The sequence below is a fragment of the Micromonospora sp. KLBMP9576 genome (assembly GCF_050941805.1).
Taxonomy (GTDB): domain Bacteria; phylum Actinomycetota; class Actinomycetes; order Mycobacteriales; family Micromonosporaceae; genus Micromonospora.
Genome location: NZ_CP194567.1, coordinates 6,306,468 through 6,364,138, shown reverse-complemented (window position 1 = coordinate 6,364,138; position 57,671 = coordinate 6,306,468). Strand labels below are relative to the sequence as shown.

The following is a 57,671-nucleotide window of genomic DNA, read 5'->3' as shown; positions in this document are numbered from 1 at the left end:
TGCCGCTCTCCACCACGATTCTCACCAGTGACAAGAAGGCCCAGGTGGCCCGGCTGGGTAACGAGAACCGCACCTTCGTCACGATCAAGGACATCCCCGAGCACGTCCAACACGCCGTGGCGGCGGCCGAGGACCGGAACTTCTACAAGCACTCCGGCGTGGACTACAAGGGCATCGTCCGGGCGGCCTGGAACAACCTCAGCGGCGGCGACAAGCAGGGCGCCTCGACGATCACCCAGCAGTACGCCCGCAACGCGATCGAGAACCTGAAGGACGACAGCTACGCCCGGAAGGTCAAGGAGGCGATCTTCGCCTCGAAGCTGAACGAGAAGTACGGCAAGCCGCAGATCATGCAGCACTACCTCAACGTGATCTATTTCGGGCGTGGCGCGTACGGCATCGAGGCGGCCGCGCAGACCTACTTCAAGAAGCCGGTCAGCAAGCTCACGGTCGCCGAGGGCGCGGTGCTCGCGTCCCTGATCAAGCAACCGCAGTCCACCGCGACCCACAAGGGCTACGACCCCGCGTCCAACCTCGTCCAGGCCAAGGACCGGTGGGACTACGTGCTCGGCGGCATGGTCGAGGAGGGCTGGCTGAACGCCGCGGACCGGCCGACCGCGTACCCGAAGGTGCAGCCGGTGGCCGAGGACGGCAACGGCTTCGGGGTGAAGAGCCCCCGGGGCAACGTCGTCAACTACGTCCGCCAGGAGATGGAGCAGTGGGGACTCTGCTCCGACTCGGGCGCGGCGGGCAAGCCGACCTGCGTCGACGAGCTGCGCACCGGCGGCTACCGGATCACGACCACCATCAACGCCAAGATGCAGCAGGCGCTGGAGGAGGCCGCCCAGCCGGACCGCAAGGGCTCCGTGCTCTACGGGCAGCCGAAGAACCTGATGGCGGCGGCGGTCTCCATCGAGCCGAAGTCCGGCAAGGTGCTCGCCTACTACGGCGGTGACAGTGGCGCCGACTTCGACTACGCCGGCAAGAACACCAACACCAACGGCGACATCGTCGGGGGTCACCCGCCGGGCTCGTCGTTCAAGGTCTACACCCTGGCCGCTGCCATCGACGAGGGCATCTCGGTCAAGTCGCGCTGGGACGCCACCCCGTTCAAGCCCGAGGGCTTCAAGGACAAGGTGCAGAACGCCGGCCGCAACGCGACCTGCGGCAAGTCCTGCACGTTGGAGGAGTCGACCATCAAGTCGTACAACGTGCCCTTCTTCCACCTCACGGAGAAGATCGGCCCCGACAAGGTGGTCAACATGGCGAAGCAGGCCGGCGTCAGCACGATGTGGACAGTCGACCCGCCCCAGCCGTTCAACCTGGCGAAGGAGAAGCCGGAGGACCTCGCGCCGAAGAAGTTCGACCGGGTGGTCGGCTACGGCCAGTACCCGATCACGGTGCTCGACCACGCCAACGGGCTCGCCACCCTCGCCAACGACGGCAAATACAACAAGGCGCACTTCGTCCTCTCCGTGGAGCGGCAGAACAAGTCCACCGGCAAGTGGGAGAAGGTTCCCGGGACGGGCGAGAAGCTCAACCCGCAGCAGCGCATCAAGCGGGAGGTCGCCCAGGAGGTGACCGCGGTGCTGAAGGAGATCCCGGAGAACAACAACGCCGGGCTGGACGGGCGGGACGCGGCCGGCAAGACCGGCACCTGGGAGCACAACGGCACCCCCCGCAACGCGCACGCCTGGATGGTCGGCTACGACGACAACGTCGCCACCGCGGTCTGGATCGGCAGCCGTGACACCAGGAAGCCGACAATCGTCGACAAGCAGAAGAACGACATCGGCGGCAGCAGCTTCCCGGCCAAGCTCTGGAAGCGCTACATGGACGACGCGCTGAAGGGCAAGGACAAGTCGGACCTGCCGAACGTCACCGGGGCCGGCGACGACAAGGCGGGCAACGGCGAGGAACCCCCGCCGCCCCCGCCGACGCCGGGCCAGCCGCCCTGCGACCCGACCGGCCTGTTCTGCCCGACCACGCCGGGGGGCCCGACCACGCCGGGCGGCCCGACGATGCCGGGTGGCCCGACGGATCCGCGGCCGGGAGGCCCGGATCCCCGGCCCGGTGGCGGCAACGGCGGCAACGGCGGCAACGGCGGCAACGGCGGCGGGCTGTCGCCGAGCACCAGCCCCAGATCAGACGACGACTGAACGACGAACGCCGCCGGCGGCCGGAGCACCCTTCCGGCCGCCGGCGGCGTTTCGCGTACCGACGTGTCGTGATCGGGAGGGGACGGGGAGGCCCCGCGTACGGCAGGATGCACCTTCATGAGCACGCAGTCGACGCGAGGCATCGACGACGCCGGTGCCCCTGACCATCCGTCCCGCTCCGACGGCTTCGTCCGGGGCCTCTCCGGCGCGATCGGCGGCCCGCTGGGCGACCACGCCGTGGCGCTGGACCGGCCGACCGGGCGGGAGAGCCGGTTCTGGACGGCGGCCCGCATCGTCCTGGCCCTGACCTGCCTGACCCTGGCGCTGCACTGGGTGCAGAAGTCTCCCTGCCACGACGGTGCCTGGCAGAACAACACCCAGTACACCCGGTTCTGCTACACCGACGTGCTGGCGCTCTACTACAACGAGCGGCTCAACGAGGGCGCGGTGCCCTACCGGGACCACCCCGTCGAGTACCCGGTGCTCACCGGGTACTTCATGGGAGCGCTCGGCCTGCCCGTGCACGCCGTCGGCCAGAACGACCCCGGGATCAACCAGGGCGAGTGGTTCTATCACCTCAACGCGCTGGTACTCGGCGCGCTGGCGGTCGCCACGGTGGCGGTCATCCTCGCCCTGCGCCGCCGCAGACCCTGGGACGCCGCGCTCTTCGCGCTCGCCCCCGCGCTGATGCTCACCGCCACGGTCAACTGGGATCTGCTCGCCATCGGCCTGGCCGCGTTCGGCCTGTTCGCCTGGGCCCGCAGCCGGCCCCTCGCAGCCGGCGTCCTGCTCGGCCTCGCCGGAGCGGCGAAGATGTGGCCGCTGTTCATCCTCGGCCCGATCCTGGTGCTGGGGCTGCGCGCCGGGCGGCTCCGCGCCGCCCTCACCGCCTTCGCCGCGGCCCTGGTCGCCCTGGTCGCCGTGAACCTCCCGGTCGCCATTCCCTACCGAGAAAACTGGGACCGCTTCTTCGAGCTGAACTCGACGCGGGCGATCGACTGGGGCACGCTCTGGTACATCGGGCGCTACCTCGACGGCAAGGTCGGTGGCGGCACCGGGCCCTTCGAGTGGCTGAACGTCAACATCCCGACCCTGAACACCCTGTCGTACGTCCTGTTCGGGCTGGCCTGCCTCGGGGTGGGCGTGCTGGGGCTGCTGGCCCCGCGCCGGCCACGCCTGGCCCAGCTCGCGTTTCTCGTGGTCGCCGCGTTCCTGATCTTCAGCAAGGTGTGGTCGCAGCAGTTCGTGCTCTGGCTGCTGCCGCTGGTGGTCCTCGCCCGCCCGAAGTGGGGCGCCTTCCTGGCCTGGCAACTGGCCGAGGTCTGCTACTTCGTGGCGTTCTACGGTGAGTTGCTCGGCACGTCGACCGGCAAGCCGGTCTTCCCCGAGGGCGTCTTCGTGTTGGCGTCGACGCTGCGCCTGGCCACCGTGGTGCTGCTCTGCGTGCTGGTCGTGCGGGAGATCCTGCGGCCGGAGTCCGACGCGGTGCGCCGCACCTACGCCGACGACCCGGACGGCGGGCCGCTCGACGGTGCGCCGGACGCACCCTGGCTCGACCGCTGGCGCCGCCGCCGCGAAACCCCCGCCGAGCTGGCACCCGTCTCCGCCTGACAGTTTGCCGCGCCGGCCGTCACGGGATCACTCCGGACGGCCGGCGGCGGCGGATCAGAGGCGGTAGACGACCACGTCGCCGATCTCCTCGCGGGTGATGCCCAGCCCGTCGACCGGCGCGTCGACGGTGACCTCCCACGGCGTGCCGGCGATCTGGTCGCGTACCAGCAGCACGTTGCGGACCCCGAGGACGCGCAGGTAGTCGACGCTGGTCTGGTCGGGGAAGGAGAGTGTCACCCGGCGCACGTCGTCGAGCTGTCGCGGCGTGAAGCCGCTCCCGCCGTTCACCACGTCCTGGAACTTGCTGGTGGTCCAGAGCATCACCGGCTGGTCGAGGTTCTGGCTGCTCGGCAGCACCAGCATCGGCCCGTCCACGGTCCGCATCGCGGCCGGCTGGGTCGGCACGATCGGGTGCGGCGTCGAGTTCAACCCCTCGCCGATCACCAGCACCAGCGGCAGCAGGGTGGCCAGTCGCAGCCACGGGCTCGGCCAGGACGGGATCCGCGCGGCGGAGATCTCCCGGACCCGGGCCGCGAAGGCGCTGACCGCGCCCGCCGCGAGCAGCCCCAGCAGCAGCGTCGTCCACAGCATCAGCCGGCCCGGCGTACGTAGGCCGTTCCAGCCGGGCACGTACTCGAACAGCGGCACGTAGGTGAAGGTGCCGTCGAAGAAGCGGGTACCCATGGCGAGCGCCATGGTCACCACCACCCCGGCGAGCAGCAGCAGCCGGTGGCGCAGCTTCCAGACCGAGAAGAAGAGCCCACCGGCAGCGAGCGCGTAGAGCACGAAGCCGGGCAGCAGAGTCATCTCCGGATGCCAGGGCAGCGCCGCCCGGGCTCCCTCGTGCAGGTCGCCCCAGATCCGCGACTCGGCGGGCGCGGTGAAGAAACCGCTCACCGGCGGGGAGTAGACCTTGATGTCGCCGATGACGCGTTCCGCGTTCGGGTGGGCCTCCGCCACGGTGAAGAACGGAATGGCCAGCAGCACGCCGACGCCGGCGAAGAGCAGGCCGCCGACCAGGTCCGCGATCAGCAGCCGGCGACCGAACGGGCGCTTGACCGGCCGGATCACCCACCGCCGCAGGAACCACGTGACGGCCGCGACCAGCACGGCCCCACCGAGGAAGTACGCGAACGGCAGCCCGATCCCGAACCCGAGACTGAGCTGCCAGGCCGCGACCAGCCACCCGGTGTAGACCCAACCGTCGTGCCGGCGTTCCGGACGGTAGCCGTGCCGCAGCGACCAGCCGTGCCCCCGGGCGAGCATCGCCAACGCGAGCGGGATCCCCCCGTTGGAGATCACGTGCAGGTGGCCGGCCTGCGCCAGCAACCAGGGCGCGTACGCGAAGCTCGTCCCGGCCACCGCGGCGCCGATCCGGCCCGCCCCGAGCTGCCGGGCCAGCGCGTATGCCCCGAGCGTGGCGAGCGCGTGGGCCAGCACGAACATGATGTTGTACCGGAGCACGGCGGCTTCGGGGCCGGTGCCGATCATGCCTGCCGGGGCGTACCCGAGCAGGGTGTCGGAGAAGGCGAAGCTCCAGTTTTCCGGGAAGAACGCGTTCGACTGCCAGAGCTGTGCGGGATTTGTCAGCAGGATGTGCCCCGACCAGGCCATCTGCCATGCCTGGAGGCTGGGGTCCCAGTAGTCCTGCGGCAGCGTGTGCAGGGGATAGCGCAGAGTGGGCCAGGTCAACAGCGCGGCCAACGCCAGCGAGGCGAGCGTCGCGAGCGTCCACTCGTGGACCAGCAGCCGGCCGATCCCCCTGGTGCCGGCCCGGGCGGCACGCCCGAGCAGGGAGGGCTTCGGTTCGGGGGCGGACGCGAAGGCCTCCCACCGGTCCGGCTTCCCGTCCTTGCTCGCCCCGTCGCCCTTCTCGCCCTGTCCGGCCTTGTCGGCCTTGTCGTCCTTCTCGGCCTTGTCGTCCTTCTCGGCCTTGTCGTCCTTCTCGGTCTTGTCGTTTCCGGTGCCGGTCGGGTCGGCACTGCCCTTTTCGGCGGCGGGACCAGCCGGGGCGCCGTCGGCCCGCCCGGCGTCACCTGTCCTGTCGGCGGGGTCGGCCTTCGGGGCGGCCGGACCGGGCGGGGCGGCCCTCTCGGAGCCGGCCCGGCCGGGAGGTGGCGCGCCGGTGGGTTCGCCCGGCGGGCCCGGAGCGGGGCCGGGGCTGCCCGGGGCACCGGGGCCGGGCGGCGCGGAGCGCCCGGCGTCGTCGGGGCGGGAGCCGCCGGCGGGGGACTGCTGGGTCGTCATGCCGCCGGGCTCCCCGCGCCCAGCCGGTCACGCAGGAAGGCGATGTCGGCGCCCTGACCGTCGACCCCACCCGGGGTCTCGACGATGACCGGCGCGCCGGCCGCGCGGATGACCGCCACCACCAGCTCCGGGTCGATCGTGCCGCCGCCGAGGTTGTCGTGGCGGTCCTGGCCGGAGTTGAACGCGCCCTTGGAGTTGTTGGCGTGCACCAGGTCGATCCGTCCGGTGATCGCCTTGACCCGGTCGACCAGCCCGAGGAGTTCCTCGCCGCCGGCGTGGGCGTGGCAGGTGTCCAGGCAGAAGCCGACCTCGTAGTCGGCCACGGCGTCCCAGAGCCGGGCGAGCGCGTCGAGCCGGCGGGCACACGCGTTGTCGCCGCCGGCGGTGTTCTCGATCAGGACCGGCACCTCGAAGCCGCCGGAGTCCGCCGCGTACGCGAAGGTCTTGCGCCAGTTGTCGAAGCCGACGGCCGGGTCGTCGCCTGCGCCGACGTGCCCGCCGTGCACGATCAGCCCCTTCGCGCCGATGGCGGCAGCCGCCTGGGCGTGCCCGAGCAGCAGCTTGCGGCTGGGGATCCGGATCCGGTTGTTGAGGGTGGCGACGTTGATGACGTACGGCGCGTGCACGTAGAGGTCGACCTCCGCGGCCAGCAACTGCTTCGTGTCCTCCCGCGGCTTCGGTGCCTTCCACCCCTGCGGGTCGGAGAGGAAGAACTGCACGGTCTCGGCCCCTCGGGCGGTCGCCTCCGCCATGGGGTCGGTCGAATCGACGTGGGCTCCGATACGCATGCACGGGAGCCTACGTCGCGTCGCCGACAGCCGGGGACGACGGCGCTGGCGGTGCCGCGCGTCACCTGCCGCCGCCGACGGTCGTTGCTGCGGGTGGGACCCACGGTCGCCGCCGCCCGTCCCGCGACGGCCGCCGGCCGGCTCGCCGGGGACCTGTGGCACCACCCGGAGCGGGGGCGCCCCGTCGCGCGGCCCGGCGCGGCGGGGCCCGACCGGACCGGAGCAGGTGGGAAATTTATCGGAGATTTCCGTCTTTTCCCCCAACAAGGTGCAAGTGCTGTTGTAACGTCAGGTAACAACACGATAAAGCTCCGCGGGGCGTCTTCGGTCCAACCTCATCGGTGTGGTCGTTCCTCCCCAGGTCCCACCCAAGGAATGCGGACGGGACGCCCCGCGGCCTCGTGCACGGGGGCTCGCACCGACAGCGAAGTCGGTGCGGGCCCCCGTCGCCTTGGTCCGGTCGGACGGGTCCGGCCGGCCGCCCGGGCATGATCGTCCGGACCGGGTATTCTGGTCCGGTTGTCCGCGTCCGAACGGGTTCCCCCGGGGGCGTGGGCCACGACGCACGACCTCCTGCCACGGAAGGCCCGTGGCCGCTTAGCCCACAGGAGGTGAGCACGTCTTGCGTCATTACGAGATCATGGTGATCCTCGACTCCAGCCTCGAGGAGCGCACCGTCGCCCCGTCCCTCGACACGTACCTGAACGTGATCCGGACCGCGGGTGGCTCGGTTGAGAAGACCGACGTGTGGGGCCGCCGGCGCCTCGCGTACGAAATCAACAAGAAGACCGAAGGCATCTACGCGGTCATCGACCTGCAGGCGACGCCCGCAGCGGTGGCCGAGCTGGACCGTCAGTTGCGGCTCAACGAGTCCGTGCTGCGCACCAAGGTCATCCGTCCGGAAATGCGCTAACAAGCATTCAACCCGGTTCATCCGGATCAGCTTCGTCGGCTCTGTCACAGGGCTCTGAGAGCCTGTACGACAGAACTGATGAGTGCGCGAGGAGATGGTCATGGCAGGAGACACCACCATCACGGTCATCGGCAACCTGACCGATGACCCCGAGTTGCGGTTCACCCCCTCCGGTGCGGCGGTCGCCAAGTTCCGGGTCGCTTCGACGCCCCGGTTCATGGACAAGGCCTCCGGCGAATGGAAGGACGGCGAGCCGCTCTTCCTGGCGTGCACCGTGTGGCGGCAGGCGGCGGAGCACGTCGCCGAGTCGCTCCAGCGGGGCGCCCGCGTGATCGTCTCGGGTCGGCTGCGTCAGCGGTCGTACGAGACGCGCGAGGGTGAGAAGCGCACTGTCATCGAGCTCGAGGTCGACGAGATCGGCCCGTCGCTGCGCTACGCCACGGCGAAGGTGCAGAAGATGTCCCGCTCCGGCGGCGGTGGCGGCGGCTTCGGCGGCAGCGGTGGTGGCGGTGGCCAGGGCGGCGGCGGAGGCAACTTCGACGACCCCTGGGCCTCGGCCGCGCCGGCAGCACCCTCGCGTAGCGGTTCGGGTGGCGGCAATTTTGATGAGGAGCCCCCGTTCTAATGGCGCAGAGCGCCCGCGATCGCAAACCAGGAGCACGAGCAATGGCCAAGGCCGCTGCACTTCGCAAACCTAAGAAGAAGGTGAATCCGCTCGACAAGGACGGGATCACTTACATCGATTACAAGGACACCCCGTTGCTGCGCAAGTTCATCTCCGACCGCGGCAAGATCCGCGCTCGACGGGTGACCGGCGTGACCTCGCAGCAGCAGCGGCAGATCGCCCGTGCGGTCAAGAACGCCCGTGAGATGGCGCTCCTGCCGTACACCGCCACGGCCCGCTGAGAGGAGGCACCGATATGAAGATCATCCTGACCCAGGAGGTGTCCGGCCTCGGTGCCCCCGGCGACATCGTCGAGGTCAAGAACGGCTACGGCCGTAACTACCTGATGCCGCAGGGCTTCGCGATCCCGTGGACCAAGGGTGCGGAGAAGCAGGTCACGGTCATCAAGCGGGCGCGTTCGGCCCGGGAGATCCGCGACCTCGGCCACGCCAACGAGGTCAAGGGGCAGCTCGAGGGCCTCAAGGTCAACCTGAAGGCCCGCGCCGGTGACGGCGGTCGGCTCTTCGGCTCGGTCACTCCGGCCGAGATCGTCGACGCCGTCAAGGCCGCCGGTGGCCCGACCCTCGACCGTCGTCGGCTGGAGCTGTCCGGTCCCGTCAAGTCGACCGGTTCCTACCCGGTGCGGATCAAGCTGCACCCCGAGGTGAGCGCCAAGTTCGACCTCCACGTCGTTCAGGGCTGACATCTCGACCCAGCACCACGGCAGGGCCCGCACCGGTCGGTGCGGGCCCTGTTCGCTCGTGCGGGCGGTGGCGGCTGGCGTCAGCCGATCGGCTGCCCGGTGACCGCGCTGATCAGGACCGTCGAGAGACCCCCGCCGACCACGGACGCCGCCAGCGCGATGCTGGCCGCCCGCCACGTTCCGGCCCGACGCAGCAGCAACGCCACGACCAAGCTGCCGGCCAGCGCCCACCCGAAGCGCGGCAGGCCCGACGCCAGGGAGCCGAGGGCCCGTGTCCGGGGCGAGGGGCAGCCCCCTCCGCTGACGTCCGTGACGCAGCCCGCCGGCACCTGCCCGTCCAGGGTGAACAACCAGATGAAGACCAGCACTGCCGGCACCAGGTAGCAGCCCAGCGTGTAGAGCAGTGGCCGCCAGGATCCACCCGGGTCGGGATCGAGCAGGTCGTCCCCGATCCGCCGGGCCGAGGCACCCCTACCGGGCCGGTCGCGTACGGCCGCCGTCGACGCACCGGCCGGCGTGGCGACCCGCCGTCCCGGCGCCGCACGCCGCGCGGCATCCGCCGCCGACGGCGGATCCATCCACCGGGGATCGTCACCCGCCAGCCGGGTGTCGGACCAGAAGCCCTCGTTCTGGTCGCCCCGCTCCGGCCAGGACCACCCCTGCACGCCCCCGTCGGAGCCCGGCGGCGAGGTCCGGTCCCACCCGTCGTCGTGGGAGTTGCGCTCCCAGCGACCCGGGCCGTCGCCCCGGCCCCACGGGCCGGTGCCGTGGCTTCGGTCCCACGGGCCGGTGTCGTCGGTGCGGCCCCAGGAGCCGGCGTCGGCACGGCCCCACCGGTCCGCCTCGCCGGTCGGCAGCCACGCCTGCACCCCCGACGCGTCCCACGCGTCCACGACCGGCGGATCGGTCGGCGGCGTACCCCGTGGTGGGCTGCGCGGCTCCCAGGGGTCGACGGCCGGCACGTCCTGCGCCGCCTGGCGCTCCTCGCGGGCGGGCCGGGTGGCCTCCCACCGCGGTGCGGGCCCGGGATCCCCCGCCACCCCCGGGCCCCACCAGGTGCCGCGCGGATGCTCGGACGGCGGGCGCGGCGTCGCCACCTCCGGGACCGGGGCGTCCTCGGCCCGCCGTCGCCCGGCGTAGCCCCGATCCTGGTGGGGGCTGCCGAACGTCCACTCACCGGTGTGCTCCGACTCCGGGACGCCCGCCGGGGCCTCGCGCCAATGCGTCTCGTCGACCCACCGCCGACCGCTCGTGGTCCCGGTGTCCCGCCGGGCGGCATCGGAAGCCGAACGGCCGGGCGCGAACCGCGGCTCGCCGCCGGGCGCGAACCGCGGCTGCCCGCCGGGCGCGGCGTGCCGGCCGCCACGGTCAGCGTCGTGGACCCCCGACTCCACCGCCCACTGCGGTAGGTAGCTGTCGACCGGCTCCCGCTGGCCGCGCTCGGCGGCCCGGCGCCGGCTCGGCGTGCGGTGACGAGCGGGAGTACGCGTACCACCGGGGTCACCGGCTGCCGGGTCGGCGGGATCGTGCCAGGGCGCGGCCGGCCGTCGCTCGCGCGGGCCATCCTCTCCGCGTGCCCAGTCCCGGTTACTCACGGCCGAGCGTGACCCTTCTCAACCGATGGCGCATGGCGCTGCCCAGATGTAGCCGTTCGCTGGAGATGGTACGGGACGTTCGAGTCAGCAGTTTGACCGAAAACTTTCCGTCCACAGGCTGTGGATTGTGTTTACGCAGGTCAGAGGGCTGCACCCGGGAATTCCCCAGCCGTTGTCCACAGGCTGTGCACACCCTACGCACATGCTTGCCCGGCTGCGTCCACAGGTTGTCCAGAGGCTCGTCCACCGCGGTGGTTGAGGGGCTGACCTCGGGTTCCGTAGGGTGGGCCCCCGACCGGCCGTGCGACCACCCCCAATCGACCGGCAGGTCGAGGGTGTCGTACCTCGACGGTAGGGCTGAAACCGGATCCGACGCAGTGGAGGGGGACCAGTGTCGGTCACCGACGACAGGCGGGCGGACTCGCGACCGGGTGGGGGGCAGGCTTCCCCGCCGCCGCAGCGGGACGGTCAGTTCGACAAGACCCCGCCGCAGGATGTCGCCGCCGAGCAGTGCGTCCTGGGCGGCATGCTGCTCTCCAAGGACGCCATCGCCGACATCGTGGAGATCCTCAAGACCAACGACTTCTACCGGCCGGTGCACGCCACGATCTTCGACACGATCCTGGAGATCTACGGGCGGGGCGAGCCGGCCGACTCCATCACCGTGGCGGCGGCGCTGGCCGACTCCGGCGATCTCGTCCGGATCGGCGGCGCCCCCTACCTGCACACGTTGATCGCCAGCGTGCCGACCGCCGCGAACGCGGCCTACTACGCCCGCATCGTCAGCGAGCGTGCCGTCCTGCGGCGACTGGTCGAGGCCGGCACCAAGATCGTGCAACTGGGTTACGGCACCGGCCAGGGCGGCAGCCGCGACGTGGACGACATCGTCGACCTCGCCCAGCAGGCGGTCTACGACATCACGGAACGCCGGGTCAGCGAGGACTTCGCCGTACTCGCCGACATGCTCCAGCCGACGCTGGACGAGATCGAGGCGGTGGGCGCGCAGGGCGGCATGATGACCGGCGTCCCCACCGGCTTCACCGACCTGGACCGCCTGCTCAACGGCCTGCACGCGGGGCAGCTCATCATCGTCGCGGGACGGCCCGGGTTGGGCAAGGCGCTCGCGCTGGACACCCCGCTTCCCACCCCGACCGGCTGGACCACGATGGGGGACGTGCAGGTCGGCGACCAGTTGCTGGGCGCTGACGGCCTGCCGACAACGGTCACGGCCGCGTTCGAGGTGCGGCATGACCGGCCATGCTACGAGGTCGAGTTCTCCGACGGCTCGGTGATCGTCGCTGACGCCGAACACCTCTGGAAGACCACCACACGGGCAGGCCGCCGCGCCGCCGCCCGCCGGCTCACCCACCGCAGTCCGGAGGCCATCGAGCGCCTGCGCCGGGCAGCTTCGGGGGCGGCGTCCAGCGACGACGCCACGATCGCGGAGCTGGCCGCCGTGCTCGGCCCGGAGTTCGCACCCACCACCCGACGGGTGGCGCACGACATCGCCGACGAGTCGCCCGTCGGCGTACGCAGGCGGCCACGTGTGCGTACGGCCAGGGCCCGTCCGGCGCGTCGCCTCCACCGCCGCTCGCCGGACCGCGTCGAGCGGGAGTCGGACAGCTTGGCGACGGCGGAGTCGCAGGATGTGGTGACGACGGCTCAGATTCGAGCGACCCTGCGCACGGACACGGCCGACCGGCGACTCAATCACGCTGTCGACAACGCCGCCGCCCTCCGCCTCCCGGAACGTGATCTCCCGCTTCCGCCCTACACGCTCGGCGTCTCGCTCGGTGACGGCCGCCCGACGGAAGGAAGGGTCTCCAGCGTCGGCCAGTCGTGCAGGCACATCCCCACCGCCTACCTGCGGGCCTCGGAGGCGCAGCGGCGAGCGCTGCTGGCCGGGCTGCTCGACACCGACGGCACCGTGACCGGTAGCGGGAACATCCGGTTCACCACAGCGTCTCCCCGCCTCGCCGAAGACGTGCACGAACTGGTCAGCAGCCTCGGGTACCCCTGCTCGGTCAGTCGAGAGGCCGTCGAGGGACGTACCGCGGAAAGCTCGACCGTCTTCAACTTGACCTTCACCACCAGGGACGAGGTGTTCCGCCTGCCGCGCAAGCAGGAGGCGCACCGACTGCGGCGTGGTAGCGAACGCGGTTCCCGGCCGGACCACCGTTTCATCGTCGACGTCCGACCGGTGCCGAGCGTGCCGGTCCGGTGCGTGACAGTGGACAATTCCGAGCACCTCTACCTCGCGGGTCGGGCGATGATCCCGACACACAACAGCACCGCGAGTATGGACTTCGCCCGAAACGCGGCTATCAGGGCAAATCAGGCGGCGGCGATCTTCTCGCTGGAAATGAGCAAGGTCGAGATCGTCATGCGGCTGCTGTCGGCCGAGGCGCGGGTGCCGCTGCACGTCCTGCGCAGCGGCCAGCTCTCCGACGACGACTGGACCAAGCTCGCCCGCTGCATGGGCGAGATCAGCGAGGCGCCGCTCTTCGTCGACGACACGCCGAGCATGAACCTGATGGAGATCCGGGCCAAGGCGCGCCGGCTCAAGCAGCGGCACAACCTCAAGCTGATCGTCGTCGACTACCTCCAACTGATGACCTCCCCGAAGCGCACCGAGAGCCGGCAGCAGGAGGTCGCGGACCTGTCCCGTGGCCTGAAGCTGCTCGCCAAGGAGGTCGAGTGCCCGGTCATCGCGGTGAGCCAGCTGAACCGTGGCCCGGAGCAGCGCACCGACAAGCGACCGCAGCTGTCCGACCTGCGAGAATCGGGCTGCCTGACGGCGGAGACCCGGTTGATCCGAGCCGACAACAACTCCGAGGTCACCCTCGGTGAGTTGCTCGCCAGCGAAGCCAAGGACATCCCGGTCTGGGCGCTGGACGAGAGCCTCCGCTACACCCCGCGAACGATGACGCACGTCTTCCCGAGTGGCAATCGGGAAGTGTTCCGTATGACACTCGCGTCGGGTAAGCAGATCGACGCCACGTCGAACCATCCCTTCCTTACTTTCGCCGGCTGGATGCCGCTCGGGGATCTGATGCCTGGGACACGTCTCGCCACACCCCGGCATGTACCACCCCCACTTGCGATACGACCATGGGCGGAGGCGGAGGTCGTCCTGCTGGCGCACCTGCTGGGGGACGGCTCGTTCGTACGTCACCAGCCGCTTCGGTATGCGAGCCGCGACGAGGAGAACCTGCAGGCCGTGTCGGATGCCGCCAAGCACTTCGGCGTCACCGCCATCCGTGACGAGGACGAAACGGCCAGAGCCACGACCCTGCGACTGCCCGCTCCCTACCCCCTCGCTCCCGGTCGGCGTGACCCGATCGCCGAGTGGTTGGACGGTCTGGGGCTGTCTGGTCTGCGGTCGCCCGAGAGGTTCGTCCCGTCATCGGTCTTCGGGCTGCCGAAGGAGCAGGTCACTCTCTTCCTCCGGCACCTGTGGGCCACGGACGGCTCGGTGAGTGTGGACGAGTCCGGTCGCGGCGGTCGCGTCTGCCTCGCGTCGACAAGCCGCCGGATGCTCGAGGACGTATCCCGTCTGCTGCTGAGGTACGGCGTCACTGCCCGCCTCGCAGCGGTGCCTGTCGAACGTCACCAACCCCCCCGGTACACCCTCGACGTCTCCGGGCGGGATGACCAGTTGCGGTTCCTCCGGGAGATCGGCGTGCACGGGGACGGGGCACGTAACTGCGCCGATCTGCTCGCATCCCTCGCGGCGATGCAGAGCAACAACACAAACGTCGACACGGTGCCGCGCGAGGTGTGGAGCCGGGTCCGGGAGATCCTGGCCGAGAACGGCACGACCGATCGCGACTTCGCGACGGCGATCGACTCCCCGTTCTGCGGCAGCGACCTGTGGAAGCAGGCACCCAGCAGATCCAGGCTAGCGAAGATCGCTTCGGTTCTCGACGCTGCCGATCTGGACCTGCACGCCACCAATGACATCTTCTGGGACGAGATCGTGTCAATCGAGTCACTTGGCGAGCAAGACGTCTTCGACGCCACCGTCCTCGGTACTCACAACTTCATCGCCAACGGCATCGCCACCCACAACTCGATCGAGCAGGATGCCGACGTCGTCATCCTGCTGCACCGCGACGACTACTACGACAAGGAGTCGCCGCGGGCCGGCGAGGCCGATTTCATCATCGCCAAGCACAGAAACGGCCCGACCGACACGGTGACGGTGGCGGCGCAGCTCCACCTGTCGCGCTTCGTGGACATGGCCATCGTCTGAGGACGACCGCCCGGGCCGGCCCGACAACAGGCGTTCTCGCCCGCCCGATTCGGACGTGGTGGGTCGGCGGCACCCGGGCGGTCGCTTCGAGCAGGTATCCCGGGCTCGCCCCGCGCTGCCGCTCGGCCGGCGAAGACACGCGGGCGGGCACCGTCCTGGTTTCCGGTACGAAAACGGCCCCTCCAGGGGCCATTTATTACCAAGATCTCCGGCCATCCCACAGCTCGGCAGCTACTTCTCGAAAAGTGGGCGAACGTCGGGCGGGACCGGCAGCGTCCGGGGAACGGTCAACGCGACGGGACGGTCAACGCGACGGGGACGGTCAGCGCGACGGGGACGGTCAGCGCGACGGGGACGGTCAGCGCGACGGGACGGAACCCCGACTTCGCCGGAACGTCAGCGGCCACGGGTGACCGGGCCGGCCGGTGCGCCGGCCCGGTCGACGGGGGTGACTCAGCCGAACATCTCGTCCAGGAAACCCTTGTGCTTCTTGCGCTTGTAGTGGCCGTGGTAGCCGTGGTGCTGCTGGCCGTGCCCGTACGCGGGTGCCGGCGGGTAGCCGTGCGCCGGCGGGGGCGGCGGGACCGCGCCGTAGCCCGGCTGGTGCGGGGCGGGCGGGGGCGGCGGGGGCGCGTAACCGCCCTGCTGGTGGCTCGGCTGGCCGGGGTAGCCGCCCTGCTGGTGGGCGGGTTGCGCCGGCGGCGCTCCACCCTGCTGGCGGCTCCAGTTGGCCTCGGCCTCGAAGAGCTTCTCCAGCTCGCCGCGGTCGAGGAAGATTCCCCGGCACTCACCGCACTGGTCGATGACGACGCCGCTGCGCTCGTACTGGCGCATTTCTCCGTGACACTTGGGACAGGTCATGCTCATTGTCCGACCGTACCCGGTCAGGTCACGCGGTAGCTGTCAGCGCCTCGGCGACTTCGGAATCGGCGACCTCGTGGAAGTCCTCGTAGTAGGCGCCAACCGCCATGAACTCCGGCGGACGTTGGGCGCAGATGACCTGGTCGGCCTCGGCGGCCAGCAGTTCGTACGCCTCCTGCGAACCGACCGGGACGGCGAGCACGACCCGGACGGCGCCGAGGTGACGGGCGACCTGTACGGCGGCGCGGGCGGTGGCCCCGGTGGCCAGGCCGTCGTCGACGATCACGGCGGTGCGGCCGGTCAGGTCGAGCGGCGGCCGGCCCGCGCGGTAGAGCCGCTCCCGGCGTTCCAACTCGGCCTGCTCGCGGTGGGCGACCTCGGCGATGTCGTCGGCGCCGAGGCGGCTGACCACGGCCTCGTTGAGCACCCGCACGCCGCCGGGGCCGAGCGCGCCGAAGGCCACCTCCGGCGCCCACGGGATGCCGAGCTTGCGGACCACCAGCACGTCCAGCGGTGTGCCGAGGCGCTCGGCGACCACCCGGGCCACCGGCACGCCGCCGCGCACCAGCCCGAGCACGATGACGTCCGGTTGCCCGATGAGCGCGGTGAGCCGGTCGGCGAGCGCCCGGCCCGCCTCCTCGCGGTCGCGGTAGGTGGTCATGTCTCAGGTCTACGCCGTGTCGCCGGAATCCGCCCCGGAGTTCGCGGAAACCGGGGACCGTAGGGCGGGCGCCCAGACCAGCAGGGCGATCGGGTAGAGCACGTAACCGAAGCGGGTCGTGGGCATCAGCAGGATCGCGGCGAGCAGCCCGTACCCGCAGAACAGGGCGGCGGCGACGGCGGTGCGGGGCGGGCGGCGGGCGAGCCGGACGGCGATCGACAGTCCGGCGGCGAGCAGCAGGGCGGTGGCGACGGCGCGGCCGGCGGGCAGGGCGGTGGCGATCAGGTGACCGGGGAACGGTGACTGCGCGGGGCTGGTCACCAGGCCGTGCCCGAGTGGGAAACGGAGCACGTTCTCGACCAGCGCTTCGCGGTCGACGAGCAGGCTCGGCAGCAGTGCGACGGCGGGCAGGCCGAGCGCGCCCGCGGCGACCCGCAGACCCGCCCGCCGGGTCAGACCCCAGACGATCAACACGAGGGCGACCGGCCAGGCGAGGAGCTTCAGCGCACCGGCGAGGCCGACCGCGAGGCCGGCCCGGCCCGGCCGGCCGGCGGCGGCGAAGGCGAGGGCGAGCAGGCAGAGCGCGAGTACGGGCAGGTCGTCGCCGCCGGTGGCCAGGGTGAGCGCGCAGACCGGCAGGACGGTGGCGGCCTGTACGCCCCGCAGCACGGCGGCCCCGGTGCGGTCGCCCGCCCGCCGGTGCCCGCCGGTGGTGAGGACGCGGACGGCCAGGGCGAGGGCCAGCGCGGTGCCGCCGGCGAACCAGACGCGGGCGTCCGTCGGCCAGGCGTCGACGGCGGCCCGGGGCAGACCGAACAACGCCATGCCCGGCTGGTACGGGGTGTAGCCGAGAAGCTGCTCGCCGGGTGGCAGGGCGGCGATCGCGTCGGGCCCGAGGTAGGGGGTGCCGGTGTCGACGAGCCGCCGGCCGGACTCCTCGACGACCAGCACCTCCTCCTGTGCCCGGTCGGTGCGTCCGCCGGCCCGCTGGACGCTCTGCCAGGCCAGCGGCAGCAGGGTCGTGGTCGACCAGGCGTATCCGGTGACCGCCCAGCGGGCTCGCAGCCCGACCAGCGGGGAACCGGGTCGGCGCCGGCGCAGCAGGAGCTGACCGGTCGCCGCGACGGCGGCGAGGAGGTAACCGACGGCGGCGACGCCGCCCCAGGCCCGGTGCGGGACCAGGGTGGACGCGGCGGCGGTGACCGCGGCGAACGTCGCCGCCGCGACGTGCAGGCCGGCGTCGAGGGCGAGGCCGCCGGCGGCGGCGTCGAGCGACTGCCAGCCGCGGCGACGGGTGCCGGTGTCGGGGGACCGCCAGCCGCGGCGGCGAGCGGTCGGGGCGGCGGTCACACGGGCCAGTCTGGCACCCGGCGTGGCGGCTCGGCTCAGGCGGGCAGGTGCCGATCGGTACGGCCGCGCCCGCCCTGCCGGCGGCCGGCACCGAGGCGGATCACGGCCCCCGCGTCGTGCAGCGGGGACGCGAGCGTGCCGGGGCTGCCCCCGGAACCGCGCCGGAACGCCGCGAGGAGGGTGCCGGCGGGCATCGGCCGGGCGAAGAGGTGTCCCTGGCCAGCCGTGCAGCCCAACTGCCAGAGGGCCCGGCGCTGCGGCTCGCTCTCCACGCCCTCGGCCACCACGTCGAGCCCGAGGCTGCGACCGAGGTCGAGGGTGGAGCGGATGACGGCGGCGGCCTCGGCGGAACTCTCCATGGCGGTCACGAAGCTGCGGTCGATCTTCAGCTCGTGCACGGGGATGCGGGAGAGCAGGGACAGGCTGGAGTAGCCGGTGCCGAAGTCGTCGAGCGCCAGCCGTACGCCCTCGTCGCGCAGCCGGCTGAGCACCTGGTCGACCACGTCGAGCTGGCTGAGCGTGAGCGTCTCGGTCAGCTCCAGCACCAGCCGGTCGGGGGGCAGGTCGTGGGCGCGCAGGCGGGCCAGCACCGAGCCCGGGAAGCGGGCGTCGAGCAGGCTGCGTGGCGACACGTTGACCGCGACCGGCACGTCGAAGCCGGCGTCGCGCCAGTTGCCCGCCGCGATGAGGGCCTGGTCGAGGATCGCCTCGGCGAAGGCCGGCAGCACCCCCGAGCGTTCCACCGCCTCCACGAAGCGAAGTGGGTCGATGATCCCGTGGGTCGGGTGGTGCCAGCGGGCCAGGGCCTCCGCGCCGGTGACGCGGCCGGTGCCCAGGTCGACGATGGGCTGGAAGTTGACGGTGAACTCGTGGTCGGCGACGGCGCGCGGCAGCTCGCCGCCGAGGGTGAGCCGGCCGAGGTCGGCGGTGTCCCGGGCCGGGACGTACGTGGAGATCCGTTGCCCGGCCCGCTTGGCCTGGTACATCGCCACGTCGGCGCGGCGCAGCAGTTCCGGCATGCCGCCGGTGGCGGGCGCGGCGGCGATCCCGCCGCTGGCCTCGACGCTGATCCGCATGCCGTCGAGGTGGTAGGGCTCGTGCAGGGTGGCGAGCAGGGTCTCCGCGCGGTGCGCGGCCACCGCCGGGGCCGGCAGACCCCGCAGGAGCACGGCGAACTCGTCGCCGCCGAGCCGGGCCACCAGGTCGCAGTCCTGGGCGGCGTCATCCAGCCGCTCGGCGACCTGCACCAGGACCTGGTCCCCGGCGGCGTGCCCCAGCGTGTCGTTGACCTCCTTGAAGTGGTTGAGGTCGATCAGCACCAGCGCGGTCACGCCGTCGGCGTGCCGGGTGTTGAGGTGTTCGGTGCCCTGGTCGAGCAGGTGCCGGCGGTTGGCCAGCCCGGTGAGTGCGTCGTGCGTGGCGGCGTACGCGTGCTCGTCGGCGACCCGGGCCAGCTCGGCGTACGCCTGCGCGTTGCGCACCGCCGTGCACAGCGCGGAGGCGAAGGTGCGCAGCGTGTACTGCTCCCGCTCGGAGAACTGCACGGGCCCGCGGAAACGCAGTCGCAGGGTGCCCACGTCGACCACGCGGTCGTGCCCCTCCAGCGTGGCGGGGATGAGGGTGCCGTCGACCGAGGTCGGTTCGCCGGCCGGCCCGTCGTACGTGATGGCGACCGCGCCGCCGCGGATGGTCCGGCCTCCGTCGCGCAGCTCGATCTCCACCTCGTCGGCGGAGAACAGCTCGGCGGCCTGGGTGACCGCGGTGGTGAGGACCGTGTCCAGGTCGACCACGTTGAGCGCGTCGGTGGTGCGGGCCAGCCGCTGCCACGCCTGTTGTTCGGTGCGGGCCTTGACCCGGTTGGAGTAGAGCAGGTGCAGGCTGAGGGCGAGGGGCGGCATCGCAAGCAGGAACCAGGGATCCGCACGCAGGATGAACAGGGTGGTGACGATGAAAACGAGGCGGGCCAGCGCGCTCGTCAGGCGCAGCCCGAGGTCCTCGCGGAAGAGCTGCCGGAGCCGGGTGCCGGTGGCGAGGGCGATGACCGGAAGGGTCAACAGTTCGTCGAGGACCACCGTGACGGCGTAGGCGATCCCGATCGGGCCGACGGCCTGCCAGAGGTCGTCGAACGGCGGCGACCCACCGGCTGCGTGCAGGGCGGCCCCGCCGCCCACCGCCAGCAGGATGGTCTTGGCCACGCCGAAGGCGGCCTTCAGCGGCGGGAGCTTGGCGAGGTACTGGGCTATCGCCGCCCCGATTCCGGTGGTCAGGATGACCAGTGGGGTCGGGGCGACCGCCAGGCTGAGGATGATCGCCGTCTCGCTCCAGGAGATCGCGTGGACCGTCGCGCGAATCCGGATTCGCCACTTGACCGTCATGGCGAGGAAGGTCAGGAAGATCAGCGTGAGTGAGAGTGTCGGATGGTGGCCGTCTGACCAGTCCAGCTGCGTGAGCTCGCGTACGCACAGGACGGCCGCGACGGCGGCCACAACGCAGACGAGGCCGACGTGCAGCGTTAGCCGCCGCTCGGCCTCAGTCTTGCCCACGTTCAGTCGTGTCACCGCATCCCGACTGCCCTCGCCTGCTAAGCACGCCGAGATTACCGGTGGTCACGCGTCAACCACAATGCTCAGTTCCACTCGTGTGCCGACATCGCTATCCCTCCCCGGTCTCGCGTTGGTCTTTGCGCCGCGGTGCGCCGCGACACCCACAGCATAAATGTGGTTCGACCAGTTATAGAGGGATATATGTGACTATGGGCAATGGATGAGAACAGCGCCCCGTGAGGTGACTTTCCGCTTCCGGCCGGGAACTCACTGCTGTGTTCCGTGGACTTACGGTCAACGCTAGATAATGAACCGGCGGAAGGCTGACAGCCAGGGCCGATGGGGCACCGACCGCGGGCGAAGAGACCTGATCGCGCGGCGCCGGCCGGCGGACGCCGTCGTGCCGTCTCCCCCGGGCCGGCTGGGATACACTCACCGGGCGAGGCGTCGATGGGGACGAGTACCGCCGCACGCAGCCGTTAGCGACCCGGAGATGGTGGAAGCCCGGGGGTGTGCGGGGCGGGAAGATCACCCCGGAGCCGTCGGAAGAAAGGCCGCGAGGCCGAGTAGACCCGACCGCACAAGAAATGAGAGGGCCGCACGCGGCCAAGGAGGGTGGTACCGCGGGGCCGCGAGGTCTCGTCCCTCCGCCGGAGCTTGCCACACGCGTTCCGCCGGAGGAGATATGTACAGCAGCGTTCCAAGTCAGATCGACTTGTCCACCCTCGATCACGAAGTCCTGCGTTTCTGGCACGAGAACGACGTGTTCGCGCGAAGCCTCGAACAGTCGCGCGGCCGGCCGGAGTGGGTGTTCTACGAGGGGCCGCCGACGGCCAACGGAATGCCCGGCGCCCACCACATCGAGGCCCGGGTCTTCAAGGACGTCTTCCCCCGCTACCGGACGATGAAGGGCTTCCACGTCGACCGCAAGGCCGGGTGGGACTGCCACGGGCTGCCGGTCGAGCTGGCGGTCGAGCGGGAGCTGGGATTCTCCGGCAAACAGGACATCGAGAAGTACGGCATCGCCGAGTTCAACGCCCGGTGCCGCGAGTCCGTGACCCGGCACACCGACGCGTTCGCGGCGCTCACCGACCGGATGGGCTACTGGGTCGACCTGGACGACGCGTACCGGACGATGGACCCGTCCTACATCGAGTCGGTCTGGTGGTCGCTGAAGCAGATCTTCGACAAGGGCCTGCTGGTGGAGGACTTCCGGGTCGCGCCGTGGTGCCCGCGCGACGAGACCGGCCTGTCGGACCACGAACTGGCCCAGGGCTACGAGGTCGTGGTCGACCCGTCGGTCCACGTCCGCTTCCCGCTCACCTCCGGCCCGCTCGCCGACCGGGCCGCGCTGCTGGTCTGGACCACCACGCCGTGGACGCTGCCGTCGAACGTCGCCGTCGCCGTGAACCCGGACGTGCGGTACGTCGTCGCCACGAACGGTGACGAGCAACTGGTGGTCGCCGAGCCGCTGCTCGCGTCCGCGCTCGGCGACGGCTGGGACCTCACCGGGGAGTCGTTCCTGGGCGCCGAGATGGAACGCTGGAGCTACCGCCCGCCCTTCACCATGCTGGACGTGCCCGACGCGCACATCGTCGTGCTGGCGTCGTACGTGACGACGGACAGCGGCACCGGGCTGGTCCACCAGGCGCCGGCGTTCGGCGCGGACGACCTCGCCACCAGCCGCGCGTACGGGCTGCCGATGGTCAACCCGGTACGGCCGAACGGCCGCTTCGAGGCGGACCTGCCGCTGGTCGGCGGGCTGTTCTTCAAGGACGCCGACCGCCCCCTGGTCGAGGACCTGGCGGCCCGGGGCCTGCTGTTCCGCGAGGCTCCGTACGAGCACAGCTACCCGCACTGCTGGCGCTGCCACACCGCGCTGATCTACTACGCCCAGCCGTCCTGGTACATCCGGACCACCGCCGTGCGCGACTCGCTGCTGCGCGAGAACGAGCGGACCACCTGGCACCCGACGACCGTCAAGCACGGCCGGTACGGCGACTGGCTGGCCAACAACGTCGACTGGGCGCTGTCCCGGCGGCGGTACTGGGGCACCCCGCTGCCGATCTGGCGCTGCCCTGAGGGGCACCTGACGTGCGTCGGCTCGCTGGCCGAGCTGAGCGAGCTGACGGGCACCGACCAGGGCGGGCTCGACCCGCACCGGCCCTTCGTCGACGACGTGACCTTCGCCTGCCGGTGCGGCGCGACGGCCCGGCGGGTCGAGGACGTCATCGACGCCTGGTACGACTCGGGCTCCATGCCGTTCGCGCAGTTCGGCTACCCCTACCGGGGGGTCGAGGAGTTCGCCGAGCACTACCCGGCCCAGTTCATCTCGGAGGCCATCGACCAGACGCGCGGCTGGTTCTACACCCTCATGGCGATCGGCACGCTGGTGTTCGACCGCTCGCCGTACGAGACGGTGGTCTGCCTGGGGCACATCCTGGCCGAGGACGGGCGGAAGATGTCCAAGCACCTCGGCAACACCCTGGAGCCGATCCCGCTGCTCGACCGGCACGGCGCTGACGCCGTCCGCTGGTTCATGGCGGCGGTCGGGTCGCCGTGGTCGGCCCGTCGGGTCGGGCACGCCGCGCTCCAGGAGGTGGTCCGCAAGGTCCTGCTCACCTACTGGAACACCGTCGCCTTCCAGGCGCTCTACGGCCGTACCGCCGGCTGGTCGCCGTCGGCCGCCGACCCGGCCCCCGCCGACCGGACGGTCATGGACCGCTGGTTGCTCTCCGAGCTGAACACCCTGGTGCGGCAGGTCGACGCCGCGCTGGCCGACTTCGACACCCACCAGGCGGGCCGGCTGCTGTCGGCGTTCATCGACGACCTGTCCAACTGGTACGTGCGGCGCGGCCGGCGGCGGTTCTGGCGCGGCGACCGGGCGGCCCTCGCCACCCTGCACGAGACGCTGTCCACCCTCACGCTGCTGCTGGCGCCGCTCACCCCGTTCATCACCGAGCGGGTCTGGCAGGACCTCGTCGTCCCGGTCACCCCCGACGCCGCGCCGTCGGTGCACCTCGCCGCGTACCCGGTGGCGGATCCCGCGCTGGTCGACCCGGCGCTCTCGGCGCAGATGGCCCTCGCCCGGCGGCTGGTCGAACTGGGCCGCGCCGCGCGGGCCGACTCGGGCATGAAGATCCGCCAGCCGCTGGCCCGGGCCCTCGCCTCGGGCCCCGGCTTCGCGGAGCTGCCGCCGAACCTGCTGGCGGAGATCGCCGCCGAGCTGAACGTCGGGTCGGTCGTCGCGATCGACGCCGCCGGTGACTCGCTGGTGGACACCACCGCGAAGGCCAACTTCCGCACCCTCGGCCGGCGGTTCGGCAAGGCGGTGCAGCAGGTGGCCGCCGCGATCGCCGGGGCCGACGCGGCGGCGCTGCGGGACGCCTTCCGGGAGACCGGCACGGCCACGGTCGTCGTCGACGGCGAGCCGGTGACGCTCGGCCCGGACGAGGTCGTGGTCACCGAGACGCCCCGGGCGGGCTGGGCGGTGGCGAGTGAGGCCGGCTCGACCCTGGCGCTGGACCTGGACCTCACCCCGGAGCTGCGCCGCTCCGGGGTGGCCCGCGACGCGATCCGGCTGATCCAGGAGGCACGCAAGAACAGCGGCCTGGAGGTCACCGACCGGATCCGGCTGCGCTACCGGACCGACCGGGAGCAGACCACGCTGGCGCTTGCCGAGCACCGGGACCTCGTCGCCGAGGAGGTGCTCGCCACCGACTGCGTCGAGGGCGAACCCGACTGGGCCGACGCGGCGGCGTTCACCGACGAGCCGCTGGGCCTGACCTTCTGGCTGCGCCGCGCCTGAGGCACCGCACCCTGGCCGCGAGAGCGGCCAGGGTGCCCCCCACTTCCGAGGAGCGACACCGACGTGACCGATCCCGTGCAGCTCACCCACGTCGATCCGGCGGGCGCGGCCCGCATGGTCGACGTCTCCGCCAAGGCGGTCACCGGCCGGCTGGCCGTCGCCGCCGGCCGGCTCCGCACCACCCCCGAGGTCATCGAGTTGCTGCGCCGCGACGGGCTGCCCAAGGGCGACGCGCTGGCGGTCGGCCGCCTCGCCGGCATCATGGGCGCGAAACGCACCCCCGACCTGATCCCGCTCTGCCACCCCATCGCCCTGCACGGCGTCACGGTCGACCTGACGCTCACCGACGACACCGTCGAGATCACCGCCACGGCGCGGACGGCGGACCGCACCGGCGTGGAGATGGAGGCGCTGACGGCGGTGGCCGTCGCCGGGCTGGCGCTGGTCGACATGGTCAAGGCCGTCGACCCCGCGGCCGGCGTCGACGCGGTCCGGGTGCTGCGCAAGGAGGGCGGCAAGACCGGCTCGTGGGTCCGCCCGCAGGACCGGCCGTGATCCGGGCGCGGGTGGTCGTGGCGTCCAATCGGGCCGCCGCCGGCGTGTACGCCGACACCAGCGGCCCCCTGCTCGTGGCCGGGCTGCGCGACCTGGGCTGCGACGTGGACGGGCCGGTGGTGGTGCCCGACGGCGAGCCGGTGGGCGAGGCGCTGCGGGCGGCGCTGGCCGACGGGATCGACGTCGTGCTCACCAGCGGCGGTACGGGGATCAACCCCGCCGACCGCACCCCCGAGGTGACCCGGGCGCTGCTCGACCACGAGATTCCCGGCATCGCCGAGGCGATCCGGGCGCACAGCCGCGACCGGGTGCCCGCCGCCGCGCTCTCCCGGGGGCTCGCCGGCGTCGCCGGCCGGATGCTGGTGGTCAACCTGCCCGGATCGACCGGCGGGGCCCGGGACGGCCTCGCCGTGCTCGGGCCGATTCTCGCCCATGCCGTCGACCAGCTACGTGGCGGCGACCACTGAACCCTGCCCGGCCTCCCACGCACCCCGGCCGTGACCCGGGTCCGCTTCTGCCACCGCCGCGACCCGGCCGGGGTGCCGCAACCGCTAGGCTCGGCCGGTGAGCACGGAAACCGCACCGGCCGCCGACCCCGTCGCCGCGCCCCCGCCGGCCGGCTGGGCGGAGGCCCGCTCCCGGGTGTACGCGGTCGGCCTCGCCGCCGCGCTCCCCGCCGTCAACCGGCCGCTCGCCGAGACCGACGGGCACACCCTCGCCGGGCCGCTGACCACCCGCACGGACCTGCCGGCCTTCCCCACCTCCAGCGTCGACGGCTGGGCCGTGCGGGGCGCCGGGCCGTGGCGGCCGGTGGGTCGGGTGCTGGCGGGCGGCACCCCGGCCCCGCTGACCGAGGACGGGACGACAGTCGAGATCGCCACCGGCGCGATGGTGCCGGAGGGCGTCACGGCCATCCTGCGGGTGGAGGAGTCCCGGCGTACGCCGGAGGGGCTCGTCGACGGCACGCCGCGTCCCAGCCCGGAGTGGCGCGAGCCGGGCGAGGAGGCGCACGCCGGGGAGGAACTTGTCAGCGCCGGCACGCCTGTCGACCCGGCGCTGATCGGCCTGGCCGCCGCCTGCGGGCACGACAGCCTGCTGGTGCGCCGGCAGCCCCGCGCCGCCCTGCTGGTCTTCGGCGACGAGTTGTTGACCGCCGGACCGCCCGTCGGCGGGCGGGTACGCGACGCGCTCGGCCCGGCGGTGCCGGCCTGGCTGCGCCGCTACGGCTGCCTGGTCCGCCCCGTCGACGTGGTGGGGCCGGTGGCCGACACGCTCCCGGCGCACGTGGCGGCGCTGCGCGCCGCGTTGGGCACCGCCGACCTCGTCTGCACCACCGGCGGCACGATGCACGGCCCCGTCGACCACCTGCATCCCGCGCTGGCGGCACTCGGCGCCGACCACGTCGTCAACACGGTGGCGGTGCGGCCCGGGTTCCCGATGCTGCTGTCCCGGCTGGTCGACGCCGACGGCCGGGTCCGCTTCGTCGCCGGGCTCCCCGGCAACCCGCAGTCCGCCATCGTCGCCCTCGTCTCGCTGGTCGCCCCGCTGCTGGCCGGTCTGGCGGGCCGCCCGATGCCGGTGCTGCCGCACGCCACGCTCGCCGAGCCGGTGCGCGGCCGGGGAACGTACACCCACCTGGCGCTGGTCCGGCTGGACCGGGCCGCCGGCACCGCGTACCCCGTCCGGCACGTCGGCTCGGCGATGCTGCGCGGGCTGGCCGGCGCCGACGGGTTCGCCGTGATCCGGCCCGGCACCTCCGGCGAGCCGGGCGACCGGGTGCCGGTCGTGCCGCTGCCGCTGCTGCCGGGGGAGCGCGCGTGGTGACCGCGCCGCCCACGACCTTCGGCGAGGTCACCGACCGGCCGCTGGACCTCGCCACGCACGAGGCGGCGGTCGCCGACCCCCGGGCCGGTGCGGTGGTGTCGTTCCAGGGGGTGGTCCGCGACCACGACCACGGCCGCGTGGTGTGCAGCCTGGAATACGAGGGCCACCCCAGCGCCGGACGGGTCCTGGGTGAGGTCGCGGCCGAGATCGCCGCCGACCCGGACGTGTACGCGGTGGCGGTGTCGCACCGGATCGGCCCGCTCGCCGTCGGCGACGTGGCCCTGGTGGCGGCCGTCAGCACGGCCCACCGGGCCGCCGCGTTCGCGGCCTGCGCCCGGCTGGTCGACGAGGCCAAGGCGCGGCTGCCGATCTGGAAACGGCAGGTCTTCGCCGACGGCACCGAGGAGTGGGTGAACTGCCCCTGAGGGGCGGCGGCCCGTCCCGTCAGCGGCGGACGCCCGGGGCGGCCTGGCGGCCGAACCGGTCGACGTAGAAGGCCGGTTCGGCGCCGGGGCGCCACGGCAGCGCGGCGACCAGCAGGATCAGCGCCAACGCCAGCGAGTTCTCCATCAGGGCGCCGAAGAGGCCGTCCTGGTAGTGCGACACCTCGGGGAGTTGGTGCTCGTACGGCCAGATGGGCGAGATCAGGAAGAGCAGGTAGAGCCCGATCGCGGCGGCGCCGTGCCGGAGCCCGGTCAGCGTCGGGTACCAGATCGGCGGGCGCAGCCCGGTCACTCCCGGCGGCCCCCCGTACGTGCCCTGACCGGCCCGCTGCGTCAGGGCACGGCTGGCGTCCCGGCGGCGTACGGCGGCGTCGGCGAGCACGATGATCGCCGGGATCACCCAGACCATGTGGTGCGTCCAGGAGATCGGGCTGATCACGTTGGCGGTGAGGCCGACCAGGGTGAAGGCGGTCAGCTCGTCGCCGTCGGCGCGGGCGTTGACGGCGCGGGAGAGGCCGAGGGCCAGCATCAGCACCGAGAACGACAGCCAGAGCAGACCCGGCGTGTCGATCGAGTCGTACAGCCGGGCCAGCAACCCGGCCAGCGACTGGTTGGGTGTCATGTCGGCGGCCCCGACCCGTTCGGTCTGCCACAGCACCCCGCCGAAGTAGGCGCGGAACTCGGTGCCGACGACCGCGAAGGAACCGGCGGTCACGGCGACCGCCGTGCCGATCGCGGTGGCCGCCGCACGCCACTGCCGGGTGATCATCAGGTAGGCGATGAACAGCGCCGGGGTGAGCTTGACCGCGGTGGCGAGGCCGATGCCCACGCCGGCCCAGGCGCCGCTGTAGACGAAGCGCAGCAGCGGACCGTCGGTCGGGGCGACGTGGGTGCCCCGCCGGGATCGCCAGCGCAGGCCGATCAGGTCGGCCATGATCAGTGCGAACAGGAGCAGGTTCACCTGGCCGTAGCCGAGGGTCTCCCGGGCCGGCTCGAGGGCGACCGCCAGCGGCGTCGCGATGCCCACGGTGAACCAGAGCGGCCAGCCGAGCCGCTCGACGATCGGGCGGAGGAGCCCGGCCAGCACGACGGCCAGGGCGGCGATGCTGGCGAGCACGTTGACCATCCCGGCCAGGTCGACCGGCAGGTGCGCCATCGGCAGCATCACCAGACCACCGAACGGAGGGTACGTGAAACCCAGGGTGGTGCCGGGTGCGATGAACTCGTAGAGCTCGTGACCGCTCGCCCACCACACCACCGCGCCGTGGTAGATCTTCATGTCGAAGAAGTTGTACGGCCGCCCGAAGGCACCGATGGCGAGCCATGCGGCATAGGCGACGGCGGCCACGATGCCCGCCCGTACGACTGTCCTACGATCGATCCCACGCGTTACGCGACGGACTGGGGCGAGGCGGTCCGCCCGTCTCCCGACGGTCGCCGGCATGGCGTGGCCACCCCCATACCAAGGTCGTCCTACCCGTCCAGGTCCTGCACGGAGCCTAGAACGGCGCCTCACGTTAATGCCTCCCGCGTTATGCGACCGTGTCCGATCCCACACATGTTCTTGACATTTCCACCGCGTTAACGCCAGTCGGGGGGTTCGAGTGATTCGCGGAGTTGGCCCGTGAGGGGCCGGTCAAGTGGAGGCGTCGACGCAGGTCAGCCGGGCAGTCGCCGGGCCGTCGCTGCCGATCGTACGGCGATTCGGGCCTCTCTGCGGGCGGTACGGACGGCTCGCTGCACCAAACGTCGGGAATGGCCGATCCGGTGCCCCGCGCGCCACCGCAGCCCCGGCTGGCCCCCGGTGTCCGCGGCGGCGATCAGCAGCCCGCCGAGGAGGCCGAGGTTCTTCAGGAAGTGGGTCTGGTTGTTGCGTCGCGCCGTCGGGTCGTCGTCGTTCCAGAAGGGATGACCGGCGAGGGTCATCGGGACCAGGGTCCCGGCGAGGACGAGCGCCGCGGGCCGGGCGCACTTGCCGGTCGCGAGCATCAGCCCGGCGCCGACCTGCACGGCCGCGTTGGCCCGGATCAGGGTCGCGGTGTCGGTGGGGATTCGGGGGTCGGCCCTCTCCAGCAGCGGGGTGAGCCGGTCAGTCACGGGCTTCGCGGTCGATACCAACCGCTCCGGGTCCTGGAGGTTGCGGATCCCGGCGACCACGAAGATGCCGCTCAACATGGCGCGGGCCAGGGAACGTACGGGTTTCATGGATCAGTCATACCCCGTCACCGGCCCGGCTACCCCCGCAACCGCCGATCCGGATCGGCCGACGTGACATCGCGCCACGCCGATTCGACCGACCGTCGCCGGTGGACCGCCCGTGACGGGTAACGTGCCCGGCGTGACGACGCTGCGGCTGCGACCCGAGGATCCGGCCGACGCCGGGATGGTCCGTCGGGTGCTTGCCGCCGCCTTCGCCCGCCCCGACGTGGCCTCGCCGCCCGAGGTGAGGCTGGTCGAGGAGTTGCGCGGCACCGACGCCTGGCTGCCGGAGCTGGCGATGGTCGCCGAGTACGGGGGCGAGGTCGTCGGCTACGCCCTGCTCACCCGGGTCCGGGTCAGGTCCGACGCACACACCGCACCGGCGCTGGTGCTCGGCCCGGTGGCGGTCGCGCCGCACCGGCGGCGGATCGGGCTCGGCACGTCGGTGGTGCAGGCGGCCCTCGACGCGGCCACCGAGCTGGGCGAGCGGCTCGTGGTGGTGCTCGGGGCCCCGGCCTACTACCACCGGTTCGGCTTCGGCCGGGCCGACCGGATGGGGCTCACCAGCCCCTGGTCGGGCCTCGGCGAGCCGTGGCAGGCGCTGGTGCTGCCACCGGCCACCAGCGGCGAGGGGGCTCCGCCGCGGGGCGAGGTGCTCTTCCCCCCGCCGTGGTCCAAGGTCTGACGACCGGGCACCCCGGCTCGGCCTCGTGCCCCGCTCACCCCGGGTCGACCTTGAGGGCCGGCCGGGCCCGGCGGCGTGGACATGTCCCGTGCGTCCTATGGAGCTGATGGAGGCGTTCGAAGGGACGGTTCGTGCCGGCGGGCAGCGTGAGTCGTTTACGACATCAGGACGGTCGCCGACCCGTGCGCACCCGACGACCACGTGGCGTCCCGGCGGTGGCTGCCGTACCGGGACCAGGGCCGGGACCGCCCGAACGGCGCAGGCATCGGCCGGGGTCAGGCCGGTTGGGTACGCAGGTAGCGGCCGAAGTGCGGGACGGTGAAGGCGACCGTGCCGCGTTCCCCGGAGTAGATCAGGCCCTTCTTGATCAGCGCGTCCCGGGCCGGGGAGAGGCTGGCCGGCTTGCGTGCCAGGGCGCGGGCGATCTCCGCCGTCGGCACGGCGGCGTCCATGTCGTCCCGACCGCCGCCGTCGATTTCGCCCTCCACCAGCGACAACGTGGCCATGGCTCGCATGTATTCGCGTTCGGCCGGGGTGGCCCGTTCGAAGCGGGAGCCGAAGAAGCCGACCGCCAGCTCGGCCTCGGCCTCGGGCGCGGCGACCCGTACGTCGGCGGCGGTGATCGGCGAGCGGGGCGCGTGGTCCCAGGTCGCCTTCCCGTACGCCTGGACGAAGTAGGGGTAGCCGCCGGACTTCTCGTAGAGCAGGTCCAGCGCCTTCGGCTCGTACTCCACCTCCTCGCGCCCGGCCGGCGCGCAGAGCGCCTGGTCGGCGGCGATCCGGTCGAGCCGGTCGATGCGCTGGTAGCGGAAGAGCCGTTCGGAGTACGACTTGGCCGCGCTGAGCACGGCCGGCAGGTGCGGCAGCCCGGCACCGACCACGATCAGCGGCGCGCCGAGCTGGGACAGCTCGTGACAGGCGGCGCAGAGGGCGGAGACGTCCTCCGCGCCGACGTCCTGCATCTCGTCGATGAAGATCGCGATGCCGGTGCCGACGTCGGCGGCCACCGCCGCGGCGTCGGTGAGCAGCTCGACCAGGTCGATCTCGATGTCGCCGGAGTCGGCGCGACCCGTGGCGGCGGGCACGTCGATGCTGGGCTGCCACCGGTCGCGCAGCTTCGGGGCGGCGTTCCCGCGGCCGGCCGGCGCGGTCCGCTGGGCGAACGCCTTGAGTACGCCGAGGAAGGCGTCGATCCGGTCGGGGGCGCGGTGTCGGGGCGCGAGTTCCCGGACGGCCATGTGCAGCGCGGCGCCGATCGGGCGGCGCAGTGACTGCTCCGGCCGGGCCTCGATCTTGCCGCTGCCCCAGAGGTGGTTGATCGCCTGGGAGCGGAGGGTGTTGAGCAGCACCGTCTTACCGACGCCCCGCAGCCCGGTGAGCATCAGGCTGCGCTCTGGCCGGCCCCGGGCGATGCGTTCCAGCACGACGTCGAAGACGTCCAGCTCACGCCCCCGCCCGGCGAGCTCGGGGGGGCGCTGGCCGGCGCCCGGGGCGTACGGGTTGCGGACCGGATCCACGCATCGCACAGTATCGGCCCGTCTAGCTGCGGGACTAGACATCCGTAGATGGGGCAACCGGCGTGTCGGGGCGCGGGACCGCGTCGAGACAAAACTAGGGCCGTCTAGCGTGGATGCTAGACGGCCCTAGTTTCGGCAATCGGCTTCGGCGATCAGCGCTTCTTCAGGCAGAGCACGTAGTCGAGGATGTCCAGCGAGTTGTTGTGCACGTAGTTCGCGTTGGCCTCCGGGGCCCGCGTCTTGCACCGGTCGCCGTCCGTCGTGCCCGGAATCCGCAACAGCACCTCGTACGTGTTCGGGCCGCACGGCACCTTACGCAGCTCGGCATCGGCGGCCGTGCCGTCGTTGACGACGCAGTCGCCCTTGGCGAACTCCTTCCTGGCGGGCGTCGGCTTGGCGGGCGTCGGCTTGGCGGACGTCGGCGCCGCGCTGGGCTCGTCCGTCGGCGCGCTCGTGGGCCGGCCCGTCGGGGCGGCGGAGGCGCTCAGCGACGGGGCCGGGGCCGGCTCGTCCTCGCCGGCCTGCCAGAACGCCCAACCGGCGAGGCCGAGGCACGGGCAGAGCAGGAGCACCGCCACCAGGCCGATGATCAGCGCGATCTTCCCGCCGCTCTTCTTCTTCGGCGGCGCGACCGGCGGCATCGCGTACCCGGGCGGTGGGTTGCCCCACTGGTCGCCCTGCGCCGGACCGGCCGGCGGGTAGGACCCGGCCTGCGGGCTGCCCCACTGGTCGCCGGGTGCCGGACCGGCCGGCGGATACGGACCGGCCTGCGGGTAGCCCCCCTGGTCGGAGGGCGGCTGGACCCCCGGCGGCGGGTACCCGCCCCCGGACGCCGGCGGGTAGCCACCCCCGTACGCCGGCGGCGGGTACTCGGCCCCGGAGGCCGGCGGCGGGTAGCCACTTCCGTACGCCGGCGGCGGGTATCCGGCCCCGGAGGTCGGCGGCGGGTAGCCACCTCCGGACGCCGGCGGCTGCGGGGACTGGCTCCACATCGGGTCCGGCTGGCCCCACTGCGGGGTGCCCGGCTGCTCGCCCCCGGGCTGTTGCTGGCCCCACTGCGGGGCGGCCGGCGGCTGCCCCCACTCCGGCAGGGCCGGATCGATGGGTGCCGGCCCGCCGGGGGTGCCGGGCGGGCGCTGGTAGGGGTCGTCCGGCTGCCCGGGTGATCCGTAGGTCGTCATCTCTTCCTCAGGGGTGCGGTGGCTCAGCGCTGCTTCAGGCAGAGCACGAAGTCGAGGGTGTCCAACTCGCTGTCGAAGAAATACCAGTTGGTGTAGCCGTCCACCTTGGCGCACTTGGTCGCGGCGTCCTTCTCGCCACTGGTGGGCCCGTCCACCCGCCGCAGCACCTCGTACGTCTGCGGCGCGCAGGCGCTGATCAGCAGCTTGGGTTTGCCACCGGCCGGCCCGTCGTTGCGCACGCACTGGCCGGCCTTGACGAACCGGGGGTCCGTGGAGGCCTCGGGGACGGGGGAGGCCGTCGCGCTTGCCGTTGCGTCCGGTGCCCCGGTCGCCGCGGCGGGTGCGGGCTCGCTGGGCGTGCCGGTCGGCGTCGGCTCGCCCTGACCGCGCCGGTGCAACACGACGGCCCCGCCGGCCAGGGCCAGCAACGCCAGCGTGGCCAGCACCGCGACGACCGGCACCAGCCGCCCACCCCGGCGCCGCGGCTGCGGCTCGTGCTCCGGCGGGCGCGGGCCGGACCAACCTTCCCCGCCGTCCCACCCCGGCGGCTCGGCCGACGGACCGTACGGCTCGTCGGGGCGCCGACCCTGCCACGGGTCCGGGTCCCCGTGACCCGGTGCTCCGTAGTTCCCCATGCACGCCTCCCGCGCGAGTGGTGAGAGGCCGGCCACCAACAAGGGATGCCGACGCCCAGGCCACCGTAGCGTGTCCGGCAACGGGCCTTCCCGCGTCGAACGCGCCACCGCACCGGGCCGCCCCGCCCCGGCGCCGTCCACGAGGGGCGGCGACGGGCCTCGGGCCACCTAGATGAGGCGGAGCTGGCGGTCCTTGGGGCGGCGGGGTTCGGCATCGCCGAAGCGTTCGAACAGGCCCGGGTCGATGACGTCGAGGAACGGCGACGGGGCGCACTCGCGTTCCGTGCCGTGCCGGCTGCGGCGGGCGGCGTGGGTCACGTACAGCCGGTCCTGGGCCCGGGTCAGCCCGACGAAGAAGAGCCGCCGTTCCTCGGCGATCGCATCGGAGTCGGGGGTGCTGCCGGGCCAGCGCAGCGGGAGCAGCCCGTCCTCGGCACCGACGAGGAAGACCACGGGGAACTCCAGCCCCTTGGCGGCGTGCAGGGTGAGCAGGGTGACGGCCTCGGCACGGGGGTCGAGCGCGTCCACCTCCGCCCCGGTGGCGAGCTGGGACAGCAACAGCGGCAGGTCGTCGCCGCAGCGGCGGGCCAGCGGGGTGAGCAGGTCCACGGCGGAGCGGACGTCCTCCGGGCGGATCGTGCCGGCACCGTCCAACGTCGGCACGGCGAAGCGCTCCGCCAGCACCTGCCCGGCCAACCGGACCCGCGCGACCAGCGAACCGTCGAGCCCGTCGGCGTGGCGCAGTTCCCGGGCGATGGCGGACACCCCGGGCCGGTCCCGCAGCCGGTCGTGCGAGCGCTTCTGCACGGGGATGTTCGCCCGGGCCAGCGCGTCCACGATCGGTGCGGCCTGCGCGTCGGTGCGGTAGAGCACCGCGATGTCGGAGAAGGAGAGCGCGGTCGACCGGCCGTCGATCCGCCCCGAGTCCAGCGACCGGTGGGAGAGCCCGCCGACCAGTTCGTCGACGGTGCGTACGACGAAGTCGGCCTCGTCGGAGACGGAGGCCGCCGGGTAGCGGCCGACCAGCGGGGCCTCCGGGTCGAGCCGGGCCGGGTCGAGGCGGCGGCCCCGCACCAGCGACGACGGCGCGATGGCCTGCACGGCGGCGGCCAGGATGGGCGCCGACGAGCGGTAGTTGCGGTTGAGCCGGACCAGCCGGGCGTCGACGAAGTCCTGGGAGAAGCGCAGGAAGTAGCCGACGTCGGCGCCCCGGAAAGAGTAGATGGCCTGGTCCGGGTCGCCGATCGCGCAGAGGTTGCCGTCGGCGGGGCTGAGCAGCCGCAGCAGTTCGTACTGCACCTCGTCGACGTCCTGGTATTCGTCGACGAAGATCCAACTCCAGCGCTCCCGGTACCGCTGCACCAGCTTCCGGTCGGCCCTCAGCAGCGTGACCGGCAGGGTCAGCAGCTCGTCCAGGTCGACCAGGTCCTGCTTGCGCAGCAGCGCCGCGTAGCCGGCCTCGTCGGTGCCGGCCTGGGCGCGGGCCGCCGCCCGCTGGGCGTCGTCGGCGATCCGGAAGTCCGCCGGCAGGCCGGCGGCGTCGGCGTTCTCCCGGAGGATGGTCAGCCCCAGCGAGTGGAAGGTGCCGACGGTGACGTCCTCGGCGACCGGCCCGAGCAGGCCGTCGAGGCGGTGCCGCAGTTCCTCGGCGGCCCGCCGGGTGAACGTGATCGCCAGGCACTGCTCGGGGAAGACGTTCAGCTCCGCGCAGAGGTAGGCGATGCGGTGGGTCAGCGTCCGGGTCTTGCCGGTGCCCGGCCCGGCGACGATGAGCAGCGGCCCGCCCGGCGCGGAGGCCGCCACCCGCTGCATGGCGTCCAGGCGGTCGAGCAGGCCGGTGCCGACCTCCTCCATGCCGGCGAGCATCGGCTCGAACGGCTCGTGCGGGGAGGGCGTCGGCGCGATCGGGGGCGCCGGCGCGGGCGGCGCGGCCCTGCGCTTCGGCTCGGCCCCGGCCACCGCTGCGCGCTTGGCCCGGGGCTTCGGCGCCGGCTCCGCGGGGCTGCGCTGCGCGGGCACGGGTACGTCGAAGAGGGTCTCCTGCGCCGTGCCGGTGCGCACGCCCAGCTCGGCCGGGTCGAAGAGGGTGATGACGCCGTACTCGCCGTCGTATCCGGGGACCCGCCGCACGTCGCCCCGGCGCAGCCGACCGATGCCCTCGGCGAGCAGTTCACCGCCGACCCGGCCGATCTCGTCGAGCGGGGTGGTGGTGAGGATCTCCAGCTCCGGGCCGAGTGCGGCGAGCAGCTCGTTGAGCTTCCCCTCGACCTTCTTGGACCGGGCGCCCACCTTGTTGAGCTCGCCGAGGACCTCGGCCAGCGGCACCAGGTGGGTGACGTCGGGGGCGTGCGGGGGCCGGTGCCCCGAGGGCCGGTCGGCCAGTTCCTCGATCCGGCTGAGTACGCCGACCGTCAGTGGCTTGCCGCACTCCGGGCAGCGACCGGCGGCGGCGCGGGTCTGCCCGGGCGACCAGTTGACCCCGCAGAGCCGGTGCCCGTCGGCGTGGTACTTCCCCTCCTCGGGGAAGAACTCGACGGTGCCGGCGAGCCCGTCGCCGGTACGCAGGGCGTCCCGGATGGCGAAGTAGTCGCGGGCGGTGGCGAAGACGGTGGCCTCCCGGGCCAGCGCCGGCGGCGAGTGCGCGTCGGAGTTCGACACCAGCCGGTAGCCGTCCAGGCTGCCGACCCGCCAGTTCATCTCCGGGTCGGAGGAGAGGCCGGTCTCCACGGCGAAGATGTGTTCGGCCAGGTCGGCGTAGCAGTCGGCGATCGCGTCGAAGCCCGACTTGGAGCCCAGCGCGGAGAACCACGGGGTCCAGATGTGCGCCGGCACGAGGTAGCCGTCGGCGCTGGCCTCCAGCGTGATCTCCAGCAGGTCCCGCGAGTCCAGGCCGAGGATCGGCCGGCCGTCGGAGCCGAGGTTGCCGATCCGGCCGAGGGCGGTGTTGAACCGGGCCACCGCGTCCAGGTCGGGCAGGTAGATCAGGTGGTGCACCTTGCGGGTGCGGTCGTCGCGCTTGTAGATCGTGGAGATCTCCACGCTGAGCATGAACCGGACCGGATCCGTCTCCGCCTCGCTCGCGAGCCGGGGCGGCAGCCGGCGGGCGATGTCCCGCTCCGCCTCCGGGCTGAGCCGGTGCAGGCCGGGCTCGGCCGGGTGCAGCGTGTCACGCAGGTGGTCGTACCAGGCGGGGTGGGTGAAGTCGCCGGTGCCCAGCACCCCGATGCCCTTGCGTCGGGCCCACCACCCCAGGTTGGGCAGGGTGAGGTCGCGGCTGCACGCGCGCGAGTACTTCGAGTGGATGTGCAGATCCGCGACGAACGGCGAAGGGCCGCCGGGGGGTGCGGGACTGAACGGAGGCACGCCGCATCCTGTCACGCCCGCGCCATTACCCACCCGCCGCCACGCACACCCGTGACCTGAGCATCGGGTGCTGGACAACGCCGCCGGCCCGCGCTATGGGTCAGCGGGCGCGCAGTTCCACCAGGGTGATCTGCGGTTCGGCGCCGACGCGCACCGGCGGCCCCCAGAACCCGGCACCGTTCGTGACGTAGACCTGGGTGCCGTCCACCTCGCCGAGGCCGGAGACCACCGGCTGCTGGAGCTTCACCAGCAGGTTGAACGGGACGATCTGGCCGCCGTGGGTGTGCCCGGAGAGCTGGAGGTCGACGCCGAACTTCGCCGCCTCGACCGCGGCGACCGGTTGGTGGGCGAGCAGTACGACGGGGCGGCTCGGGTCGCGGTCGCCGAGCGCCGCCGCGTAGTCCGCCGGGGCGGCCAGCCCGGTGCCGGCGGCGGTGACGTCGTTCACGCCGGCCAGGTCGAGCACGCCGCCGCGGGCCTGGATCTCCGTGCGCTGGTTCTGCATGACGCGCAGCCCGAGGCTGTCCAGTTCCTGGACCCACTCCTCGACGCCCGAGTAGTACTCGTGGTTGCCGGTGACGAAGTAGCTGCCGTGCCGCGAGCGCAGCCCACGCAGCGGCTCGGCGGCCTCGCCCAGCTCGGCGACCGAGCCGTCGACCAGGTCACCGACGACGGCGACGATGTCGGCGTCCAGGCGGTTGATCGCGGCGACGATGCGCTCGGTGTGCGCCCGCCCGCGCAACGGGCCGAGGTGGATGTCGGAGACCGTGGCGATGCGCAGGCCGTCCATGCTGCGGGGGAGCTTGGCCAGCGGGATCTGCACCCGGTCGAGTTGCGGCGGGCCGAGCGCGGTGCGGATGCCGTACCCGGTGAGGCCGGTGGCGGTGAGCCCGGCGAAGATCGCCGCCCCACGGGCGAGCAGCAGCCGGCGGGCCGGGTCGTGGTCGGGCTGCGCGACGGCGTCGGCGGCCGGTGGGTCGGCCGGGCCGGCCGCGCCCACCATGGCGGGCTCGGGCGCGGCGGCGGTGGGCTCGGCGGCGGCGACCCGGCGGCGCAGCACGAGCTTCGTGACCGCCATCGGCACTTCCAGCGCGACCAGCAGGACCAGCAGGTAGAACATGATGGCGAGCCAGAGATAGCCCGGCCACGCGAGCCAGTAGAGGCCCGCCTGCGTGCCGGCCATGGTCACCGGTACGAGCAGCGCGAGCACCAGGGCGGCGATCCCGCCGACGCGCCGCCAGCGCCCCGGGGCGGTGGTGTCCCGCACCAGGCGCTTCCACAGGTAGGCGTGGATCAGGCCGGTGATCAGCGCGATGGTGGCGACGAACGCCAGTGTCGCCAGCATGGTGTGTGCCTTTCCTCAGCCGCCCGCGAAGGGTGGCAGGACGTCGATCGTGGCCCCGGCCGGTAGCGGTGCCTGTCGATCATGACAGGTCACACCGTCGACCAGGAAGCTCGCCATCCCCAGCACGGCGGCGAGCCGCTCGCCGTGCCGGGCGGTCAGCTCCAGGACAAGTTCGTCCAGGGACCGTCCGGCGGATGCGTTCTCCTCGGCCCGGCCGGCGGCGGCCCGCGCCCCGGCGAAGTAGCGCACGGTCAGCGCGGCCGTCGGTGTGCTCACGGTCAGCCTCCGATCGCGGACATCGGCCGGGTGGGTTGCAGGAAGGTCGGATCGTCGATGTCGTGCCCGGCCCGCTTGCCCGCCGTCGCGACCTGCCAGCGCCGGGCCAGCTCGGCGTCGTCCGCCCCGGCCCGCAGGGCACCACGCAGGTCGGACTCCTCGGTGGCGAAGAGGCAGTTGCGGACCTGGCCGTCGGCGGTGAGCCGGGTGCGGTCGCAGTCGCCGCAGAATGGCCGGGTGACGCTGGCGATCACGCCGACCCGGGCGGGGCCGCCGTCTACCAGCCAGGTCTCGGCCGGGGCGGCGCCGCGCCGTACCGGATCGGGGGTCAGGTCGAACTCCTCGCGCAACGAGGCCAGGATCTCGTCCGCGGTGATCATGGTGGCGCGGTCCCAGCCGTGCTGGGCGTCCAGCGGCATCTGCTCGATGAACCGCAGCTCGTAGCCGTGCGCGAGGGCGAAGCGGAGCAGCTCCGGCGCCTCGTCGTCGTTGACGCCCCGGATCAGCACCGAGTTGATCTTCACGGGGGTGAGCCCGGCGGCGGCGGCCCCGGCCAGCCCGGCCAGCACGTCCGCCAGGCGCGGGCGGCGGGTCAGCCGCGTGAACCGCTGCGGATCCAGCGTGTCCAGGGACACGTTCACCCGATCCAGCCCGGCGGCGTGTAGCGCGGTCGCGAGCCGGTCCAGCCCGAGGCCGTTGGTGGTCAGCGAGATCCGCGGGCGCGGCGCCAACGCCGCCACGGCCGCCACGATGCCGGGCAGGCCGGGCCGGATCAGCGGCTCCCCGCCGGTGAAGCGCACCTCGGTCACGCCGAGCAGGCGCACCGCGACCCCGACCAGCCGGACGATCTCGTCGTCGCCGAGCAGTTGCGGGCCGGGCAGCCAGGCCAGCCCCTCGGCCGGCATGCAGTAGGTGCAGCGCAGGTTGCACTTGTCGGTCAGGGAGACCCGCAGATCCCGGGCGACGCGGCCGTACCGGTCGGCGAGGACGCCAGCGGTCGGCGGGGCAGCGGTCACCTGTTGACGGTAGCGCGCCCGAGCCCCGACAGGGTCGAGCGGGCGGTCCGGGCGACCGCGCCACGGTACGCCCCGCCGAACAGGGCGGCGTGCACGAGCAGCAGGTGGAGCTGGTGCAGCGGCACCCGCTCCCGCCACCCGTCGGCCAGCGGCCACCGCTCCGCGTACGCGGCGAGGATCCGGTCGAGGTGCGGCACCCCGCCGAAGAGCGCCAGCTGCGCCAGGTCCGTCTCGCGGTGCCCGCCGTGCGCCGCCGGATCCACCAGCCAGACCCGCCCGTCCGCGCCCCACAGCACGTTGCCCGACCACAGGTCGCCGTGGATCCGGGCCGGGGGCTCGTCCCCACCGAACTCGCCGACCCGCTCGACGACCTCCTCGACCAGGCGGGCCTCGCCGCCGCCGAGCGCGCCGTTGTCGACCGACATCCGGAGGTACGGCACGAGCCGCGATCGGGCGAACCAACCCGACCAGGGGCCGCGGTCGGGTGTGTTGTCCGCCGGCAGCGCACCGATGAAACCGGCCCATCCGGCACCGAACGCCCCGCCCCCGGCCTGGGACTCGTCGTGTGTCCCACCCTCCGGCTGGGGCTCGCCCTGCGGCCCGGTTCCGCTCCGGTGCAGCTCGGCCAGCTCCCGCCCGAACCGGTCGGCCGCCTCCGGCGTCGGCTCGCCGGTGTCGACCCAGTCCAGCGCGAGCAGCTCGGGCAGCGCCACGACCACCTCCGGTACGGCGACCGTCCCGGCCTCGCGGAGCCAACGCAGCCCGGCCGCCTCGGCGGCGAAGAAACCCGCCGGCACGGGCCGGCCGGCGCTCTCCGGCCAGGTCTTCGCGAACACCGAGTGCCCGTCGTCCAGCGTCAGCCGGGACGCGGCACAGATGCCACCGCCGGCGACTGGCGTCTCCCGGATCCGCTGGTGCGTCAGGAAGGTCGGCAGGTGCTCCGGGTGCGCCCGCAGATACGCCAGATCCATCCACGCAACGTAACCCCTCCCGCCGCCGGCACCCCGCCGCGCCTCCCTCTCGCCGCGCCACGCCGCCCGTCCGCGTCGCCCGCAGCGTCGCGCTTCTCTTGTGGATCTTGGTGGATTTCGGTCTCCCTGGGGGCCGTCTCGTGCCAAGGTCTCCGGGGACTGGCTGAGCGGTCCCCGCACGGGGCGAAATGGCGGCGTGGAAAAACGCCGTGAGCTGCGTAAATACTCTCCGTGTCTGTGGATAACCCGCGTGTCATCCACAGGGGTGGTCCCCGATTTGTCCCCACCGCAGGCTGCCAGACATGACCCCGACCGACCGACCGCGGCTCGCCGTCCGTTCGCCCGCCGACCTCATCGCCGCCGTGCCCTACCTGCTCGGCTTCCACCCGACCGACAGCGTGGTCGTGGTGGCCATGCGGGATCGCCGGATCACCTTCGCCGCCCGTGCCGACCTGCGCGATCTCCGCGATCTCGCCGCCCTGCCAGACCACACCGACGTACCCCACCTTGCCGACCTGCCCGACCTTGCCGACCTGCCCGACCCCGCCGACCTGCCCGACCCCGCCGGCCACCTCGCCAGCGTCGTCGCCCGGCAGCATGTCGAGACCGCCACGGTCCTGGGCTACGGCCCGGCGGCCCTGGTCACCCCGGCGGTCGACGCCGTGTGCGCCGCGCTGGCCGTCGCCGGGCTTTCCGTGCTCGACGCCCTACGGGTCACCGAGGGACGCTACTGGTCGTACCTCTGCGCGGAGCCGGAGTGCTGCCCGCCCGACGGCACGCCCTACGACGTCGGCGCCAGCGAGGTCAGCGCGGCGGCCGTCTTCGCCGGCCAGGTCGCGCTGCCCGACCGGGCCGCCCTGGTCGCGCAGGTCGCCCCGGTGACCGGTCCGGCCCGCTCCGCGGTCAGCCGGGCCACCGCCCGCGCCGAGCGGCGCCTGGCGGAGTTGCTCGACGAGGCCGCCACGACGGACCAGCGCGGCGAGCGGGTGATCCGTTCGGCCGGGGTCGCGGCGGTACGCTCCGCGCTGCGCCGCCACCGGCGGGGCCAGGTGCTCAGCGACGGCGAGGTGGCCTGGCTGAGCGTGCTGCTGACCCGCCTGCCCGTACGCGACCACGCGTGGGAGCGCACCGACGGGCGGGACGCGGACATCGCGCTCTGGGCCGACGTGCTGCGCCGGGCCGAGCCGGCACTGATCGCCGTGCCGGCCGCGCTGCTGGCGTTCGCGGCGTGGCGGGCGGGGCAGGGGGCGCTGGCGGCGGTGGCCCTGGAGCGGGCCCTGGCCGAGCACCCCGGCCACTCGATGGCGCTGCTCATCGACGACCTGCTGCGCCGGGGCGTGCCCCCGTCCGAGCTGGACGGCTGGCCGGCGGTGAGCAACTCGGGTGTGCTGCGCCGCCGGCGCCGCGTCCGCTGATCCGGTCAACGTCGGGATGATGTGCCGACTGCCGGCAGCCCTGATCTCAGGGTCAGCAGGAGCCCGGGTGCCAGTTCACCTTCGTCACGGCCATGGGCAGGTAGAAAATCCTGCCGCCAGGGATGGAGCAGGTCTTTTGCGTGGTCTTCTTCCCGTCGGGCCAGGTGTAGACGTGTTCCATCTCGACGTTCCGAGAGGTGTAGTTGTAGTAGGTCAATCCCGGGACGCTGCCGGACCACTCGCCGTAGGTCACCAGGGACGGGGTCTCCGTGGGAGGGGTCGCCGGCTCAGCCCAGTTGGGCCAGACGCAGAACGCGCCCTTCGGGCAGTTCCCGGGCGGCCACGCCTCATCTCCCGGCTCGGCGGCTGCCGCCGAAGCGGCGGGGGCGGTGGCCAGCAGGCCCGCGACGGATACGGCGAGGGCAATTGATTTCAGGCGCACGAAACTCCCTTTCGGTAGCTATTTCCATTGAAAGGAGACATTACCAGCAGAAAGTTGAGCAGTCAAGTACTTCATTTATCCCCTTACGGAAGGGGGTGTGGGCAATTCCGTGTGGTATTTAGGGCCGGCTATTAATTCGCGCGGCCATCAGCACGACATCGGCGCTCCGCCATCTCGCCCAGTCCCGAGACGCCCGCATCCGGCGGGCAGGATGCGGGGGGCGGCGAGGCGAGCCGCTGATCCAGCCAGGAGAGCAGGACCTCCTCGTACTGTGGGCTGATGCCACCCAGGTCCCCGACCTCGCCCTGGGTGGGCGCGTGGTCGCAGCCGGCCAGCCGGGCGACGGTCAGCTCCGCGTCGCGCGCGGCCCGGCGCCACACCGTCAGGCTCTGCTCGATCGGAGTCCAGGCATCGGTCTCGCCGTAGCAGAGCAGCACCGGGCAGGCCAGCGCCGCGAAGATCGGCTCCGGGTCGAAGTCCATGTCCGCCCAGGCACCCGGCTCCGAAACCTCGCGCGGCAGGAACGCCAACGGAAACCAGGGCCGCTCGACAGCCGCGTCCATTTCCGCCTGGGCCACCGCCCGGGACACCCCACCCCGCAGGTACGCCTCGGCCAGCCCACGCAGTCGGTCCAACTCGGCCAGGTCGGCGTCGCCGTACCCGTGGCGGCGAAGTTGCTCGGCGGTGCCGTATCGCATCTGCCGGGCGGGGCTGACCCCGCTGCACCCGACGAGCACGAGGAAGTCGACCGGGTGCCGGCTGGCGGTCAGCACCGCCGCCCAGGACCCCTGGCTGAACCCCCACAGCCCGACCGGCACGTCGCCGACCTGCCGGCGCAACACGTCGAGGGCCGCCGCCGCGTCGTCGGCCTGGGCGCTGAGCGGCACGTCGCGCCCGTCGATCCGGGGGCGACGGTCGTAGCGCAGCACCGCGATGCCGGCCGGCGGCAGCAGCCGGGCCAGGTGCTCGTAGAGGAACCACCGCCGCGTGCCCTGGTGCGAGCCGTGCAACACGGCGAGGGCTCCCCGGGGCGGACCGATCGGCAGATGCAGGGTGGCGGGAAGTTGCTGCTCGCCGACGCTCAGCTCCATGCGGGGCAGTCAACCACCGGCCGGTCGCCCGCGCGGCCCCACCGGCCCGGCCGCCCTCGTAGGGTGTCGGGTGTGGGCAGTGCGGGCTGGTTGGCGGACACCAGGGACTCCTACGACACGGTGGCGACCGACTACGTGGAACTGGTACGCGGCCTCCTGGCCGACGCGCCCCACGAACGCGCGGCCCTGGCGACGTTCGCCGAGCTGGTGCGGGCCGCCGGTGGCGGGCCGGTCGCCGACGTCGGATGCGGGCCCGGACGCATCACCGCCCACCTCCACGAGCACGACGTCGACGCCTTCGGGATCGACCTCTCGCCAGCGATGATCGAGATAGCTCGCCGGGAACATCCCCACCTGCGCTTCGAGGTGGGCTCCATGACCGACCTGACGCTCGCCGACGCCTCGGTAGCGGGGGTGATCGCCTGGTACTCGCTCATCCACATTCCCGACGACGAGGTCGGAGCGGTCCTCGCGCACTTCCGGCGGGTCCTGCGCCCCGGTGGTCCGCTGCTGCTCGGCTTCCACGTCGGCGACGGGTCACGGCTGAAGACCGAGGGCTACGGCGGACATCCCATGAGGGTCCACGTCCACCGCCGCCGGCCCGCCCGCGTAGCGGCCTGGCTGCGCACGGCCGGCTTCACCGTCGAAGCGGAGACGGTCCTGTGCTCGCCGGAGAGCAAGCTCGGGGCGATCCTCTTCGCCCGTCGGGATTCCGCCCCCGCGACGCTTTGGAGCTGATGTCGCAGACGACTCACCGGCCGCCGCGACGCCACCGCTCGCCACCCCAATGCCCGGCGCGAAGGTGAGCGCCGGGCCAGCCGAGGACGTCAGGCAAGCGGCAGGAGGCGCTGCGGCGACGGGACCGGATCGAGTCCATCTGCGTGGGCACGGGGCGGGCCCGACGCGCGGGGGTCCGTCGAAGGATGTAGCGGATGTTCGTCCCGCAGGGCGACCCCTTCGGCCCCGGGCCAGCCGAGAATCGTCACATGCTGCCATCCCTCCACGTTGGTCGTCCGGTGTCGGCGAGCCGGCCGAGCTCTGGTCCGGCGTGAGCGTCGGACTGCTGCTGCCGCTCGCCGGCCTGGCCCTGGTCGACAGCACGAGCATCGGCACGCTCTTCATCCCGATCTGGCTGCTGCTCGCGCCCGGCCGGGTCGACGCCCGGCGCATTCTCGTCTACCTCGGCACGATCACCGTCTTCTACTTTGCCGTCGGGCTGCTGCTCGCCTTCGGCGGCAGTCGGCTGGCCGACCTGCTCGGCGGGGCGATGGACAACCGACAGGTGCTCTGGGCGCAGCTCGTGCTCGGCGTGGGGTTGTTCGCGCTGAGCTTCCGCTACGACGGTAAGCGGTCCCGGCGCTCCGGGGGCGTACTGCGCTGGCGGGACCGGGCCACCTCCGGCGACTCCTCGGCGCGCTGGCTGGCGGGGCTGGCGCTGCTCGCCGCGCTCGCGGAGGTGGCCACGATGCTGCCGTACCTCGGTGCGGTCGGCCTGCTGACCACCTCCGGTCTCGGCGCGGTGGAGCTGGTGGGGCTGCTCGCCGGCTACTGCCTGGTCATGGTGCTGCCGGCGGTGCTGCTGCTGGCGGCCCGGATGGCCCTGCCGAGGTTGGTCGAGCCGGTGCTGGTCCGGCTCAACGGCTGGATCGAGCGGCATTCCGGCGGCATGCTCGGGTGGATCCTCGCCATCGCCGGCTTCCTGTTGGCCCGCGACGCCGCGTTCCGGCTGGGGCTGTTCGACTGAGGGGTCACACGGTGATCCGGTCCGGGCGGGCGTAGACGTTCATCGTGTTGCCGCGCAGGAAGCCGACGAGCGTCAGCCCGGCCTCGTCGGCCAGTTCCACCGCCAGGACGCTCGGCGCGGAGACCGCCGCGAGCAGCGGCACCCCCGCCATCCACGCCTTCTGGGTCAGCTCGAAGCTGGCCCGCCCGGAGACCAGCAGGACGTGCCCGGCCAGCGGCAGCCGCCGCTCGCGGACCGCCCAGCCGACCACCTTGTCGACGGCGTTGTGCCGGCCGACGTCCTCGCGTAGCACCACCAGCTCGCCGTCGGCGGTGAACAGGCCCGCCGCGTGCAGGCCGCCCGTGCGGTCGAAGCCGCGCTGCGCCGCGCGCAGCCGGTCCGGCAGCGCGGTCAGGACCGCCGCCGGCACGGTCAGCGGGTCGTCGGCCAGCGCGAAGAGCGATCGGGTACGCACGGCGTCGATGCTCGCCTTGCCGCACACCCCGCAGGAGCTGGTCGTGTAGAAGTTGCGGGACGCGTCGACGGCGGGCTCGGGCACGTCGGGCGCCAGCACCACGTCCACCACGTTGTACGTGTTGGGTGTCTGCGCGCCGGCGCAGAGCTGCGCGGTGCGCACGTCGTCGGCGGACCGGATGAACCCCTCGGTCAGCAGGAAGCCGACCGCCAGGTCGATGTCGTCGCCGGGCGTACGCATGGTGACGGCGAGGGGCCGCCGCCGGCCGGGACCGGCCGCACCGACCCGGATCTCCAGCGGCTCCTCCACGGCGAGGCTGTCCTGCCGGCGTACCGAGGTGCGGCCGGTGGTCGCCGCGTCGAGGTCGATACGGAGTACGCCACGTCGGTCAGTCGCCCGTCCCATCCCGCCATCCTGCACCCCGTGCCCGCCGCGCCGCGCGGCTAGTCCGGCCCGGGGCCGCCGGCGGGGCTCGGGCCGCGCAGGCTGTACCCGCGATGTACGTGCCCTGTACGCCGCCGGCCGTACGGTTTCACCGCCCGACGACGTATGACCGGAGGATGGGCCATGACCGTTACGGTCGCTGTGGTGGACGACGGGTCGCTGACCTTCCGCGGGGTCGCCGAGGCCCTCGACCGAGCCCACGGGGTGACCATGACCGGCGTGTTCCCCTCGGTGGAGGCGGTCGCCGCGTCGCCGGCCGTGCCCACCGTCGTCGTCACGGGCCAGCGCCCCCGGGAGGGGGAGGCCGACGTGGCGCGGCCCGAGGGGGTGGCCTTCGTCGTGCTGGGGACGTGCCTCGACCCGTCGCTGGTGCGGGCCGCGTTGGGCACCGGCACGCTCGCCTACCTGGGCCGGGACGTCGACGAGGTCACGTTGTTGGCGGCGGTGCACGCCGCCGGCCGGGGTGACCTCTACCTGGCGGGCTCCGCGCGGATCGCCCTGCTGGCCGAGCCCGCCGTGGACGCCTGCGACGGCGGCCCGCCCGCGCTGACGACCCGCGAGCGGGAGGTGCTCTGGCTCATCGCGGAGGGCCTCACGCACCAGCAGATCGCCCGCCGGCTGTCGCTGTCGAAATCCACCGTGGACACCTACACCCACCGCCTGCGGCAGAAGACGGGGGCGGTGAACAAGGCCGGGCTGACCCGGGTGGCGATGATCTTCGGACTCGAACCCGCCGCCTAGGTGGCGGCCCGGCTACTGTGACCGCATGGGCGCGTACGCGGCGTTGGTGCTGGCGGGCGGGGCCGCGCGCCGGATGCGGGGCGTGGACAAGCCCGCCCGGACGGTCGGCGGTCGGCCGATGCGCGACCGGGTGCTGGCCGCGGTCGCCGACGCCGACCCGCGCATCCTGGTCGGTCCGCCCGCTCCGGTGCCCGCCGGGGTGCGGGTGACCCGGGAGGAGCCGCCCGGCGGCGGTCCGGTCGCCGCCACGGCGGCGGGGCTGGCCCTGCTCGACGCCGGTACGCCGGTGGTGGCCCTGCTCGCCGCCGACCTGCCCCTGCTCACCCGCGCGGCCGTCGGCGGGCTGCTCGACCGGCTCGACGCGGACCACGACGGCGTCTGCTACGTCGACGACGACGGGCGGCGGCAGACGCTCTGCGGGGTGTGGCGGGTGGCCCCGCTGCGCGCGGCCCTGGACCGCCTCGCCGCCGACCGTCGCGGCCCCGCCGCCGCGCTGGCCGGGGCGCCGATCCGGGCCCTGCTCGCCGGGCTGCGGGTGGGCGAGGTGCCGTGGTCGGGTGCCGGCCCGCCGCCCTGGTTCGACTGCGACACTGACGAGGACGTACGCCAGGCGGAGGAGTGGACGCGATGACGGTCATGGACGACTGGGTGACGGCGGCCTGTGCCGAACTCGACCTGGATCCCGCCCAGGTGCCGGTGCCGGCGGTGCTCGACCTGGCCAAGGACGTGGCGCATCAGGTGCTGCGGCCGGGCGCGCCCGTCACCGCGTACCTGCTGGGGCTGGCGGTCGGGCGCGGCGCGGACCCGGCCGGCGCCGCGGCCCGGCTCGGCGCGCTGGCCGCCGCCTGGCCGGTGGAGCTCGGCGCCGCCGGCCCGGACGGTACGGCCGGCTGAGCACCGCCGCCCGATCGCGGTCGGGCTGATTCGTCCCCCGGGTTCCGTGGGTAGGGTGACCTTGACGGACGGAGGCGATCATGACGGCAGACCACCCCTCGGCGCCGGGCGACGACTCGCCCGGCACCCTGCCGGCGCACCACGAGCCGATCCTGCTCGACGAGCCCAGCACGGCCGACCTGCGGGCCAAGGTCACGCAGGCCTGGCACGAGTTCGCGCGGGCGCTGGCGGCACGGTTCGCGGCGCTGCCGGCGGGCACGCACGTCGAGCTGACCCTGGACCCCACCGCCTCCGGCACCGGCGACGCGGTCTACTCGATCAGCGTCGACGTCGGCGAGGGCGGCCGGCTGGCGGCCCGCGCCGTCGGCAACGCCACGCTGCCGCAGGGCTACCGGCTGGACCGGGCGGCCGTGGCGGACATGATCGCCCTCGGCTGGTCGCCGCCGGGCGTCGTGGAGGGCTCCGGCGGGCAGTTCGGGCTCGACGGCGACACCGCCGAAGCGGCCCGGCTCGCGGCCCTGGTCACGCGGACGCTGCGCGACGTGTACGGCGCCCCGCACCCGGCCTTCCTCGTCTACCTCATCCACGACGCCGAGGGCGAGCCGCTGCCGGTGGAGCCGCTGGGCACCGCGCGCAGCGAGTTCGGGCCCGACCGCGACGTGGAGGCCGACCTGGACGAGGCCCTCGCGGCGGCCGCCGCCGCGCAGTCTCCCGCGCACGACGTGGCCGCGCTCGCCGAGCAGGTCAGTACGGTCGTCTCGACCATGCTCAAGTCGGACTCGGACCGGTTGCAGATCGACTCCGACGGCGACATCAACATCCGGGCCGGCTCGGCGATGGTCTTCGTGCGGGTCCGCGACAATCCGCCCCTGGTGGACGTCTTCTCCCCGGTCCTGACGGAGGTCGAGCCGACCGAGCGGCTCTACGTGAAGCTCTCCGAACTGACCAACCGGATGCCGATCGGCCGGCTCTACTGCGCCGACGACACGGTGTGGGCCTCCATTCCCGTCTTCGGCCGCGACTTCCAGGCCACCCATCTGATGCTCGCCGTCCAGGTGATGACCGGGTTGGCGGACGAGCTGGACGACCGCCTGCACGGTGAGTTCGGCGGGAAGCGGTTCTTCGGCGAGGGCGACAAGCCCGTCAAGCGGGACGAGGACGAGCACCGCACCGGCATGTACCTCTGATCCGCCGTGCCGCACCGGGCGGGTGGCCCGCGGGAGCCGACCCGCCCGGTGCGGATCAGGTGACCGGGAGCCAGCCGAGGCTGCGCGCAGTGGCCGGGTCGGTGGCCCGCAGGCCGGTGCTGGAGACCGTCCAGAGCACGTCGCCGACCAGCAACGACCGGAGGACCGGCCCCGCTTCGCCGGGGTGCGTCACCGTGCCGACCTCACCGATGTCGGTACCGGAGACCCGCAGCAGCCGCACGTCCTCGCCGACCGGCAGGGCGACCAGACCTGTCCGCGGGTGGTGCAGGAAGGCGTGGGTGTCGTGTTCCAGGGCGGAGTACGCCCCCGGCACGTGCCACTGGTCGAGCCGGGTGGGCCGGGCCGGGTCGCGGACGTCGAAGAGGGAGACCTGCAGGCCCTGCACCCGCCCCCGCCGGTCGGCCTCCTGGCCCACCCCGAGCAGCCGGCCGTCCGGCAGCGGATGCAGGTACGCCGAGTAGCCGGTGATCTTGAGTTCGCCGGTGACGCGGGGCGCGGACGGGTCGGTCAGGTCGAGCGCGTAGAGCGGGTCGGTCTGCCGGAACGTGACCACGTACGCGGTGGCGCCGAGGAAGCGCACGGAGAAGATCCGCTCGCCGGGGCCGAGGCCGGTGACCGCGCCCGCCCGCACCAGCGTGTTCCCGTCGCGACGCAGCACGTGCACGGCGGACTCCGAGGTGGGGCGGTCGCCCCGGGGTTCCTCGGTGGTGGTGGCGACCCGCAGGTGGCCCTGCCACTCGCTGAGGGCGTACTGGTTGACGAGCGTGCCGGGCACGGTGCCGGCCGCCACGTAGCGGGGACGGCCGGGGGAGCCGGTGTCGAACTGGTGGATCTCGGTGACCTGCCTGCCGGGGAGCCAGCGCCCGCGCGGCGGGCCGGGCCGGTCCACCGCCCGTTCGCCGGCGAGCCAGAGACCCGTCCCGGTGCCGTAGACGGTGCTGGCGTCGGCGGCGACGCTGACGGGGTCGCCGTCGCCGAGCCGGTCGCCGGTGAGGTCGAAGCTCAGCACCGTCAGCATCGACGTCCCGGACCAGGCGGGGGGCCGGCTCAGCCGGTCGCAGCCGACCCGCCCGACGTGCCGTTGCGTCCCGGCCGTCCACTCGTACGCCGGCAGCCACGCGTCGACCCCGGCCTCGGCGATCACCGCCCGGTTGGCGGCGGTGCGTGCCGCTTCGGTGCCCCGCCGCTCGTAGGGGAACTGGATCCGGGGGCGGGTGCGCACGACCACCCGGGCGGTGGACCCGGTCTGCCGGGCGTCGAGGAGGCTCCCGTCCATCTGGTACGTGCCGAGGACCCGTGGCGCGCCCGCGAGATCGACGAGGATCAGGCGCGGTATCCCGGCGGCGGGCATCGCCCGGTCGACCGGTTCCCGGCCGCGGCCCACCTGCGCCAGCACCAGCGCCCGGTCGCCGTGCAGCAGCAGGGTCGTCTGCTCCCCCCACCTCAGCTCCGGTAGCGCGTCGGCGAGGTCGAGGCGGCCGGTTTCCCGACGGGTGGCCGGGTCCACCACCCGCAGCGCGCCCCCGGTGACGGTGACGATCCGTCGCCCGTCGGTCTTGACCAGGTCCGGTTCGTCCGCGCCGGCCTCGTGCACGTTCGTGGTGGAGTGCTCCGGGGCGGCCTGTGGCACTGCCCGCGCGCCGGCTGCGCCCTTCGGCACGGCGGCGAGGTCGAGCCCGGTGCGCCAGCCGTCGCCGAAGCCCCACGGGCCGACGGACGCGCCGGCGGCGGCGCGCAGCCCGGCCAGGGCCTCGGCGCAGGAGTCGTAGGAGACCAGCAGGGGTGCGGCCGTCGGCTGCCCCGGCGTCGGCTCGTCGGTAGGTGTCGGGGGTGGGAACGCGCTGCCGCCGAGCAGGGTGAGCGCGGCCAGCGCGCCGATCGCGAAGATTGGGGCTCCCCGTGTCATGGCCGGTTCGACGCGGCGGGCCGTCGGCTGGTTCCGGCCGGCTGCGGCCCTCGCGGTCAGCGGGGGGCGGGCCCGACGCCGGGGGACTCGACGAGGCGGGAGAGCACGATGGTGCTGCGGGTCGACGTCACGAAGGGCTCGGCCCGCAGCCGCTCCAACGCCGCCTCCAGGTGCGCGATGTCGGCGGCCCGCAGGTGTACGAGCGCGTCGGCCTCGCCCGAGACGGTGTACGCGCCGACCACCTCGGGGTGCCGCCGGGTGGCCACCCCGATCTGGGTGGGAGTGGTCCGCCCGGCGCAGAACAGCTCGATGAACGCCTCGGTGGTCCAGCCCACGGCGGCCGGGTCGATGACGGCGGTGAAGCCCCGGATCACGCCGGCTGCCCGCAGCCGGTCGACCCGTCGTTTGACCGCCGGGGCGGAGAGCGACACCCGCTGGCCGATGTCGGCGTACGACGCGCGGGCGTCCGCGACGAGCAACGCAATGATCTGCTGGTCTACCGCGTCAATCTGCAACGTTCAGCTCCTGCGAAGCAATGATGATGGCTGTTACCAAAGTTCCACGGTACCTAACCTTGTTCATCGTGAACCAGCAGCGACTCCCGCGAAAGCGGACATATCTCATGTGCTCGCCCGAGCATTTCGCGGTCGAGTACGCGATCAATCCCTGGATGGACGTGACCGCGCCCGTCGACTCGGAGCTCGCGGTCAAGCAGTGGGACCGGCTGCGGGAGACGCTGGTCGGCCTCGGCCACGAGGTGCACCTGCTGACCCCCGGGCGGGGCCTGCCCGACATGGTCTACGCGGCCAACGGGGCGTTCATGGTCGACGGCACGGTCTACGGCGCGCGGTTCAAGCACGAGCAGCGGGCCGCCGAGGCCGCCGCCCACCGGGCGTGGCACGAGTCGCGGGGCTGGCGGTTCATCGCCCCGATCGAGGTGAACGAGGGCGAGGGCGACTTCGCGTACCTGCCGGAGGCGCACGGCGGGGTGATCCTCGCCGGGCACGGTTTCCGCACCGAGCTGCCGGCGCACGCCGAGGCGCAGGAGGCGCTGGGTCGGCCCGTGGTGTCGCTGCGCCTGGTCGATCCGCGCTTCTACCACCTGGACGTGGCGCTGGCCTCAATCGACGACGCGAACGTCGCCTACTACCCGGGCGCCTTCTCCGCCGCCAGCCAGCGGGTGCTCACCCAGCTCTTCCCCGACGCGCTGCTCGCCGACGCCGAGGACGCCCTGGCCTTCGGCCTCAACCTGGTCAGCGACGGGCACAACGTGGTGCTCAACAGCGAGGCGACCCGGCTGGCCGGGAAGCTGAAGGCGGCCGGCTACCACCCGGTCCCGGTGGAGCTGGCCGAGGTGAAGAAGGGCGGCGGCAGCGTGAAGTGCTGCGTCGCCGAGCTGCGCCCCTGACGGTCGCCGCGCCGACCCGTGACCCCCGCCGCGCCGACCCGTGGCGCCCGGGGCTCAGCCGAGCGTGGTCAGCTCGGAGACCATGACGTTCGCGAGCACCTGGCCGTCGAGCTGGACCTCGCGCAGGTACCACCTCTGCTGCGGCGTGCGCGGCTGGTTGAACTGCCACATCCCGCGCGGGCTGTCGATCTGGCCGATCCGGCCGAGGGCCAGGTTCACCTGCTGCGCGCTGGGCGAGCCGCCGGCGAGCCGGATCGCCTGGTCGAGCACGTACGCGGCGTCGTACGAGGCCATCGCGTAGGTGGTGGGCGAGGTGCCGTGCTTCTTGCGGTACGCCGACGCGAACCGGCGGTTGGCCGTGTTGTTCAGGTCGGCCGAGTAGTTGAGGGCGGTCTGGATGCCCACCGCGTCCTCGGCCTTGAGGCTGCCCAGCACGGTGCCCTCGGTGAGGAAGCCGGGGGCGTAGACCTTGCCGGTGAACCCCTCGGCGCGCAGTTGCCTGATGAACTCGACAGCAGCCGGTCCGGAGTAGAAGCAGAACAGCGCCGTCGGCTTGCTGTCCAGCGCGCGGCGGATGTCGGCCCGGTACGCCGACTTCGGGGGGGTGGTGAAGACCCCCGTCGTGACCACCGCGCCCGCGATCCGGGGGTCGGACTCGCCGAACTCCTGCCGGAAGCCCTGCACCACGTCCCGGCCGCCGACGCTGTCCGGCGCGACGATCGCCAGCCGCGCGGACGCCTCCAACTGGTCGCGCAGGTAGCGGCCCAGCGCCCGGCCCGCCTCGTCCAGCACGTACGACGTGCGCCAGATGTAGACGACGCTCTGGAGGCTGGACGGCGAGGCGTTGGAGCTGATCAGGGGCACCCGGGCCCGCTCGACGGTGTCCCGGATGCCGGAGAGGACGTTCGCGTCGGCCACGCCGGTGAGGGCGAGCACGCCCTGCTTGAGTAGCCCCTCGACGGCGGCCTTGCCGGTCTTGACGCTCTCGCCCTCGTCGGCGGTGAGCAGGGTGGTGGGGTGCCCGCCCAGCAGCCTGTCGTTGAGGTCGAGGAAGAGCTGGAAGCCGTTGGTGATCTCGTCGCCGATCGCCTTGAGGCCGCCGCTGGTGGGCGCGACCAGGCCGATCTTGATCGGGGTCCCGGGGGTGGCCGGTTTGCCCTCGGCGTCGTCGGTGCCGCAGGCGGTGACCAGCCCGGCCGCGCCGAGGGTGGCCAGCAGTTGGAGGGCGCGCCTGCGGTTCATCTGCGACACCGGGTTCCTTCCGGGAACGTTGCGGGGTGGAGCGCACCCCCCACGGCGTTCTACCCGGTCGGCGACGCTGCGTCAATGCTTAGCGATCTTCCTGCAGAGATCGAATGGCAGCCGTGACCTGCGGCCAGGCCGCCGACTCCGGATCGATGAGCCCGAAATGCTCGCATTCCGGCAGCTCGACAAGGCGGATGTCGCCGCCCGCGGCCCGCCCGGCGGCCACGAACTCCCGGCTCATCCCGGGCGGCACCCGATCGTCGAGCGCACCATGCATGACTACTGTCCGTGTCGTCAATGGCACCAATGATCGTGGATCCGTGGCGGCGTACCGCTCGGGGACGTCCGCGGGGCCGCCGCCCAGCAGCGCGGCCACCGCCCCCGCGTCCAGGTCCAGCCGGTACGCCTGCGCCAGGTCCGACACGGGCGCCAGGGCCAGCACCCCGCCGACGGCGGCCGGGGCGGTCGCCGCCGCGTACAGCGCCAGGTGTCCCCCCGCCGAGTGGCCCACCAGCAGCGGCGCCCCGGCCGCGACCCGACCGGGCAGCGCCCCGGCCGCGAGCCGGGGCAGCGCCGCGACGCCGGTCAGCACGTCCGCCAGCGTGCCCGGCCAGCCGCCGCCCGGCTGCCCCGTCCGGCGGTATTCGAGCTGCGCGACCGGGTGGCCCAGCGCGGCCAGCGCGGCGGCCAGCGGGTCGGTGTGCCGCCGGTCGTACCCGGCCCGCCAGAAGCCGCCGTGCACCACCACGACCAGCCGCCGGGCCGGGCCGGATCCGGCGGGGACCCGCAGGTCGGCGACCTGGTCCGGATGCCCGCCGTAGGAGACGGTGCCGTCCGGGGCCGGCGCTGGGCGGGTGAGCACGTCGCGGGGATCGGCGGGCATGGCGCGACCGTAGCGCGGATCACGACCGGATTCGCCGCCGGGATCGGTCCCCGCACGCATGGGCGCCAGCGGCTGGGTAAAGATGGATCCCATGACCGAAGCGCACCCCACGGGACACAACGACGAGCCGGGCCAGGACGGCACCGGTCACTCCGGCACGGTGGTGGTGGTCGGCCCGGACGGGCGGCCCGTCGGCACCGTGCAGACCGACGAGGCGCACGCCGAGGATCCGACCCGACTGGTCGAGCAGCCGGCCAAGGTGATGCGGATCGGCAGCATGATCAAGCAGTTGCTGGAGGAGGTCAAGGCCGCCCCGCTCGACGACGCCAGCCGGCACCGGATGCGGGAGATCCACGAGCGGTCGATCGTCGAGCTGAAGGACGGGCTCGCCCCCGAGCTACGCGAGGAGCTGGAACGGATCTCGTTGCCCTTCACCGAGGAGAAGGCGCCCAGCGAGGGCGAGCTGCGCATCGCGCACGCCCAGCTCGTGGGTTGGCTGGAGGGCCTGTTCCACGGCATCCAGGCGGCCCTGGTCGCCCAGCAGATGGCCGCCCGGGTGCAGCTCGAGCAGATGCGCTCGGGCCGGCAGGCGCTGCCGAGCGGTCCCGGCGGCGCCATGATGCCGCCGGGGATGCCCGGCATGCCGGGCATGGGCCAGCCGCAGGGCGGCGAGGGCCACAGCACCGGCCAGTACCTCTGACCGCGCGGCCGGCCGGCGCGCCGGCCGGCCGCTCACCCCACCCCGAAGACCTTCTCCAGGTACGCCGCCACGCCGTCCGCCGAGTTGGTCGCCGTGACCTCGTCGGCGATCGCCAGGACGGCGTGGTGCGCGTTCGCCACCGCCACCCCCCGCCCGGCCCAGGTCAGCATCGGCACGTCGTTGGGCATGTCACCGAAGGCGAGCACGTCGCGGGCCTCGATGCCGAGCCGCGCGCAGTACCACGCCAGCCCGGCCGCCTTGGTCACACCGGCGGCGGAGATCTCCACCAGCCCCGAGTACGACGAGTGGGTCGCCTCGGCCAGCCCTCCGAGGGCCGCGGCCACCAGCGCGACGAACGCGTCCGGGTCCTGCTCGGCGGAGCGGGCCAGCAGCTTCACCGCCGGCGCCGCCAGCAACTCCTCGGGCGTCTCGACCGCCCGGATCGCGTCGTGGTCGGCGTCCCAGCGCAGCGGGTAGTGCGCCTCGTGCCGCATCTCCCGGCTGTCGACGATCTCCACCGCGAAGCTGACCTCGGGCACCTCCGCGCGCAGCCGCCGCGCCACCTCGGCGAGCAGTTGCGGGGCGAGCGGGTCGGCCCGCAACACCTCGTCGGCGACCGGGTCGTAGACCACCGCGCCGTTGGCGCAGATCGCCGGCAGCGGCTCGGCGAGCTGCTCGTACACCATCTTCAGCCAGCGGACGGGACGGCCGGTGACCAGCACGACCGGCGTGCCCCGCGCGGACAGCCGGGCCAGCACGTCGGCCGTGTGCGGACTCAGCGTGCGGTCGTCGCGGAGCAGGGTGCCGTCGATGTCGGTGGCGATCAGCCGTGGTGCCTCTCCCATCAGCGGGACAGTAGTCGATCGAGGTAGACGGCCACCCCGTCGTCGTCGTTGCGCAGGGTCACCTCGTCGGCGACGGCCCGCACTGCCGGGTGCGCGTTGGAGACCGCGACCCGGCCCCAGCCGGCCCACTCGAACATCGGCAGGTCGTTGGGCATGTCGCCGAAGACCAGCACCTCCGCCGGGTCGACGCCGAGGCGCTGCGCCACCACCGTCAGCCCGGTGGACTTGTCGACCCCCGGCGGGCAGATCTCCACGAAGTCCAGCCCGGCCTGGGTGAGGGTGGCGATCTCCGGCGGGATGATCTGCCGGGCCACGGCGAGCAGCTCGTCGACGTCGTGGTCGGCGGTCCGGACGAAGGCCTTGATCACGTCGCCGGAGAGGCACTCGGCGCGGCTGCGCCGCTCGAACGCGTCCTGGTAGGGCCAGCTCGGGTGGTAGTCGCCCCAGAGCGGGGCGTCGTGCTCGTCCGACGCCTCGACCATCACGGTCAGCGGCCCGACGGTCGCCTCCAGGCCGGCCAGCAGCGTGGCCAGCACCTCGGCGGACAGCCGCTCGTCGCGCAGCACCAGCGGACCGGACGGGTCGCTCTGGTCGACCACCCGCCCGCCGCCGGCCATCACCAGGAAGTCGGCGGCGCGGATGTCGTTGCGGGTCACCTCGGCCAGCCGGGGCCCGCGACCGGTCGCGCCGACCACGGGGATGCCGGCGGCCCGCACCCGGTCGAGCACCGCGTGCGTGTACGCGGAGACCGTCTCGTCGCTGCGCACGAGCGTCCCGTCGAGATCCGTGGCGATCAGCTTGGGCAGCCCCGGGCGGGTCATCGTTCCTCCTTCGCCCGCCGCCGTCGCAGCAGCCGCCTCGGTCCTCGGTGCCTCGGCCCCCGGTGACGGCGGGCAGCAAACGTACCTCGCGCAAGAGGCCCTCACCAGGGCGTTACGGCGAATGCCCCGCCACCGCGGGACGGCCGGCGGGCCCGGTTGCGGGGGCTCAGTCGCGGGACTCGGGCCGGGCGAAGGGGAGCGCGGGCTCGACGGTGAGATCGGCCGGTGCGGGCAGCCCGCCGTCGCCGTCGTGCCGGTCGGGCCGGCCCCAGCGCCTGCGGCCGGCCGGCTCCCCGCCGTCGTCGAACCCCTCGCCGGGCGGCGGCACGGTGCCGCCGGCCGGCCCCGCGTCGGCACCGGCCCACGGGGCCGGCGCACCGGCCGGGGCCAGCTTGAGCGCCGCCGCGAAGAGGGCAGCCGCCAGGAACGCCGTCACCAGGCCCCGGCCGTACTCGACGCGGAACCCGTCATCGGTGGAGTAGTAGAAGACCCGCTGGCCGGCGTCGTCGAGCGCGGCGGCGGTCGCGACCAGCAGCCCCAGCAGCGCCCCGGCCAGGGTCAGCCCGGCGAGCCGGGCGTTCGGGCGCACCGAGGGTGTGCCGCGCAGCGCGAGCACCACCGCGCAGAGCAGGGCGAACAACCCGGCCAGGTATCCGACCCCGAAGCCGCCGATGTCCGACACCCCGCCCGGCACCCGCAGCGGGGCGTCGCCCTGCGGGCCGGCGTTGGGCAGGGTCATCACCTGCCACTCGCCCAGCATCGAGCCGAGGGCGGCCACCGCGCCGAGCGAGGCGAGCAGCACCGGAAGCCGACGGTCCCGGCCCAGGCCCGAGAGCGTGCGACCGAGCCGGCCCGGCCCGGTCGGCCCCGCCGCGCCCCACTGGAGGACGGCCGCACCGTCGGACCGGTCTTCCTGCCGGGGAATGGGGGAATCCTGGGACATCGGCCACCCTTCCGCATCCGCGGGCCTGCCCCGAATCATGACACAGTACGCACCCGGGGGCCCGGAGCGTGAACGGTCGCCGGGCGGTGCCGGTTGGGCTAGCGTCGGGTGCATGCCTATCCGTACCGCTTCCGCACAGTGGCAGGGCAACCTCACCGAGGGTGCCGGCACCATCCGCACCGGCAAGGGCGGGCTGGAGGGGAACTACTCCTTCAAGTCCCGTTTCGAGGAGGGTGAGGGCACCAACCCCGAAGAGTTGATCGGGGCGGCCCACGCCGGCTGCTTCTCGATGGCGTTCTCCAAGGCGTTGGCCGAGGCC

50 protein-coding genes (2 of these 50 cut by a window edge) are annotated in these 57,671 nt (G+C 73.2%); 23 read left to right on the top strand and 27 right to left on the bottom strand.

The features are described from left to right. Positions 1-2,159, top strand: the 3' portion of a protein-coding gene (locus tag ACQ452_RS28365) for a transglycosylase domain-containing protein (RefSeq protein ID WP_433388866.1). The gene continues 730 nt to the left of window position 1, outside the view; only the last 2,159 of its 2,889 coding nucleotides appear in the window; its start codon lies beyond the left edge, outside the window; its stop codon occupies positions 2,157-2,159. A 117-nt stretch (positions 2,160-2,276) separates the two neighbouring features. Next, complete coding sequence (locus ACQ452_RS28360; RefSeq protein WP_433388865.1) at positions 2,277-3,770, top strand: glycosyltransferase family 87 protein; 1,494 nt, start codon at positions 2,277-2,279, stop codon at positions 3,768-3,770. Between the two features lie 54 nt (positions 3,771-3,824). On the opposite strand, the gene ACQ452_RS28355 is transcribed toward ACQ452_RS28360, so the two are convergent. Both ACQ452_RS28355 and ACQ452_RS28350 read right to left on the bottom strand, forming a co-directional pair. Beyond that, positions 3,825-6,017, bottom strand: a complete 2,193-nt coding sequence (locus tag ACQ452_RS28355; protein ID WP_433388863.1) for a hypothetical protein — start codon at positions 6,015-6,017, stop codon at positions 3,825-3,827. Then, on the bottom strand, positions 6,014-6,805 hold the full coding sequence (locus ACQ452_RS28350) for a deoxyribonuclease IV (RefSeq protein WP_433388861.1): 792 nt from the start codon (positions 6,803-6,805) through the stop codon (positions 6,014-6,016). The genes ACQ452_RS28355 and ACQ452_RS28350 overlap by 4 nt, the downstream gene beginning before the upstream one ends. 622 nt (positions 6,806-7,427) lie before the next feature. Between ACQ452_RS28350 and rpsF the strand changes: the two genes are divergently transcribed. From rpsF to rplI, 4 genes are all read left to right on the top strand, one after another. Beyond that, positions 7,428-7,718, top strand: a complete 291-nt coding sequence (gene rpsF / locus ACQ452_RS28345; protein ID WP_091453967.1) for a 30S ribosomal protein S6 — start codon at positions 7,428-7,430, stop codon at positions 7,716-7,718. 82 nt (positions 7,719-7,800) lie between these two features. Next, positions 7,801-8,343: a single-stranded DNA-binding protein gene (locus ACQ452_RS28340; RefSeq protein WP_433388859.1), complete on the top strand. Its 543-nt coding sequence runs from the start codon at positions 7,801-7,803 to the stop codon at positions 8,341-8,343. A gap of 41 nt (positions 8,344-8,384) precedes the next feature. Then, a complete protein-coding gene (rpsR, locus tag ACQ452_RS28335; protein WP_433388857.1) occupies positions 8,385-8,624 on the top strand; it encodes a 30S ribosomal protein S18 in 240 nt (79 codons plus the stop codon). A gap of 14 nt (positions 8,625-8,638) precedes the next feature. Beyond that, entirely contained in the window at positions 8,639-9,085 is a 447-nt protein-coding gene (rplI, locus tag ACQ452_RS28330; protein WP_433388856.1) for a 50S ribosomal protein L9, read from the top strand. 80 nt (positions 9,086-9,165) lie between these two features. Here rplI and ACQ452_RS28325 read toward each other — a convergent pair whose 3' ends face one another. Continuing rightward, positions 9,166-10,479: a hypothetical protein gene (locus ACQ452_RS28325; protein WP_433388854.1), complete on the bottom strand. Its 1,314-nt coding sequence runs from the start codon at positions 10,477-10,479 to the stop codon at positions 9,166-9,168. A gap of 727 nt (positions 10,480-11,206) precedes the next feature. On the opposite strand from ACQ452_RS28325, the gene ACQ452_RS28320 reads away from it, so the two are divergent. Continuing rightward, positions 11,207-14,935 carry a replicative DNA helicase gene (locus tag ACQ452_RS28320; RefSeq protein ID WP_433394477.1) on the top strand — a complete coding sequence of 1,243 codons (3,729 nt, stop codon included), beginning with the start codon at positions 11,207-11,209 and terminating at the stop codon, positions 14,933-14,935. 453 nt (positions 14,936-15,388) lie between these two features. Here ACQ452_RS28320 and ACQ452_RS28315 read toward each other — a convergent pair whose 3' ends face one another. From ACQ452_RS28315 to ACQ452_RS28300, 4 genes are read right to left on the bottom strand one after another with little or no spacing between them, the layout of a single operon-like run. Continuing rightward, complete coding sequence (locus tag ACQ452_RS28315) at positions 15,389-15,802, bottom strand: zf-TFIIB domain-containing protein (RefSeq protein ID WP_433388852.1); 414 nt, start codon at positions 15,800-15,802, stop codon at positions 15,389-15,391. A 22-nt stretch (positions 15,803-15,824) separates the two neighbouring features. Further along, positions 15,825-16,457 (bottom strand): phosphoribosyltransferase, encoded by a 633-nt coding sequence (locus tag ACQ452_RS28310; protein WP_433388851.1) that lies wholly within the window; start codon positions 16,455-16,457, stop codon positions 15,825-15,827. Between the two features lie 9 nt (positions 16,458-16,466). Further along, a complete protein-coding gene (locus tag ACQ452_RS28305; RefSeq protein ID WP_433388850.1) occupies positions 16,467-17,807 on the bottom strand; it encodes a glycosyltransferase family 87 protein in 1,341 nt (446 codons plus the stop codon). A gap of 35 nt (positions 17,808-17,842) precedes the next feature. Further along, complete coding sequence (locus tag ACQ452_RS28300; protein WP_433388848.1) at positions 17,843-20,350, bottom strand: putative bifunctional diguanylate cyclase/phosphodiesterase; 2,508 nt, start codon at positions 20,348-20,350, stop codon at positions 17,843-17,845. 685 nt (positions 20,351-21,035) lie between these two features. Here ACQ452_RS28300 and ileS point away from each other — a divergent pair. The 5 genes from ileS (at position 21,036) to ACQ452_RS28275 (ending at position 26,962) form a co-directional block, all read left to right on the top strand. Further along, positions 21,036-24,158, top strand: coding sequence for an isoleucine--tRNA ligase (ileS, locus tag ACQ452_RS28295; protein WP_433388846.1), 3,123 nt, complete (start codon positions 21,036-21,038; stop codon positions 24,156-24,158). A gap of 63 nt (positions 24,159-24,221) precedes the next feature. Next, positions 24,222-24,713 carry a cyclic pyranopterin monophosphate synthase MoaC gene (gene moaC, locus ACQ452_RS28290; RefSeq protein ID WP_433388844.1) on the top strand — a complete coding sequence of 164 codons (492 nt, stop codon included), beginning with the start codon at positions 24,222-24,224 and terminating at the stop codon, positions 24,711-24,713. Continuing rightward, a complete protein-coding gene (locus ACQ452_RS28285; RefSeq protein WP_433388842.1) occupies positions 24,710-25,180 on the top strand; it encodes a MogA/MoaB family molybdenum cofactor biosynthesis protein in 471 nt (156 codons plus the stop codon). The genes moaC and ACQ452_RS28285 overlap by 4 nt, the downstream gene beginning before the upstream one ends. A gap of 97 nt (positions 25,181-25,277) precedes the next feature. Beyond that, positions 25,278-26,537: a molybdopterin molybdotransferase MoeA gene (locus ACQ452_RS28280; RefSeq protein WP_433388840.1), complete on the top strand. Its 1,260-nt coding sequence runs from the start codon at positions 25,278-25,280 to the stop codon at positions 26,535-26,537. Then, the gene (locus ACQ452_RS28275; protein ID WP_433388838.1) at positions 26,534-26,962 is read left to right on the top strand and encodes a molybdenum cofactor biosynthesis protein MoaE; all 429 of its coding nucleotides are present in this window, start codon (positions 26,534-26,536) and stop codon (positions 26,960-26,962) included. Before ACQ452_RS28280 ends, ACQ452_RS28275 begins: the two co-directional genes overlap by 4 nt. 19 nt (positions 26,963-26,981) lie before the next feature. Here the strand turns inward: ACQ452_RS28275 and ACQ452_RS28270 are convergent, their stop codons facing one another. Further along, entirely contained in the window at positions 26,982-28,424 is a 1,443-nt protein-coding gene (locus tag ACQ452_RS28270; protein ID WP_433388836.1) for a glycosyltransferase 87 family protein, read from the bottom strand. Between the two features lie 215 nt (positions 28,425-28,639). Then, positions 28,640-29,185, bottom strand: a complete 546-nt coding sequence (locus ACQ452_RS28265; protein ID WP_433388834.1) for a DoxX family protein — start codon at positions 29,183-29,185, stop codon at positions 28,640-28,642. 124 nt (positions 29,186-29,309) lie between these two features. Between ACQ452_RS28265 and ACQ452_RS28260 the strand changes: the two genes are divergently transcribed. Beyond that, a complete protein-coding gene (locus ACQ452_RS28260) occupies positions 29,310-29,864 on the top strand; it encodes a GNAT family N-acetyltransferase (protein ID WP_433394475.1) in 555 nt (184 codons plus the stop codon). A gap of 275 nt (positions 29,865-30,139) precedes the next feature. Here ACQ452_RS28260 and ACQ452_RS28255 read toward each other — a convergent pair whose 3' ends face one another. The 8 genes from ACQ452_RS28255 to ACQ452_RS28220 form a co-directional block, all read right to left on the bottom strand. After that, complete coding sequence (locus tag ACQ452_RS28255) at positions 30,140-31,381, bottom strand: ATP-binding protein (protein WP_433388833.1); 1,242 nt, start codon at positions 31,379-31,381, stop codon at positions 30,140-30,142. A gap of 152 nt (positions 31,382-31,533) precedes the next feature. Beyond that, positions 31,534-31,974, bottom strand: a complete 441-nt coding sequence (locus tag ACQ452_RS28250; RefSeq protein WP_433394473.1) for an LppU/SCO3897 family protein — start codon at positions 31,972-31,974, stop codon at positions 31,534-31,536. Positions 31,975-32,585: 611 nt separating this feature from the next. After that, positions 32,586-33,197 carry an LppU/SCO3897 family protein gene (locus ACQ452_RS28245; protein WP_433388831.1) on the bottom strand — a complete coding sequence of 204 codons (612 nt, stop codon included), beginning with the start codon at positions 33,195-33,197 and terminating at the stop codon, positions 32,586-32,588. A gap of 168 nt (positions 33,198-33,365) precedes the next feature. Continuing rightward, positions 33,366-36,560: a UvrD-helicase domain-containing protein gene (locus ACQ452_RS28240; protein ID WP_433388829.1), complete on the bottom strand. Its 3,195-nt coding sequence runs from the start codon at positions 36,558-36,560 to the stop codon at positions 33,366-33,368. Between the two features lie 100 nt (positions 36,561-36,660). After that, positions 36,661-37,905, bottom strand: a complete 1,245-nt coding sequence (locus tag ACQ452_RS28235) for a metallophosphoesterase (protein ID WP_433388827.1) — start codon at positions 37,903-37,905, stop codon at positions 36,661-36,663. A 15-nt stretch (positions 37,906-37,920) separates the two neighbouring features. Then, positions 37,921-38,181 carry a MoaD/ThiS family protein gene (locus ACQ452_RS28230; protein WP_433388826.1) on the bottom strand — a complete coding sequence of 87 codons (261 nt, stop codon included), beginning with the start codon at positions 38,179-38,181 and terminating at the stop codon, positions 37,921-37,923. Positions 38,182-38,183: 2 nt separating this feature from the next. Further along, complete coding sequence (moaA, locus tag ACQ452_RS28225; protein ID WP_433388824.1) at positions 38,184-39,197, bottom strand: GTP 3',8-cyclase MoaA; 1,014 nt, start codon at positions 39,195-39,197, stop codon at positions 38,184-38,186. Beyond that, a complete protein-coding gene (locus ACQ452_RS28220; protein ID WP_433388823.1) occupies positions 39,194-40,168 on the bottom strand; it encodes a fructosamine kinase family protein in 975 nt (324 codons plus the stop codon). Before ACQ452_RS28220 ends, moaA begins: the two co-directional genes overlap by 4 nt. Before the next feature lie 302 nt (positions 40,169-40,470). Here ACQ452_RS28220 and ACQ452_RS28215 point away from each other — a divergent pair, with 302 nt between their 5' ends. Next, on the top strand, positions 40,471-41,583 hold the full coding sequence (locus ACQ452_RS28215; RefSeq protein ID WP_433388821.1) for a DUF4192 domain-containing protein: 1,113 nt from the start codon (positions 40,471-40,473) through the stop codon (positions 41,581-41,583). A gap of 52 nt (positions 41,584-41,635) precedes the next feature. Here the strand turns inward: ACQ452_RS28215 and ACQ452_RS28210 are convergent, their stop codons facing one another. After that, on the bottom strand, positions 41,636-42,025 hold the full coding sequence (locus ACQ452_RS28210) for a hypothetical protein (protein WP_433388819.1): 390 nt from the start codon (positions 42,023-42,025) through the stop codon (positions 41,636-41,638). Positions 42,026-42,156: 131 nt separating this feature from the next. Beyond that, positions 42,157-43,116, bottom strand: coding sequence for an alpha/beta hydrolase family protein (locus tag ACQ452_RS28205; RefSeq protein ID WP_433388817.1), 960 nt, complete (start codon positions 43,114-43,116; stop codon positions 42,157-42,159). 72 nt (positions 43,117-43,188) lie between these two features. On the opposite strand from ACQ452_RS28205, the gene ACQ452_RS28200 reads away from it, so the two are divergent. After that, entirely contained in the window at positions 43,189-43,854 is a 666-nt protein-coding gene (locus ACQ452_RS28200) for a class I SAM-dependent methyltransferase (RefSeq protein WP_433388815.1), read from the top strand. 310 nt (positions 43,855-44,164) lie between these two features. After that, on the top strand, positions 44,165-44,860 hold the full coding sequence (locus ACQ452_RS28195) for a GAP family protein (protein WP_433388814.1): 696 nt from the start codon (positions 44,165-44,167) through the stop codon (positions 44,858-44,860). 4 nt (positions 44,861-44,864) lie between these two features. Here the strand turns inward: ACQ452_RS28195 and fdhD are convergent, their stop codons facing one another. Continuing rightward, positions 44,865-45,719: a formate dehydrogenase accessory sulfurtransferase FdhD gene (fdhD, locus tag ACQ452_RS28190; protein WP_433388812.1), complete on the bottom strand. Its 855-nt coding sequence runs from the start codon at positions 45,717-45,719 to the stop codon at positions 44,865-44,867. Positions 45,720-45,881: 162 nt separating this feature from the next. Here fdhD and ACQ452_RS28185 point away from each other — a divergent pair, with 162 nt between their 5' ends. The 4 genes from ACQ452_RS28185 (at position 45,882) to ACQ452_RS28170 (ending at position 48,580) form a co-directional block, all read left to right on the top strand. Next, complete coding sequence (locus ACQ452_RS28185) at positions 45,882-46,499, top strand: response regulator transcription factor (protein WP_433388810.1); 618 nt, start codon at positions 45,882-45,884, stop codon at positions 46,497-46,499. A 25-nt stretch (positions 46,500-46,524) separates the two neighbouring features. Continuing rightward, on the top strand, positions 46,525-47,130 hold the full coding sequence (gene mobA, locus ACQ452_RS28180) for a molybdenum cofactor guanylyltransferase (protein WP_433388808.1): 606 nt from the start codon (positions 46,525-46,527) through the stop codon (positions 47,128-47,130). Beyond that, entirely contained in the window at positions 47,127-47,393 is a 267-nt protein-coding gene (locus ACQ452_RS28175; RefSeq protein ID WP_433388807.1) for a DUF6457 domain-containing protein, read from the top strand. The genes mobA and ACQ452_RS28175 overlap by 4 nt, the downstream gene beginning before the upstream one ends. A gap of 80 nt (positions 47,394-47,473) precedes the next feature. Continuing rightward, the gene (locus ACQ452_RS28170) at positions 47,474-48,580 is read left to right on the top strand and encodes a T3SS (YopN, CesT) and YbjN peptide-binding chaperone 1 (protein ID WP_433388805.1); all 1,107 of its coding nucleotides are present in this window, start codon (positions 47,474-47,476) and stop codon (positions 48,578-48,580) included. Positions 48,581-48,635: 55 nt separating this feature from the next. On the opposite strand, the gene ACQ452_RS28165 is transcribed toward ACQ452_RS28170, so the two are convergent. Further along, positions 48,636-50,507, bottom strand: coding sequence for a beta-propeller domain-containing protein (locus ACQ452_RS28165; RefSeq protein WP_433388803.1), 1,872 nt, complete (start codon positions 50,505-50,507; stop codon positions 48,636-48,638). Positions 50,508-50,563: 56 nt separating this feature from the next. Then, positions 50,564-51,022, bottom strand: coding sequence for an Lrp/AsnC family transcriptional regulator (locus ACQ452_RS28160; RefSeq protein WP_433388801.1), 459 nt, complete (start codon positions 51,020-51,022; stop codon positions 50,564-50,566). Positions 51,023-51,129: 107 nt separating this feature from the next. Between ACQ452_RS28160 and ddaH the strand changes: the two genes are divergently transcribed. Continuing rightward, entirely contained in the window at positions 51,130-51,915 is a 786-nt protein-coding gene (gene ddaH, locus ACQ452_RS28155; RefSeq protein ID WP_433394471.1) for a dimethylargininase, read from the top strand. 54 nt (positions 51,916-51,969) lie between these two features. Here ddaH and ACQ452_RS28150 read toward each other — a convergent pair whose 3' ends face one another. Both ACQ452_RS28150 and ACQ452_RS28145 read right to left on the bottom strand, forming a co-directional pair. After that, positions 51,970-53,166 (bottom strand): ABC transporter substrate-binding protein, encoded by a 1,197-nt coding sequence (locus ACQ452_RS28150; protein ID WP_433388800.1) that lies wholly within the window; start codon positions 53,164-53,166, stop codon positions 51,970-51,972. 79 nt (positions 53,167-53,245) lie between these two features. Further along, the gene (locus ACQ452_RS28145; protein ID WP_433388798.1) at positions 53,246-54,043 is read right to left on the bottom strand and encodes an alpha/beta hydrolase family protein; all 798 of its coding nucleotides are present in this window, start codon (positions 54,041-54,043) and stop codon (positions 53,246-53,248) included. 82 nt (positions 54,044-54,125) lie between these two features. Between ACQ452_RS28145 and ACQ452_RS28140 the strand changes: the two genes are divergently transcribed. Then, entirely contained in the window at positions 54,126-54,743 is a 618-nt protein-coding gene (locus tag ACQ452_RS28140) for a bacterial proteasome activator family protein (protein WP_433388796.1), read from the top strand. Between the two features lie 32 nt (positions 54,744-54,775). On the opposite strand, the gene ACQ452_RS28135 is transcribed toward ACQ452_RS28140, so the two are convergent. The 3 genes from ACQ452_RS28135 to ACQ452_RS28125 all read right to left on the bottom strand — a co-directional run bounded on the left by ACQ452_RS28135 (position 54,776) and on the right by ACQ452_RS28125 (position 57,352). Next, a complete protein-coding gene (locus tag ACQ452_RS28135; RefSeq protein ID WP_433388794.1) occupies positions 54,776-55,588 on the bottom strand; it encodes a Cof-type HAD-IIB family hydrolase in 813 nt (270 codons plus the stop codon). Further along, positions 55,588-56,409 (bottom strand): HAD family hydrolase, encoded by an 822-nt coding sequence (locus ACQ452_RS28130; protein ID WP_433388792.1) that lies wholly within the window; start codon positions 56,407-56,409, stop codon positions 55,588-55,590. The genes ACQ452_RS28135 and ACQ452_RS28130 overlap by 1 nt, the downstream gene beginning before the upstream one ends. A gap of 166 nt (positions 56,410-56,575) precedes the next feature. Next, positions 56,576-57,352, bottom strand: coding sequence for a hypothetical protein (locus tag ACQ452_RS28125; RefSeq protein ID WP_433388790.1), 777 nt, complete (start codon positions 57,350-57,352; stop codon positions 56,576-56,578). A gap of 112 nt (positions 57,353-57,464) precedes the next feature. Between ACQ452_RS28125 and ACQ452_RS28120 the strand changes: the two genes are divergently transcribed. After that, positions 57,465-57,671, top strand: partial view of an OsmC family protein gene (locus tag ACQ452_RS28120; RefSeq protein ID WP_433388788.1) — the start only. It continues 225 nt past the right edge of the window; 207 of the gene's 432 nt are visible here — the first part of the coding sequence; it begins with the start codon at positions 57,465-57,467; its stop codon lies off the right edge, out of view.

Bases quoted from the DNA above. Each gene is read 5' to 3' on its own strand.
- ACQ452_RS28185 (WP_433388810.1), top strand. From the start codon at position 45,882: ATGACCGTTACGGTCGCTGTGGTGGACGACGGGTCGCTGACCTTCCGC.
- ACQ452_RS28320 (WP_433394477.1), top strand. From the start codon at position 11,207: ATGCTGCTCTCCAAGGACGCCATCGCCGACATCGTGGAGATCCTCAAG.
- ACQ452_RS28235 (WP_433388827.1), bottom strand. From the start codon at position 37,905: ATGCTGGCGACACTGGCGTTCGTCGCCACCATCGCGCTGATCACCGGC.
- ddaH (WP_433394471.1), top strand. From the start codon at position 51,130: ATGTGCTCGCCCGAGCATTTCGCGGTCGAGTACGCGATCAATCCCTGG.
- rpsR (WP_433388857.1), top strand. From the start codon at position 8,385: ATGGCCAAGGCCGCTGCACTTCGCAAACCTAAGAAGAAGGTGAATCCG.
- ACQ452_RS28355 (WP_433388863.1), bottom strand. From the start codon at position 6,017: ATGACGACCCAGCAGTCCCCCGCCGGCGGCTCCCGCCCCGACGACGCC.
- ACQ452_RS28130 (WP_433388792.1), bottom strand. From the start codon at position 56,409: ATGACCCGCCCGGGGCTGCCCAAGCTGATCGCCACGGATCTCGACGGG.
- ACQ452_RS28175 (WP_433388807.1), top strand. From the start codon at position 47,127: ATGACGGTCATGGACGACTGGGTGACGGCGGCCTGTGCCGAACTCGAC.
- ileS (WP_433388846.1), top strand. From the start codon at position 21,036: ATGTACAGCAGCGTTCCAAGTCAGATCGACTTGTCCACCCTCGATCAC.
- ACQ452_RS28140 (WP_433388796.1), top strand. From the start codon at position 54,126: ATGGATCCCATGACCGAAGCGCACCCCACGGGACACAACGACGAGCCG.
- rplI (WP_433388856.1), top strand. From the start codon at position 8,639: ATGAAGATCATCCTGACCCAGGAGGTGTCCGGCCTCGGTGCCCCCGGC.
- ACQ452_RS28310 (WP_433388851.1), bottom strand. From the start codon at position 16,457: ATGACCACCTACCGCGACCGCGAGGAGGCGGGCCGGGCGCTCGCCGAC.
- ACQ452_RS28165 (WP_433388803.1), bottom strand. From the start codon at position 50,507: ATGACACGGGGAGCCCCAATCTTCGCGATCGGCGCGCTGGCCGCGCTC.
- ACQ452_RS28350 (WP_433388861.1), bottom strand. From the start codon at position 6,805: ATGCGTATCGGAGCCCACGTCGATTCGACCGACCCCATGGCGGAGGCG.
- ACQ452_RS28315 (WP_433388852.1), bottom strand. From the start codon at position 15,802: ATGAGCATGACCTGTCCCAAGTGTCACGGAGAAATGCGCCAGTACGAG.
- ACQ452_RS28125 (WP_433388790.1), bottom strand. From the start codon at position 57,352: ATGTCCCAGGATTCCCCCATTCCCCGGCAGGAAGACCGGTCCGACGGT.
- ACQ452_RS28220 (WP_433388823.1), bottom strand. From the start codon at position 40,168: ATGGATCTGGCGTATCTGCGGGCGCACCCGGAGCACCTGCCGACCTTC.
- ACQ452_RS28265 (WP_433388834.1), bottom strand. From the start codon at position 29,185: ATGAAACCCGTACGTTCCCTGGCCCGCGCCATGTTGAGCGGCATCTTC.
- ACQ452_RS28245 (WP_433388831.1), bottom strand. From the start codon at position 33,197: ATGGGGAACTACGGAGCACCGGGTCACGGGGACCCGGACCCGTGGCAG.
- fdhD (WP_433388812.1), bottom strand. From the start codon at position 45,719: ATGGGACGGGCGACTGACCGACGTGGCGTACTCCGTATCGACCTCGAC.
- mobA (WP_433388808.1), top strand. From the start codon at position 46,525: ATGGGCGCGTACGCGGCGTTGGTGCTGGCGGGCGGGGCCGCGCGCCGG.
- ACQ452_RS28135 (WP_433388794.1), bottom strand. From the start codon at position 55,588: ATGGGAGAGGCACCACGGCTGATCGCCACCGACATCGACGGCACCCTG.
- ACQ452_RS28205 (WP_433388817.1), bottom strand. From the start codon at position 43,116: ATGGAGCTGAGCGTCGGCGAGCAGCAACTTCCCGCCACCCTGCATCTG.
- ACQ452_RS28360 (WP_433388865.1), top strand. From the start codon at position 2,277: ATGAGCACGCAGTCGACGCGAGGCATCGACGACGCCGGTGCCCCTGAC.
- ACQ452_RS28145 (WP_433388798.1), bottom strand. From the start codon at position 54,043: ATGCCCGCCGATCCCCGCGACGTGCTCACCCGCCCAGCGCCGGCCCCG.
- ACQ452_RS28215 (WP_433388821.1), top strand. From the start codon at position 40,471: ATGACCCCGACCGACCGACCGCGGCTCGCCGTCCGTTCGCCCGCCGAC.
- ACQ452_RS28270 (WP_433388836.1), bottom strand. From the start codon at position 28,424: ATGCCGGCGACCGTCGGGAGACGGGCGGACCGCCTCGCCCCAGTCCGT.
- ACQ452_RS28170 (WP_433388805.1), top strand. From the start codon at position 47,474: ATGACGGCAGACCACCCCTCGGCGCCGGGCGACGACTCGCCCGGCACC.